This window comes from Corynebacterium glyciniphilum AJ 3170 (genome assembly GCF_000626675.1).
In the GTDB taxonomy this organism is placed as follows: domain Bacteria; phylum Actinomycetota; class Actinomycetes; order Mycobacteriales; family Mycobacteriaceae; genus Corynebacterium; species Corynebacterium glyciniphilum.
Map to the genome: position 1 here is coordinate 569,028 of NZ_CP006842.1, position 56,483 is coordinate 625,510.

General features: G+C 64.8%; 53 protein-coding genes and 2 tRNA genes (1 of these 55 only partly in view). 28 read left to right on the plus strand and 27 right to left on the minus strand.

Translation table 11 applies throughout. From position 1 onward, the window contains the following. The 4 genes from CGLY_RS02640 to CGLY_RS02655 form a co-directional block, all read left to right on the plus strand. Positions 1-1,477 carry the 3' portion of a catalase gene (locus tag CGLY_RS02640; RefSeq protein ID WP_038545942.1) on the plus strand. Its footprint begins 161 nt before the window's first position, so the window shows 1,477 of its 1,638 coding nt (coding positions 162-1,638); its start codon lies off the left edge, out of view; the stop codon is at positions 1,475-1,477. A 146-nt stretch (positions 1,478-1,623) separates the two neighbouring features. After that, positions 1,624-2,769, plus strand: coding sequence for a tyramine oxidase subunit B (locus CGLY_RS02645; RefSeq protein WP_227590353.1), 1,146 nt, complete (start codon positions 1,624-1,626; stop codon positions 2,767-2,769). Between the two features lie 62 nt (positions 2,770-2,831). Next, a complete protein-coding gene (gene glnA / locus CGLY_RS02650; RefSeq protein WP_407080807.1) occupies positions 2,832-4,232 on the plus strand; it encodes a type I glutamate--ammonia ligase in 1,401 nt (466 codons plus the stop codon). Positions 4,233-4,325: 93 nt separating this feature from the next. Then, on the plus strand, positions 4,326-5,219 hold the full coding sequence (locus CGLY_RS02655) for a GDSL-type esterase/lipase family protein (RefSeq protein WP_038545948.1): 894 nt from the start codon (positions 4,326-4,328) through the stop codon (positions 5,217-5,219). A 77-nt stretch (positions 5,220-5,296) separates the two neighbouring features. Here the strand turns inward: CGLY_RS02655 and CGLY_RS02660 are convergent, their stop codons facing one another. Genes CGLY_RS02660 through CGLY_RS02685 form a run of 6 tightly spaced genes read right to left on the minus strand, consistent with a single transcriptional unit; the run spans position 5,297 to position 12,374 of the window. Then, entirely contained in the window at positions 5,297-5,719 is a 423-nt protein-coding gene (locus tag CGLY_RS02660; protein ID WP_038545952.1) for a Na+/H+ antiporter subunit G, read from the minus strand. An 8-nt stretch (positions 5,720-5,727) separates the two neighbouring features. Next, the gene (locus CGLY_RS02665; RefSeq protein ID WP_038545955.1) at positions 5,728-6,006 is read right to left on the minus strand and encodes a monovalent cation/H+ antiporter complex subunit F; all 279 of its coding nucleotides are present in this window, start codon (positions 6,004-6,006) and stop codon (positions 5,728-5,730) included. Next, a complete protein-coding gene (locus tag CGLY_RS16625) occupies positions 6,003-7,142 on the minus strand; it encodes a Na+/H+ antiporter subunit E (RefSeq protein WP_081803745.1) in 1,140 nt (379 codons plus the stop codon). The genes CGLY_RS02665 and CGLY_RS16625 overlap by 4 nt, the downstream gene beginning before the upstream one ends. Continuing rightward, positions 7,142-8,803 (minus strand): monovalent cation/H+ antiporter subunit D family protein, encoded by a 1,662-nt coding sequence (locus CGLY_RS02675; RefSeq protein ID WP_052539534.1) that lies wholly within the window; start codon positions 8,801-8,803, stop codon positions 7,142-7,144. Before CGLY_RS02675 ends, CGLY_RS16625 begins: the two co-directional genes overlap by 1 nt. Further along, a complete protein-coding gene (locus CGLY_RS02680) occupies positions 8,803-9,231 on the minus strand; it encodes a sodium:proton antiporter (protein ID WP_038545959.1) in 429 nt (142 codons plus the stop codon). Before CGLY_RS02680 ends, CGLY_RS02675 begins: the two co-directional genes overlap by 1 nt. Continuing rightward, entirely contained in the window at positions 9,228-12,374 is a 3,147-nt protein-coding gene (locus CGLY_RS02685) for a DUF4040 family protein (RefSeq protein ID WP_052539535.1), read from the minus strand. The genes CGLY_RS02680 and CGLY_RS02685 overlap by 4 nt, the downstream gene beginning before the upstream one ends. Before the next feature lie 178 nt (positions 12,375-12,552). Between CGLY_RS02685 and CGLY_RS02690 the strand changes: the two genes are divergently transcribed. After that, on the plus strand, positions 12,553-13,410 hold the full coding sequence (locus tag CGLY_RS02690; RefSeq protein ID WP_052539537.1) for an aldo/keto reductase: 858 nt from the start codon (positions 12,553-12,555) through the stop codon (positions 13,408-13,410). A 73-nt stretch (positions 13,411-13,483) separates the two neighbouring features. After that, positions 13,484-14,182, plus strand: coding sequence for a response regulator transcription factor (locus CGLY_RS02695; RefSeq protein WP_038545965.1), 699 nt, complete (start codon positions 13,484-13,486; stop codon positions 14,180-14,182). Between the two features lie 88 nt (positions 14,183-14,270). Here CGLY_RS02695 and CGLY_RS02700 read toward each other — a convergent pair whose 3' ends face one another. The 8 genes from CGLY_RS02700 to CGLY_RS02735 form a co-directional block, all read right to left on the minus strand. Next, positions 14,271-14,570, minus strand: a complete 300-nt coding sequence (locus tag CGLY_RS02700) for a GlsB/YeaQ/YmgE family stress response membrane protein (protein ID WP_052539540.1) — start codon at positions 14,568-14,570, stop codon at positions 14,271-14,273. A gap of 57 nt (positions 14,571-14,627) precedes the next feature. Next, positions 14,628-14,825, minus strand: a complete 198-nt coding sequence (locus CGLY_RS02705) for a CsbD family protein (RefSeq protein WP_038545967.1) — start codon at positions 14,823-14,825, stop codon at positions 14,628-14,630. Between the two features lie 220 nt (positions 14,826-15,045). Beyond that, a complete protein-coding gene (locus CGLY_RS02710; RefSeq protein WP_052539542.1) occupies positions 15,046-15,816 on the minus strand; it encodes a glycosyltransferase in 771 nt (256 codons plus the stop codon). Beyond that, positions 15,813-17,180 carry a bifunctional PIG-L family deacetylase/class I SAM-dependent methyltransferase gene (locus CGLY_RS02715; RefSeq protein WP_158407365.1) on the minus strand — a complete coding sequence of 456 codons (1,368 nt, stop codon included), beginning with the start codon at positions 17,178-17,180 and terminating at the stop codon, positions 15,813-15,815. The genes CGLY_RS02710 and CGLY_RS02715 overlap by 4 nt, the downstream gene beginning before the upstream one ends. Continuing rightward, positions 17,180-18,262 (minus strand): acyl-CoA dehydrogenase family protein, encoded by a 1,083-nt coding sequence (locus CGLY_RS02720; RefSeq protein WP_052539546.1) that lies wholly within the window; start codon positions 18,260-18,262, stop codon positions 17,180-17,182. The genes CGLY_RS02715 and CGLY_RS02720 overlap by 1 nt, the downstream gene beginning before the upstream one ends. Before the next feature lie 136 nt (positions 18,263-18,398). Beyond that, positions 18,399-18,472: transfer RNA gene (locus CGLY_RS02725), tRNA-Pro, on the minus strand. Positions 18,473-18,578: 106 nt separating this feature from the next. Then, positions 18,579-19,493, minus strand: a complete 915-nt coding sequence (locus CGLY_RS02730; protein ID WP_052539547.1) for a metallophosphoesterase — start codon at positions 19,491-19,493, stop codon at positions 18,579-18,581. A 113-nt stretch (positions 19,494-19,606) separates the two neighbouring features. Beyond that, complete coding sequence (locus tag CGLY_RS02735; RefSeq protein ID WP_320406899.1) at positions 19,607-21,790, minus strand: transglycosylase domain-containing protein; 2,184 nt, start codon at positions 21,788-21,790, stop codon at positions 19,607-19,609. A 530-nt stretch (positions 21,791-22,320) separates the two neighbouring features. Here CGLY_RS02735 and CGLY_RS02740 point away from each other — a divergent pair. The 4 genes from CGLY_RS02740 (at position 22,321) to CGLY_RS02750 (ending at position 24,328) form a co-directional block, all read left to right on the plus strand. Then, entirely contained in the window at positions 22,321-22,734 is a 414-nt protein-coding gene (locus tag CGLY_RS02740; protein ID WP_038545970.1) for a WhiB family transcriptional regulator, read from the plus strand. A 70-nt stretch (positions 22,735-22,804) separates the two neighbouring features. Further along, complete coding sequence (locus tag CGLY_RS17345; protein ID WP_075814027.1) at positions 22,805-22,957, plus strand: DUF4177 domain-containing protein; 153 nt, start codon at positions 22,805-22,807, stop codon at positions 22,955-22,957. Between the two features lie 3 nt (positions 22,958-22,960). Further along, complete coding sequence (locus CGLY_RS02745) at positions 22,961-23,437, plus strand: RidA family protein (protein ID WP_038545973.1); 477 nt, start codon at positions 22,961-22,963, stop codon at positions 23,435-23,437. A 66-nt stretch (positions 23,438-23,503) separates the two neighbouring features. Beyond that, positions 23,504-24,328, plus strand: coding sequence for an MBL fold metallo-hydrolase (locus CGLY_RS02750; RefSeq protein WP_038545976.1), 825 nt, complete (start codon positions 23,504-23,506; stop codon positions 24,326-24,328). Positions 24,329-24,341: 13 nt separating this feature from the next. Here the strand turns inward: CGLY_RS02750 and CGLY_RS02755 are convergent, their stop codons facing one another. The 3 genes from CGLY_RS02755 to glxR all read right to left on the minus strand — a co-directional run bounded on the left by CGLY_RS02755 (position 24,342) and on the right by glxR (position 26,860). Further along, on the minus strand, positions 24,342-25,256 hold the full coding sequence (locus CGLY_RS02755; protein ID WP_038545979.1) for a DMT family transporter: 915 nt from the start codon (positions 25,254-25,256) through the stop codon (positions 24,342-24,344). Beyond that, entirely contained in the window at positions 25,253-25,891 is a 639-nt protein-coding gene (locus CGLY_RS02760) for a TetR/AcrR family transcriptional regulator (protein ID WP_038545982.1), read from the minus strand. Before CGLY_RS02760 ends, CGLY_RS02755 begins: the two co-directional genes overlap by 4 nt. 285 nt (positions 25,892-26,176) lie before the next feature. Next, a complete protein-coding gene (gene glxR, locus CGLY_RS02765; protein WP_038545985.1) occupies positions 26,177-26,860 on the minus strand; it encodes a CRP-like cAMP-activated global transcriptional regulator GlxR in 684 nt (227 codons plus the stop codon). Positions 26,861-27,039: 179 nt separating this feature from the next. Here glxR and nth point away from each other — a divergent pair, with 179 nt between their 5' ends. Genes nth through CGLY_RS16630 form a run of 5 tightly spaced genes read left to right on the plus strand, consistent with a single transcriptional unit; the run spans position 27,040 to position 31,477 of the window. Beyond that, positions 27,040-27,771 carry an endonuclease III gene (gene nth / locus CGLY_RS02770; RefSeq protein ID WP_081803747.1) on the plus strand — a complete coding sequence of 244 codons (732 nt, stop codon included), beginning with the start codon at positions 27,040-27,042 and terminating at the stop codon, positions 27,769-27,771. Further along, positions 27,768-28,511: a TlpA family protein disulfide reductase gene (locus tag CGLY_RS02775; protein WP_227590354.1), complete on the plus strand. Its 744-nt coding sequence runs from the start codon at positions 27,768-27,770 to the stop codon at positions 28,509-28,511. The genes nth and CGLY_RS02775 overlap by 4 nt, the downstream gene beginning before the upstream one ends. Next, entirely contained in the window at positions 28,508-29,395 is an 888-nt protein-coding gene (locus CGLY_RS02780) for an NUDIX hydrolase (protein WP_081803748.1), read from the plus strand. The genes CGLY_RS02775 and CGLY_RS02780 overlap by 4 nt, the downstream gene beginning before the upstream one ends. Beyond that, positions 29,392-30,588, plus strand: coding sequence for a MarP family serine protease (locus tag CGLY_RS02785; protein ID WP_038545988.1), 1,197 nt, complete (start codon positions 29,392-29,394; stop codon positions 30,586-30,588). Before CGLY_RS02780 ends, CGLY_RS02785 begins: the two co-directional genes overlap by 4 nt. A gap of 40 nt (positions 30,589-30,628) precedes the next feature. Further along, entirely contained in the window at positions 30,629-31,477 is an 849-nt protein-coding gene (locus CGLY_RS16630; RefSeq protein ID WP_144313617.1) for a hypothetical protein, read from the plus strand. A 47-nt stretch (positions 31,478-31,524) separates the two neighbouring features. On the opposite strand, the gene CGLY_RS02795 is transcribed toward CGLY_RS16630, so the two are convergent. The 3 genes from CGLY_RS02795 to CGLY_RS02805 all read right to left on the minus strand — a co-directional run bounded on the left by CGLY_RS02795 (position 31,525) and on the right by CGLY_RS02805 (position 33,980). Further along, on the minus strand, positions 31,525-32,448 hold the full coding sequence (locus CGLY_RS02795) for an alpha/beta fold hydrolase (RefSeq protein WP_038545990.1): 924 nt from the start codon (positions 32,446-32,448) through the stop codon (positions 31,525-31,527). A gap of 25 nt (positions 32,449-32,473) precedes the next feature. Beyond that, entirely contained in the window at positions 32,474-32,980 is a 507-nt protein-coding gene (locus tag CGLY_RS02800; RefSeq protein ID WP_038545994.1) for a phage holin family protein, read from the minus strand. A gap of 103 nt (positions 32,981-33,083) precedes the next feature. Beyond that, the gene (locus CGLY_RS02805; protein ID WP_227590355.1) at positions 33,084-33,980 is read right to left on the minus strand and encodes an HAD family hydrolase; all 897 of its coding nucleotides are present in this window, start codon (positions 33,978-33,980) and stop codon (positions 33,084-33,086) included. 186 nt (positions 33,981-34,166) lie between these two features. On the opposite strand from CGLY_RS02805, the gene CGLY_RS02810 reads away from it, so the two are divergent. Genes CGLY_RS02810 through CGLY_RS02835 form a run of 6 tightly spaced genes read left to right on the plus strand, consistent with a single transcriptional unit; the run spans position 34,167 to position 38,510 of the window. After that, positions 34,167-35,147, plus strand: coding sequence for a hypothetical protein (locus tag CGLY_RS02810; protein ID WP_144313618.1), 981 nt, complete (start codon positions 34,167-34,169; stop codon positions 35,145-35,147). Beyond that, on the plus strand, positions 35,144-36,313 hold the full coding sequence (locus CGLY_RS02815; RefSeq protein WP_227590356.1) for a TadA family conjugal transfer-associated ATPase: 1,170 nt from the start codon (positions 35,144-35,146) through the stop codon (positions 36,311-36,313). The genes CGLY_RS02810 and CGLY_RS02815 overlap by 4 nt, the downstream gene beginning before the upstream one ends. Then, complete coding sequence (locus CGLY_RS02820; protein ID WP_227590357.1) at positions 36,295-37,476, plus strand: type II secretion system F family protein; 1,182 nt, start codon at positions 36,295-36,297, stop codon at positions 37,474-37,476. The genes CGLY_RS02815 and CGLY_RS02820 overlap by 19 nt, the downstream gene beginning before the upstream one ends. A gap of 44 nt (positions 37,477-37,520) precedes the next feature. Beyond that, on the plus strand, positions 37,521-37,784 hold the full coding sequence (locus CGLY_RS18025) for a DUF4244 domain-containing protein (RefSeq protein WP_320406900.1): 264 nt from the start codon (positions 37,521-37,523) through the stop codon (positions 37,782-37,784). 14 nt (positions 37,785-37,798) lie between these two features. Then, positions 37,799-38,167 (plus strand): hypothetical protein, encoded by a 369-nt coding sequence (locus CGLY_RS02830; RefSeq protein WP_052539551.1) that lies wholly within the window; start codon positions 37,799-37,801, stop codon positions 38,165-38,167. Between the two features lie 10 nt (positions 38,168-38,177). After that, the gene (locus tag CGLY_RS02835; RefSeq protein WP_038545999.1) at positions 38,178-38,510 is read left to right on the plus strand and encodes an Rv3654c family TadE-like protein; all 333 of its coding nucleotides are present in this window, start codon (positions 38,178-38,180) and stop codon (positions 38,508-38,510) included. 7 nt (positions 38,511-38,517) lie between these two features. Here CGLY_RS02835 and CGLY_RS02840 read toward each other — a convergent pair whose 3' ends face one another. After that, a complete protein-coding gene (locus CGLY_RS02840) occupies positions 38,518-39,831 on the minus strand; it encodes a lipase family protein (RefSeq protein WP_144313619.1) in 1,314 nt (437 codons plus the stop codon). Positions 39,832-39,948: 117 nt separating this feature from the next. Next, positions 39,949-42,330, minus strand: a complete 2,382-nt coding sequence (locus CGLY_RS02845; RefSeq protein WP_038546002.1) for a DEAD/DEAH box helicase — start codon at positions 42,328-42,330, stop codon at positions 39,949-39,951. A gap of 374 nt (positions 42,331-42,704) precedes the next feature. Between CGLY_RS02845 and CGLY_RS02850 the strand changes: the two genes are divergently transcribed. Continuing rightward, positions 42,705-42,908 carry a cold-shock protein gene (locus tag CGLY_RS02850; RefSeq protein ID WP_038546005.1) on the plus strand — a complete coding sequence of 68 codons (204 nt, stop codon included), beginning with the start codon at positions 42,705-42,707 and terminating at the stop codon, positions 42,906-42,908. A gap of 123 nt (positions 42,909-43,031) precedes the next feature. On the opposite strand, the gene CGLY_RS02855 is transcribed toward CGLY_RS02850, so the two are convergent. After that, positions 43,032-43,385 (minus strand): winged helix-turn-helix transcriptional regulator, encoded by a 354-nt coding sequence (locus CGLY_RS02855; protein ID WP_038551045.1) that lies wholly within the window; start codon positions 43,383-43,385, stop codon positions 43,032-43,034. Positions 43,386-43,460: 75 nt separating this feature from the next. On the opposite strand from CGLY_RS02855, the gene CGLY_RS02860 reads away from it, so the two are divergent. From CGLY_RS02860 to CGLY_RS02870, 3 genes are all read left to right on the plus strand, one after another. Beyond that, positions 43,461-44,090, plus strand: a complete 630-nt coding sequence (locus CGLY_RS02860) for an NAD(P)-dependent oxidoreductase (RefSeq protein WP_038551048.1) — start codon at positions 43,461-43,463, stop codon at positions 44,088-44,090. A gap of 159 nt (positions 44,091-44,249) precedes the next feature. Further along, entirely contained in the window at positions 44,250-47,249 is a 3,000-nt protein-coding gene (gene topA / locus CGLY_RS02865; protein ID WP_038551051.1) for a type I DNA topoisomerase, read from the plus strand. Between the two features lie 1,032 nt (positions 47,250-48,281). Further along, positions 48,282-49,598: an Nramp family divalent metal transporter gene (locus CGLY_RS02870; protein WP_052539555.1), complete on the plus strand. Its 1,317-nt coding sequence runs from the start codon at positions 48,282-48,284 to the stop codon at positions 49,596-49,598. 15 nt (positions 49,599-49,613) lie between these two features. Here CGLY_RS02870 and CGLY_RS02875 read toward each other — a convergent pair whose 3' ends face one another. After that, complete coding sequence (locus CGLY_RS02875; protein WP_038546008.1) at positions 49,614-51,140, minus strand: adenylate/guanylate cyclase domain-containing protein; 1,527 nt, start codon at positions 51,138-51,140, stop codon at positions 49,614-49,616. Between the two features lie 93 nt (positions 51,141-51,233). Here CGLY_RS02875 and CGLY_RS02880 point away from each other — a divergent pair, with 93 nt between their 5' ends. Together CGLY_RS02880 and CGLY_RS02885 are read left to right on the plus strand one after the other, a co-directional pair. Next, complete coding sequence (locus tag CGLY_RS02880; protein ID WP_227590358.1) at positions 51,234-52,487, plus strand: DNA polymerase III subunit delta'; 1,254 nt, start codon at positions 51,234-51,236, stop codon at positions 52,485-52,487. Between the two features lie 100 nt (positions 52,488-52,587). Then, a tRNA-Thr gene (locus tag CGLY_RS02885) sits at positions 52,588-52,660 on the plus strand. A 49-nt stretch (positions 52,661-52,709) separates the two neighbouring features. Here the strand turns inward: CGLY_RS02885 and CGLY_RS02890 are convergent. Continuing rightward, complete coding sequence (locus tag CGLY_RS02890) at positions 52,710-53,888, minus strand: heparan-alpha-glucosaminide N-acetyltransferase domain-containing protein (RefSeq protein ID WP_052539557.1); 1,179 nt, start codon at positions 53,886-53,888, stop codon at positions 52,710-52,712. 228 nt (positions 53,889-54,116) lie between these two features. Between CGLY_RS02890 and CGLY_RS02895 the strand changes: the two genes are divergently transcribed. Next, positions 54,117-55,814 (plus strand): gamma-glutamyltransferase, encoded by a 1,698-nt coding sequence (locus CGLY_RS02895; protein WP_158407366.1) that lies wholly within the window; start codon positions 54,117-54,119, stop codon positions 55,812-55,814. On the opposite strand, the gene CGLY_RS17525 is transcribed toward CGLY_RS02895, so the two are convergent. Then, entirely contained in the window at positions 55,811-55,981 is a 171-nt protein-coding gene (locus CGLY_RS17525) for a hypothetical protein (RefSeq protein WP_158407367.1), read from the minus strand. The two genes, CGLY_RS02895 and CGLY_RS17525, sit on opposite strands and share 4 nt — an antisense overlap. 39 nt (positions 55,982-56,020) lie before the next feature. Continuing rightward, the gene (locus CGLY_RS02900; protein WP_038546017.1) at positions 56,021-56,458 is read right to left on the minus strand and encodes a MarR family winged helix-turn-helix transcriptional regulator; all 438 of its coding nucleotides are present in this window, start codon (positions 56,456-56,458) and stop codon (positions 56,021-56,023) included. Positions 56,459-56,483 lie beyond the last annotated feature (25 nt).

A 56,483-nucleotide genomic window follows, 5' to 3' on the forward strand; every position in this document is an offset into this window, starting at 1 on the left:
GATCGCCCTGACCGACGTCCATCTCGTCGAGAAGCACGCCCACTTCAACCGTGAGCGCATTCCCGAGCGCAACGTCCACGCCAAGGGCTCCGGCGCCTTCGGGGAGCTCACGGTCACTGAGGACGTCTCGAAGTACACCAAAGCCGACCTCCTCCAGAAGGGGCGCGTCACCCCGATGCTCGCCAGGTTCTCCACCGTGGCCGGTGAGCAGGGCTTCCCGGACACTGTCCGCGATGTCCGCGGGTTCTCGCTGAAGTTCTACACGCAGGACGGCAACTACGACATCGTCGGCAACAACACCCCGGTCTTCTTCTTGCGCGATGGTATGAAGTTCCCCGACTTCATCCGCTCCCAGAAGCGCCTGACCAACGGCCTGCGCAGTGCAGACATGCAGTGGGACTTCTGGACCCGCAGCCCCGAGTCCGCCCACCAGGTCACCTACCTCATGGGTGACCGCGGAATCCCCAAGGACTTCCGCCACATGGACGGCTTCAGCTCACACACCTACCAGTGGATCAACGCCGACGGTGAGCGTTTCTGGGTGAAGTACCACTTCAAGACCCGTCAGGGCTGGGACTTCTTCACTGACGACGAGGCCGGCGAACTCGTCGGTTCCGGAGACTTCGACCACTCCCGTGCCGACCTTTACGAGGCGATCGAGCGGGGCGACTATCCGACGTGGGACGTCAAGGTGCAGATCATGCCGCTGGACGAGGCTGAGGGCTACCGCTGGAACCCCTTCGACCTCACCAAGACCTGGTCGCAGAAGGACTACCCGCTCATCGACGTCGGGCACTTCACTCTCAATGCGAACCCGCAGAACTTCTTCGCGCAGATCGAGCAGGCGGCGTTCGCCCCGTCCAACATCGTTCCCGGTGTAGGCTTCTCCCCGGACAAGATGCTGATGGCACGCGCCTTCGCTTACGCCGATACGCAGCGCTACCGTCTGGGCGCGAACTACCCGCAGTTGCCGGTGAACCGGCCCGTGGTGGAGGAGCGCAACTTCTACACGATGAAGGACGGTGCAGCGGCGTACGAGTTCCCCGCCGACGGCACCCCGGTCTATTCGCCGAACCGTTTCGAGCGGGGCGAAGGAACCGCAGACGTCTCCGATGGTTCCGGTGCCGTCGAGAAGGGTGTCGAGCCGGGCGAGTCCACCTATGGATTCGGACGTGGACAGGAATCCGCCACCGGGCCCGCTGATGAGCTCGGTCTCTTCGACAACAATTACGGTGGCGACCTGACTCGCGGGGCCTATGTCCGGCACGCGGAGGACGATGACTTTATCCAGCCGGGGAATCTTGTTCGCGAGGTTCTGGATGATGCTGCCCGTGAGCGACTGGCAGGCAACATCGCCCGCGCCATGCAGGGGGTGTCCGAGCAGGTCGAAGGCCAGTGCTGGACCTACTGGGGACGGGTCGACGAGAATCTCCGCGACCGCGTCAAGGAGATCTACACCGAGCTCAAAGAGGGGTAGATCCTGAGAGGCGCTGCCACCCCCGGGCTCGGGGAGAGCGGCGGGAGGCGTCGATGAGTCTCATGTACCGTGGTTTTCTGACAGAACATTCGAGAGTAGCCTCGAATTTCGCGTGAGAAATCGCATAAAACATGAGAAGGGTCGGCATGGCAGAAACCCGTATTGATTTTCGCTACCTCAACGAGCAGGAGATGATCGAAGCCGGTGTCACGGACGTCGCCGCGTGCGTCGACACCATGGAGGAGACACTGATTCTCCTGGCCGACGGCGACTACCGTATGGCCGGGCAGTCGGCCAATTCCCACGGTGCGCAGATCAACTTCCCCGAGAATCCTGACCACGACGGCATGCCCGCCGACGGGCCCGATCGCCGCTTCATGGCGATGCCGGCCTACCTCGGCGGGCGTTTCCGTGCGTCGGGAGTGAAATGGTACGGGTCCAACACCGAGAACCGCGATCACGACTTGCCCAGGTCGATCCACCTGTTCATTCTCAACGATGCCGTCACGGGCGCACCACGTGCGGTGATGTCCGCCAACCTGCTCTCGGCGTACCGCACCGGTTCTGTTCCAGGGGTCGGAGTCAAGCATCTGGCGGTGCAGGATGCCGAAACTGTCGGGATCATCGGGCCGGGCGTGATGAGCCGGACCATTTTCTCTGCGGCCGTGAGTCAACGACCGTCGATCCGACGCCTGAAGATCAAGGGCAGGTCGCCAGCCTCCACCGAGCGCGCCGCGCAGTGGTTCCGTGACCAGCATCCGCAGTTGGAGGAGGTTCGCGTCGTCGACAGTGAACAGGAAGCTGTTGAAGGATCGGACATCCTCATCGCCGGAACGTCGACGTCCCCTGATGGACCCGAGGGGTTCCCCTACTTCGCCACGGAGTGGCTCAAGCCCGGGGCTCTGTTGCTGATGCCGGCGGCCGCCAGGTTGGATGACGACTTCATCCGCAGCGAGCGGGCGAACCTCGTCGTCGACTACACCGGCCTCTATGCCGAGTGGTACGAGGAGAACGGTCCGGACGTGACGTATGAGCAACTCCTCGGTATCCCTGGAAACCGCTGGTGGGACATGTACAAGGAAGGAAGTCTCGACGGCGACAGACTGACCAACATCGGTGACATTGCCGCTGGGCGGGCTCGGGGCCGGACGAACGATGACCAGATCTTCTGCTACTCGATCGGAGGCATGCCGGTCGAGGACGTCGCGTGGGCGTCGGATGTCTATGACAATGCCGTCACGAAGGACATCGGGACACTCCTCAACCTCTGGGACACCCCGGAGCTCAGATAGGAGCGATTGAATTGACGACGATATCACCCGATGGTGATGATCCGCAGAGTCTCACCACATTCATCGATGACCAGGAGATACGCTGGATCGATGTGCGCTTCACGGATGTTCCGGGCACGGAACAACACCTGTCCGTCCCCGCTTCCTCGTTCGGTGCCGAGGCGATGGAGGAGGGGCTCGCCTTCGACGGGTCATCGATCAGTGGCTTCACCAGCGTCGAGAAATCCGACATGTTGTTGCTGCCCGACCTGAAGACCGCGTACGTCGATCCGTTCGTCGACTCCCGCACATTGAACATCCAGTTCTTTGTCCATGATCCCCGTACCAGGCAGCCCTTCTCCCGCGACCCTCGCAATGTGGCACGCAGCGCGGAAGAGTATCTGGTGTCGACCGGCGTGGCGGATGAATGCTACTTCGGGGCCGAAGCGGAGTTCTACATCTTCGACTCGGTCCGGTTCGACTCGGCGTCCAACTCATCTTTCCATGTCGTGGACTCCGAAGAGGGCTGGTGGAGCACCGGCGCGGAGAAAGACCCGGATGGAACCACTAACCTGGGGCACAAGGTACGGCAGAAGCGTGGATACTTCCCGACCGCGCCCTACGACCATCTGCAGAACCTGCGTAATGAAATCGCCGACAACCTCATTGATCTCGGTTTCGAGGTGGAGCGGGCCCACCACGAGATGGGCAGCGGAGGGCAGCAGGAGATCAACTACCGGTTCAATACTCTGCTGCATGCGGCCGATGCCCTGCAGACCTTCAAATACGTGGTGAAGAACACGGCGAAAGCGAACGGTAAATCGGCGACTTTCATGCCCAAGCCTCTCGCTGATGACGGCGGCTCGGGGATGCACATCCATCAGTCTCTGTGGAAGGACGGCCGCCCACTGTTCTACGACGAGTCCGGTTATGGCGGACTGTCCGAGATGGCGCGACACTACATCGGGGGGATTCTGGCGCACGCACCGGCTGTTCTCGCCTTCACCAACCCGACGATGAACTCGTACCACCGGCTGGTCCCTGGATTCGAGGCACCGACGAATCTCGTGTATTCGGCCGAGAACCGGTCTGCGGCGATTCGGATCCCCGCCACCGGGACAAGTCCCAAGGCCAAGAGAATCGAATTCCGGGCCCCCGACCCGTCCGGAAACCCCTACCTGGCTTTCGCTGCGGTGATGATGGCGGGGCTGGACGGGGTGCTCAACCGCACCGAGCCCGCTGCGCCGGTGGACAAGGACCTGTATGAACTGCCGGCAGAGGAAGCGGAGGGAATCCCCACCACGCCGACGTCACTGGAGCAGACGTTGGACGCGTTGGCGGACGATCACGGTTTCCTCACGGCAGGTGGGGTGTTTACCGAGGATCTGATCGAGAGTTATATCGCCGAGAAAGTCGACAATGAAATTACTCCGGCGCAGCTACGCCCGACCACCCTCGAGTATGAGCTGTACTACGACTGCTGAGGTCTACCTGAGCTCATAGTTGCACAGTGGTGTGGGTTACGGTGGATTCAGCCCCTGTAACCACATCATTCACCACGCTGTGAGGAGACCGCCGTGACTGGCCGCCACAATAATACCCCTGCCCGTACCCGTTCATTCCGTCACCGCGTCCTTGCCGCAGGCACCGCCCTCCTGAGCGTGATCGGTCTCGGTGCCACCATCGTCCCGGCCGCCCAGGCAGACACCCGTAATATCGTCGCATTGGGTGACTCGTTCTCGTCCAACCCGGACCAGGTCCGCAACACCTTGCGGGCTATTCCCGGTCCCATCGGTGACTGGGCGGACGACTACCCGCAGACCGCCGGCTGCCTGCAGGCACCGAACAACTTCCCGGCGAAGCTCTCGCAGGCCACCGACCGCCCTGTCGACGACTATTCCTGCACCGCCACGACCTCCGGGTCGATGATGAACAGGATCAACCAGGCGATCGATGCCGGAGCTGTCCGTAACGACTCGACTGTGGTTCTCGCCGTAGGCATGAACGACTACGGATTGTTCGGCGCATTCGACAACGGGACGAACATCCTCGACCCGGGCAATGTCGCCGCAGCCTACCGTGACAACATGCAGAGGGCCGCCGACCGGATCCGGTCCGTCGCTCCAGAGGCACGGATCGTCGTTCCCGGGGCGCTGCCTACTGTTGACCGGAAGAACACCACGTTCTGCGCGTTAAACGTGGTCCCGGACTTCCCGATGGGTGTGCCGGTGCCGATTCTTCGTGACGTGGAGAACTGGAACCGTGACAATCAGCGTGCCGCAGCTGCCGACATCGACGCGACCTACGTTGAGGTCATGGACGGAGCCCGTGGACATGACACATGCGCCGCAGACAACGACCGTTATGTCGCAGGCATCGTCGACACGACCACGCCGAACTACAACATGATGTTCCACCCCTCGGAAAACGGCTCACAGTACCTGGCTGACACTGTTGCCCCGCATGTCTGACCGGTGAACAACAACGGCAGGGTATACGAGAAGAACCCCCGCAGCTGTGGGGGTTCTTTCTTCGTTCGGGGCCGGTCCTAGTTCGTTTCTTTGGCCCGTTCACCACCTGACAAGGGCACGGTGTGGTCCCACAGGGTGGCGTGCAGGGCACGTCCCATGACGTAGGAGCCTACGGCCTGGACCACGAGCAGCGCGAGAATGGCGACGATCCCCCTGACGAGGTAACCGACGACGAACCCTTCTGTTGCCCAGGAGTTCACGAAGTCGGCAGCGACGAGCAATGGAAGGCCCATCCCGAGGGCAGGGCCGAGCATGTTGACCTGGCTCAGGGCATCAGGGGCGAGGTACATCGCCACAGCGGAAACGAGGACATAGAGAGCGCCGACGACGGCCAGGATGCTGACGATGATCGCGGGAATCCACCCGATATCGCTGGTTTCCTGCACAACGCTTCCCTCACCTGCGAGCAGGTGCACGGTGGACTGTGTCTGTGTAAGCATCGTTTCTCCTACCTGCGTCCGCGGGTGATGATCCGGGCGAAGGCCATGGTACTGATCGCGCCGCCAAGACCGGCGAGAAGCACGACATCATAGGTGATGGACGAACTGTAGAACAGGCAGTACACCAGGAACCCGGCGATGATGGTGAGGAAGACCATATCGGCCAGAACGGCACGACGGGCGTCGTTGCGGGTAGACACTGCTCGCCACAGAACCAGCGCCATGGCAGCGGCGATGATCACCGCGGCCATCCCGGCGAAGATCCACAGGAATTGTGTGGGGGTCACTTCGACTCATCCTCTCTCTTGTCATTCTCGCCCGGTGGTGTCTTTTCCGGCGCAGAGTCGGTGCGAGGTGCCCCGTGGCGGCCCCGCAACCGGGACAACGGGGTGCCGGGGAGCCCTCGGCGACCACTGAGGTCCAGATCAGGCTGTGGCAGACGTGACCGGACCTCGAGTGCGTTGACAAGGGAGGCGATCGGTGAGGTGCGCCGTCCGCTGCGGGACGCCTTGGTGCCGCCGGTGGTTGGCGCGGGCTCCTGCGACTCAGAGAGGGCAGAGATGCCGCCGTCCTGGGACGGGGCGACCCGGGCAGGGTCGATGCCCTCCTCAGAATCCTCGGAATCGACGTCCTCGTCATCGAGGTCCAGGTCGGGGGGACTGAGTTCTTCGGCCAGCTTCCGGCGGCGCCGCTTCTCCTCCTCCTCGATTTTGCGCCGTTTCTCCTCCGCTGCTTTGCGGGCATTGGTCTTGGCGATTTTCTCGCGTTGCTCACGGGAAAGGCTGTCGAGATCCTTCTCGTCGAGATTGTCGTCCTGCCGCATAATTGCTGCGACGAAGGCGGCCGCATGCGGGGTCGAGTCGACCTTTTCGACGTCGAAGACCCCGTCCTCGCTGGCACGGCCACCACGGTTGCCGCGGTAGCCGCGGGGGCCGGGGACACCGCGCTCCACAAGGTGTTCCACGTCGAACTCGATCTTGCGCTTGCGTACGGACGGGGAGATCTTCGCCTCCATCACGGCCAGCGAGTGCAGCAGCTCCTGCGGGTCAGCACCGTACATGGCGTGGACCGCGAGGAAGCGTTGCACCCTGGTGAGCCCGTGCGTGCGGAACTCCGAGGTCGCCACAGAACTTGCGTCGTTGAGATTCCGCTTTCCTGCCGCAGCATCTTCATCGACCTCTTTGGGGCCGGTGACGCCGAGTGCGAGGGTGCCCGGAGTCATCGTGATGGAGGCGATGAACACGGCGATGTCCCTTTCCCGGGTCAGTCGCAGAGGATAGTAGATCATCACCGGAGCGATGTGACGACCAGTGGTGAAGGTGTCGTAGGCCATGATCGTGGACTCTTTGATGATCTGGCCCACGAGCCAGACCGAGTATGAGGCCCCGTGGCTGATCTGGTGGAGTACGTTCTTCAGTCCCATCACCGCGCTCCTTCCGTGGCGTCCGCCGTGTCCGGTGCGGCGGTGGTTGATCCGGAATCCGTGTGTGCCAGTCCGTACTCCTCAGACGGGAGCACGACGCCTACCGCCTCATCCGGGTCACCGATCACCGAGTGGACGTAGTCCGTGGTGTCGGTCAGGGAAGCGGCGGCATCCCCGGTGACCTGGGTGATTACTCCGATGAAGAGGAACATGCCGACGCTGATCACCATCATCGTCGCGCTCGGGAGGGTGAGCCGCACGCTGACAGCGAGGCTGGGGTCCATGTCCTGCTTGTCCATCGGTTTTCCCCAGAAGCACTTCCGCCAGACATGCAGCATGCTCAGCAGTGCGCCGATGGATGCCAGGATGACTGCGCCGACACCGACCCAGACCATGGGCCCGGAATCGCGCACCATGGCAAAGATAAGCATGAGCTTGCCCCACAGGCCGGAGAACGGGGGGAACCCGATCAACGACATGGCGGCCGCGGCGAAGACGACGGAGATCATCGGGTCCCGGCGCATCAGGCCGGAGAGCCGTCGGAGTCTGCCGGTGCCGTAGGTTTCCTCGACGGCGCCGGCGGCCATGATCATCGCTCCTGCGGTGATCATGTGGTGGAGCATGTAGAAGATCGCGGCGGACAACATCAGCTCGGCGCTGCCACCGAGGAAGGCCAGGGCTACGAGGATGAAGGGGATGCCGTTGACCATCTGGTAGGAGATCACACCACGCAGAGTGGTCTCACCAAGAGCTGCGAAACCACCGATCATCATGCCGATGACCGCAAAGACCAGGATCGGCAGGGCCCACCGCTGGTCGCCTTCGAAGATGGTCATGTAGACGCGCAGAATGGCGTAGACGCCGACCTTGGTGTGCAGGCCGGAGAACAGGGCCATCACCGACGGGGAGGTGGATCCGTAGGCCCGGGGAAGCCAGGTGTGCACCGGTGCGGCACCGGCTTTGACGGCCAGTGCGATCAGGACGATGCCAAGTGCGAGCCACAGCTGCCACTGGGTGCCGAAGACACCCTCGCCGAAACCGTCGGCACCGCGTTCCCCGGCTGCCCCCGCGAGGGCGGCCATGTTCGTGGTGCCCACGACTGCGTAGACGAGGGCGACACCGGACAGCAGGGTGAGAGAGGTGACCAGGTTGACCAGGACAAACGTCCGTCCCGCGGCAAGTCGGGCCCAGGTGCCGGTCATGGCCAACAGTCCGAAGGACGGCATGAGCATGACTTCGATGAAGACGAAGAGGTTGAACAGGTCAGCGGTGAGGAAAGCACCCCAGACCCCGGACAGGAGCATCAGCGTCATCGCAGGGTAGAACCGTGCCCGGGATTCGCCGACCGCTTCGGCGAACCAGTTCGCGGTGACGGCGACGACGGAGGTCGCCACGATCATCACCGCTGAGAGCGTGTCGGCGGCCAGAGGAATCGAGACACCGCCGACAAAGGAGCCGATGTTGTCCGCGACGACGGTGGTCTCCCCGCCACCGGACACCTGGGTCAACAGGAGTACGCCGCCGACGACACCTGCCGCGGGGACGAGGAGGCCGAGGGTACGGCGGGGAAGACTCCAAGGAAGGATCGCGGCGATGCCGGACGCCATCAGCGGGACGACGACAAACAGGGCGAGAAGTGTTCCGACGGTGTCGGGGTTCATCAGTAGTCCACCTCTCGGTCGCGGCGGCGCTGCGCCTGGGCTGAGTCTTCGTGGATGCGGTGAGCCGAGCGCCGGCCCACGGTATCCAGGGCACGGAACTCACGGCGGGCACGCTGGACGTCCTCACCGGAGCGGGTGTCGTCGTCGCGGCCGAGGGCGGCGAGGGCGAGCAACACGGCAGTGGTCGCCATGGAGATGACGATGGCGGTCAGGACGAAAGCCTGGGGGAGGGGGTCAGCAGCCTCTGCGGGCAGGGTTTTGTCAGCCAGTGGGTCCGAGCGCCAGGCACCGATGCCCGCTGCGAGGAGAAGCAGATTGACTCCGTGACTCATCAGCGTCGTGCCGATGATGACACGGACCATGCCGCGCTGCATCACCATGTAGACACCCGCCGCGACGAGGAGGGCGATGATTGCCGCGATGATCATCGGTTGTCACCGTCCTTTCCCTTGTCGTTGCCGTCGTTACCGTCGTTGCCACCGTGAGTGTCCCGGTGTTCTCGTTTCGTCTTTTTCTTGTTGTTGCGTTGCTCCTCGGCGACAGCGGAGGGGTTCAACGGCACGGCGGATCCGCCAGCGGTGACCGCGACTTTTGAACCCGCTATCGCCTGGAGTTCGGGACGTTCTGCCATCGGTTTCGACGGCTCGACCGGGCTGGCCTTGGACGGCTTGCCGGCATCGGCCCCGGGACGGTCGCGACCTCCCAGAGAGTTGAGCACGATGGTGACGATGCCGATCACGGCGAGGTAGACACCGCCGTCGAAGAAGAGCGAGGAACTGAAGTGCTCGGACCCGATGTAGAAGTGGATCGGGGCGAGGAAGCTGCCCTCGAAGAAGCCGAAGAGACCCGTGACCAGCGCCAGTATGATGCCTCCGCCGACGAACTGGTAGCCGAGGTCAGCTCCTCCGATGCGCTTGGCGTTCGGTTGGACGAGGTACCAGAACACCAGCCCGAGGGCGAGCATCAGCGCAGCGAGGAAACCGCCGCCGGGTGCCTGGTGGCCTCGGTAGAGGGTGACCGCGGAGTAGACCACGAGCACAGCGAGGAAAGGCCAGATGACCTGGCGTCCCAGAATTGAGTTGAGGTGGGTGCTGCGCAGGTACTTCGAGTAGAAGGGGGCGAGCTCGGGAACCTTGTGGACATCGGGGAACTTCGTGGAGCCCTCCTTGCGGAAGAGCTCTGCCGTGGAACCGGGGCCGTATCCCGGCACCGGGGACTTCGGCACCGAAGAGACGATTGCGGCGATGACGATACCGGCCATTCCGAGAACTGAAAGTTCACCGAGCGTATCCAGTGCACGGAACTCCACCAGGATTGCTGCCACGATGTTGTTCGCGCCGGAGACCTCCGGTGACTCACTGATGTACCACATGGCGAGTTCCGGACGCTCGTGGCGCCCGATGAGCAGCCAGACCCCGACGAAGACCACAAGACCGACGATCGCGGCCAGAGTGACGGCGAACTTCGTACGGTTTTCACCTTCCTTGAGGTAGAGCCGCGGCTGATGACGTACGATCAGCATGAGGAAGACGGTCACGATGAACTCGACCATGAGGTTGGTCATGGCCACGTCCGGGGCACCGAGGGTCAGCATGATCCAGGAGACACCCGCACCGGCCACACCGACCAGCACGACGGATCCCATCCTGGAACGTGTGGAGATGATCGCCATGGTGACGAGGAACATGATGAGCAGTCCGGCGATGTCAGTGAGGTTGTCGATGCCCTCGACACGCGGCGGAAGGGCACCGAGCTGCTCGAGCCCACCGGGGCCGAAGAACGCGGAGACGGTGAGGACCAGGATCATGACGAAGATCCACAGCAGATGGCCGTTCGGGCTCAGGGTGGTTCCCAGGCGGCTGACGAGACGCCCCCACCTGCTGGCCAAGCGCAAGGTGAAAGCAATGAGCTCGTTGCCGGTGAAGGGGAACAGCCGGTGATCCTCCATCCAGTCCGTGTAGGCACGGTGGCGCAGGGCCACGAGAACGGCGCCGAGGATGATGACCGCGATGGTGATGTACAGCGGAATCCCGAACCCGTGCCACAACGCCAGGTGTGAATGAGACTCGCCGGCACCGATCGAACCGACGACCGAGTCCAGCGGGGAGTCCATTGTGGTGAGGAACAGGACGACAGGAAGGGAGAGGACACCGGGGATGGCGGCGGGGAGCCAGAAGGAGACGGGAGCTTCCTTGACCTCGTTGACCGGGACGACGTCGGCGGTGTCCACGGCGGATCCGGAATCGATGAAGGCCCCGATCAGGTACTTTGCGGAGTACATGAAGGTTGCCACGGCACCGACGCCGGCAGCGATGAGCAGGATGATCTCCCAGGATGGCAGCAGCGGAGACTCGGTGAAGGACTCGAGCATGCCCTCCTTCGACACGAAACCGAGGGTCGGTGGGATGCCCGCCATACTTGCTGCGGCAATGGCTGCGGCGGTGAAGGTAGCGGGCATTCGGCGCCAGATCGAACCGAGCTCGCGGATGTCACGGGAGCCGTTCTGATGATCGACGACGCCGATGACCATGAACAGTGAGGACTTGAACATCGCGTGAGCGGCGGTGTGAAGGACCGCGGCAGCGAGGGCGTAGGGAGTTCCGATGCCGATGGTGGCGACGATCCAGCCGAGCTGCGACACCGTGGAGTAGGCGGTCAGGCGTTTGAGGTCGGTCTGCTGGTAGGCGAAGACGGCGGCCATCACCGCCGTTGCCATGCCGGCGATGATCAGCATCAGGTTCCAGACCAGCACGTCCGAGAAGATCCCGGAGAACCGGAGCAGAAGATAGATGCCGGCTTTGACCACGGCAGCGGCGTGCAGGAACGCGGAGACTGGCGTAGCTGCCGCCATGGCTTCGGGGAGCCAGACGTGGAACGGCAGTTGTGCGGCTTTGGAGAATCCGGCGAGGGCCACGAGGACGGCGACGATAGTGGTGAGGGAGGCGTTTCCGCCCCAGACATCGCTGGCGATGATCCCGGAGATGCTCGTGGTTCCTGTCGCCACGACGGAGATCCCCAGGGCGACCAGAAGGCTGAGACCACCGGTAAAGGTGAGGATGAGTGTCCGCACGGCACCGGGTTCGCCGGTGTGCCCGGCACGGGCGATGAGGAAGAAGGAGGCCAGGGAGACGAGCTCCCACCCGATGAACAGTACGGAGACGTCATCGGCGAGGAACAGGAGCACCACCGAGAGCATGAATCCGGTCATCAGGACGTAGAAATTCATGATGTGCTCCCCGCGGTGAAGATACCGCGCGGAGTAGGCGAAGACCGCTGCACCGATCAACAGGGCCAGCAGAGTGAAGAACATACCCAGCGAATCCATACGCAGGGCGAAATCGAGATTGGCCCCGTCACCACTGGCTCCGGGGACGATCCCTTCCACCCATGTGGCGGAGAAGACCGCGTCCTCCCCGTCTATGATGCCTCCGGCGTGGGAGAAGACGTAGGCGGCCACCCCGAGGAACACCGCGGCCAATGGCCAACCGGCGTTACGGTCGAGAGTTTTGACCAGGACCGGGGTTAGTGCGAGAGCTATGGCAAGCACCACAGGAACGACGATCAAGGTCACGGTCTCATCAACACCTCACAGTTGTTCTGACTCGGTAGCCGCCCCGTGGTTCCTGCGGATCCAGCCTGGACCCCGGTAACCCTCATGCGACGGAGCCAGTTTATCAGGCGTGTCGCACACAGGTTTCGGCGGGACTTTGCAGTAGTGGCGGCCCGCGCAGGTTGTTACCATCGGGAGGATGTCGCACACAGCATCATCCACACCGACGTCACCGGCAATGCCCCTGGACCTTCCCGCACTCGGTTTCGGCACCTACAAACTTCGGGGCACCGAAGGTAGCGAGGCGGTCGCCGGAGCGGTGGAACTCGGCTACCGGCTCATCGACTCGGCCTACAACTACGAGAACGAAGGCACCGTGGGCGCGGGCATACGCGCAGCAGTTGAACGTGGGCACGCGTCCCGTGAGGAGATCATCTACACCAGCAAGCTCCCCGGTCGGTACCACGAGAGGTCCGCTGCCCTCGCCACGGTGGAGGAATCCTACTACCGTTCGGGCATCGGCCCGATTGACCTGTATCTGATCCACTGGCCCAATCCGAAACAGGGCCACTACGTCGAGGCGTGGAAAGCGCTGATCGAGGCCCGTGAACGTGGGCTGGTCAAGCACATCGGGGTGTGCAATTTTCTTCCCGAGCATCTGGACATCCTGGAGAAAGAGACCGGTGAGTTGCCGGAGGTGAACCAGATTGAGCTCCATCCTGCGTTCCCTCAGGTCGGTGCGTTGGAGTGGAATACGTCGCGCGGCATCATCACCGAAGGCTGGAGCCCCCTCGGACGCGGCGCAGCCCTGGATAGTGCGCCGGTGCGCAACGCTGCGCGGTCGCACGACGCCACCCCGGGCCAGGTGGTCCTGGCTTGGCACCGTGCGGTCGGGTCCCTCGCTATCCCGAAGGCTTCAAGCAGGAAACGACAGCAGGAGAACCTGGATTCCCTGAAACTGGACCTCACTGCGGATGAAATCGAGTCCATTACTTCGCTGGGCAATCCGGACGGCCGCCTGAAGGGGCAGGATCCCGCAACGTACGAGGAGTTCTGAGTTCGTGAGTGCCTGACCCTCATCGAGGGAGAGGGCAACCAGTAGAACCAGTCGACCCAGTAGACTCAGTGACGTGACTACTCCTTTTTCGCCTCCCTACCGGCTCCGGCTGCTCAACGACTACGAGGTCGTCGTCGCAGGGCTCAGGACGATGCTTGCGCCCTACCAGGACAGGGTCCGCATCGTCGAGACGGATGTCGGCACCACCGGCCACCGTACGGCGGACCTGACTCTCTACGACACGTTCGGGCTGACTCAGGCCGACGGCTGCGAGATCGACGAGGTCCTTCGCGACCCGGAGGCGGGCCACGTGGTGATCTACAGCTGGAACATGCAGGCGGACCTGATCCAGACTGCCCTGAACAAGGGATGCAGGGGGTACATCGACAAGTCCATGGGTGCCGGTGTGCTGGTGGAATGCCTTGAGGCGATTGGTGCGGGAGAGGTGCTCGTCTCCGACACCGCGGAGATCATCGCTCCTGCGGAAGCTGTGGGTGTGCCCCCGACGGCGGCGGACCCGGCGCTCGCCCGGGGGACCTGGCCCGGCCAGGCCGAAGGGCTGACCGCCAGGGAAGCGGAGATCGTCGCGCTGATCACGCGAGGCCTTACGAATGCGGAGATCGCCACCCGTAGCTACATCACCATCAACTCACTGAAGTCGTGTATCCGTTCCGCCTACCGGAAGATGGGCGTGGAACGTCGATCGCAGGCCGTGCGATGGGGGATGGAGCACGGTATGGTTCCGCCGAGAAGGGAAAAGATCGCGCAGTAGGCTCAGAGACAGCGGAACCCCGCTCCCCGGACGCATACGGTGTCCGCGGGAGCGGGGTTCTTCTACTGCGCAGCAGGTGGATCTGCAGCTACCTTTTGCGGGTGAGGAGGCCGACGATCCCCAGCAGGATCACCGCGCCGACCAGGCAGGTGATGAAGCTGAATATGATGCCGCCGCCGGCGACGTCTACGCCGAACAGTGTCAGCAGCCAGCCTCCGAGGAAGCCGCCGATGACACCGACGACGATGTTGAGGATGATCCCCATGGACGCGTCGGTGCCCATGATCTTCGAGCCGATCCAGCCGGCGAGACCGCCGACGATGATCCAGCCGATGAAGCTCAGCGCCGGTGCTGAGTCTGCCGCGAGGATTAGCGTGGTGGATTCCATGTCATTCTCCGTTCATGAAGCGTCAGATGGTGCCCACGGACGGATGTCCGCGATGCCCTAATTTCCGGTGACCTTATTGATTCCCTCGGAAACCTTGTCCTTGGCATTCTCGGCAGCGTCCTTAACGCTGGATTTTGCCTGATCGGTCTTTCCGTCGCCCTTGAGGCGATCGTTGTCAGTGGCTTCACCAGCAGCTTCCTTGGCTTTCCCGGTGGCGTCCTCTGCCTTGTTCTTGATCTTGTCGTCGAGTCCCATGAGGGTTTCTCCTTTCGATCGTCGAAAACTATGTCAGTGCCCGAGTGTACGTGAATAACACGGCGTTGTGGGAAATGGAAGGAAAGAAATATTTTCCATTGGTGCTGATCAAAGTGCGTTGACACATACGGAAACTGCCGATCCGAATTTCGATAAAACGGGTCGACTGTGGCGGGTGATGCATGGAAATAACTAGACGATAATTCTGGGTTCTCCTTGCCTAGGTCTCGACCGTGGGTTCTCCGGTTGGTTCCGTCCGGGGCTCCTGGATGTCCATCTCGCGCAGATAGTCGGCGAAGCCGCCTGATACCCGGCTCGTCCGGCGGGCGGACGTGAGAACACGACCGCGGTCCGTCGCCGTCCACGGGACGCCGAGGTCCTTGAGCAGGCGTACCGTCGCCACATCCTCTCCCACCGGCAGCCCCGCGAACCCTCCGACGGCGAGCAGCCTGTCGAGTCGCACACCGAGATTCGCACCGTGCACGGCGACATGGTTCTCACCCAGGGTGTGCCGGGCCGACCACAACCGGACGGTCTCCGAATCAGGAGATTCATCAGGGGTCACCGTCCCGATGACCAGGTCGTGACCGGCATCTGCATCATCGCGCTGGCACGAGAGCCACTGGGGCGGGACCAGGGAGTCAGCGTCCGTGTGCGCCGTCCAGTGGCGTTCAAGCGCGATACCGGTGGACGCGCCCCAGGTCGTGGCATCTGCCACGCCGGCGTTGCGCACCGCACCGATGTGGGCGAAGTAGCCGGACAGGGTCCGGATTTCCAGGTCGGCGCAGCAGCCCCGTACGTCCTCCACCTGCTTCTCGCTGGAGTCTGTGCACCGGTCGAAGACCACGGTCAACGAGACCGGGAGATCCACCTGCCGTGCCGCGTCCGCGATTGCGTGGACGGCGGCACCAACGGTGGCGGCTTCATTGTGCACCGGCACGATGACGGACATCGCCGCCACAGCACAGGAGGTCTCCGCTGCGTACGTCACCGGCCGTCACCCCTGTAGGATGGGTGAGACCACATGACGATCTCGACGTTCCGGTCCGTGATCCGTAGCGACTCCGGCAGGTCGAGGGTCTCGGCGAGGACGGTATGGACGGCCGTGGCATCCAGCGGCCAGCCGACGACCGGATGCCGCCAGTGGCAGGCGAGGACGACCGGCGCGCCTGAATCCCGGATTCTGCGTGCGAGGACCCGCATCCGTCCCGGGCTGAGGAAGTACCCTGTTTCCGAGAGCACCACCAGGTCGGGGTGCAGCTCACCGTCGGTGGAGCCCGGATCGGACGGCCACTGCTCCGGTACCCGGCACTGCCGAAAGTCCACCCGCGGATCCTGGATGGTGCGGCGGGCCTCGGCAAGGGCGGCCGGACTGTCGTCGGCAGCGATGACCCGGTCGCAGTGGTCGGCGAGCTCAGCGGCGAGGGTGCCGACAGAGCATCCGATCTCGAGAATCGTCCCGGTGTGACGGTGCGGCAGCGCAGCCACGGTGAGTGCCCGTTTGCGAGCCTCGTACCAGCTGTTCCGGGTGGACCAGGGGTCGCGGGACTGTCGGTGCAGATCGTCGAGAGAGGAGTCTGCGCCAGAAATCGTCCGGATGAACGTCTCGGTCACGCGGGAGAAGTGTAAAAGTACCCCGTGGTTCAGGAGCGCCTCATTGCCGGGTTCCGGTCCGAGCGGTCGCACCTGAGACTCGTGGGTTGTGATCGCGGCCTGCTTGGATGCCCTGGCCGGCTCATCCAGTCTCAGCGAGAACAGTCCTCCGTCCTGGGAGAGCATCGGAAGGTCGGACGGGGACGCCCAATGCCAGAACCACAGCGGTGCTTCCAGATGAACGGCATCGGTGCGCCAGGCTGCCGTGGATGCGGCGAGTGCGGCTGCATGGTGGTCCGGATGACGGTCACCGCGCCACGTCGAGATGAGCAGGCAACCGGAGCCGTCGCCGACGGCCTCGACGACGGCCGCTGTCATCGAGTCGGTGTTCTGTGCGGTCTTTCCGTCCGGCAGGCCCAGGAAACGCAGGTGTGCCTGTGGAGCGAGGCGTGTCACCGCCGAGGTGCATTCACAGCGACGAAGGGGTGCGAGGTCCTCCGGAGAGTGCGTGGGAGAGCCGGGATGGGAGGCTTCCCCGTCGGTGGCGACGACGACGTTGACGGACATGCCCTGCGTGGCGGCCATCGCGATGAGACCACCGCACATGAGGGTTTCATCGTCCGGGTGTGCCGCCAACACCACGAGTCGGCTGAACTCCATCAGCTCCAGCGGATCCGGGGGCCCGCAGGCGACCACGTTCGCCGCCTGCCACGCAGATTCGTCAGTGCCGCGGTCACGGTGGTCGAAAGACGCCATCGTCATCATCGCCCACCCCAGACCGTGGGAAGGCCGTCGAGGGTGTGGGAGCCCACGGTGGCGAGATCCTTCTCGGGTTTGTGCTGACGCAGGTAGACCTGGAGATCTGCGACACGGCGTGCGTAGTCGTCGTCACCGGTCAGCGGTGCGGGTCCGAGGGCGTGCAGAACGCTGGTGAGGGTCATCTCGCACGCGTCGTGGACGATCCCGCGGACGCGGAGCACTTCAGCCCATTCGGGACCGCGGCCGTCGTCTTCCCGGTCAGCCTGCGCGGCGACCTGGTCGAGAACGGCACCGGCAGCGGACAGCACGGAGTCGCAGCGGCCCAGGTGCCACAGACTGATCTGGTCGACTCCCGCTCCGGGAGTGCCCGAATCAGCAGTCTCGGCCCGGTGCGACAGATGCATGTGCAGTGTCTGGGCCAGAGCCGTGGCGGCGCCCCACCACACCGCGGCAACGCCGACGCCGCCGAGGGCGAATCCAGGACGCGTCAGGTACCACTCTTCGGGGCCGACGTCATGGGCATGGACCGTCTCGAAGTCCAGGGTGACTGTCTCGACGTCGCGCAGACCGCGAGAGACCCACGGTGCATCGGCGACAGTCACCCCATCCTCGTCGAGACGGACAGCGAAAAGGGTGCGTCCGGTGTCCGAGGTCCAGGCACTGACGAGAGCATGACTCAGCGACCCCGCCAGCGAACACCACGGCTTTCGGCCTGTGAGACGCCAACCGCCCTCCGGGTCGCGTTCGGCACGCAGCGGCACGTCGCCGCCTTCCGCGGCAAAGACACCCCAGGTTGATCGTTCGGGGACGAAGATCACCGGATTGAATTCCCGTGCCTGATCGAGGATCCCGAGTGCATCGAGGTGTGGCTCCACGGCCCGTGCCACCGTCAGGTCAAGGGCACCGAGTTCGGCCAGACCCTGCCACAGCCGCCGCGCGTTACCGGGCGACTGCAGCCCGAGAGCTGTCCGGATCGAGGGCGCCAGGTCCAGGGCCTTGCGTGCATCCCCCCGTGCCCAACGGACCTTGGACTGAAGCGACACCGGAAGGACATGGTGTTCGCCGTACGGGGTGAAACGCGTCATCCGTCCAACGCTAGGAGAACGCTGAGGCGCAGGACACACCCCTGAGGGTGGGATCGTGTGTAGCTTACAGCGGCATGTGGATGAGAAAAACACCCTCCGTCCTGCCTGCGCAGGTCGGAGGGTGTTCCTCTGGCTGTCGGGGTAGCGGGATTTGAACCCACGACCTCTTCGTCCCGAACGAAGCGCGCTGCCAAGCTGCGCCATACCCCGGTCTGGAACGGCACACCTCATCCCTCGCGGGAATCACTGTGTCGCAACAGATAAGCACTATAGACCGACATCCGGCCTGCTGGCAAAACAGCTGTACACGCCGGTGTCAGGAGGAACGTTCCACGATCCTGAGTACCGTCGCCGACGGGCGGCAGAACGTCCTGAACGGGACGTACTTCGACGTCCCCAGGCCGTTGGTCACGTGTAACCACATCCGCTCGGACCAGCGGGAGAGCCCCGACACCCGTGAGTGGTCGATCCCGCAGTTGGTGACGATCGCCCGTCCTCCGGGGAGGCAGAGCTGGCCACCGTGTGTGTGGCCCGACATCATCAACTGGTAGCCGTCCGCGGCGAACTCGTCGAGAACACGGGGCTCGGGGGAGTGCGACAGGCCTATGGCCAGATCGGCCTCCGGATTGGGGGCGCCGCCGAGTGCCGCGTAGTCGTCTCTGTCGAGGTGGGGGTCATCCACTCCACCGACCGCCAGTTTCACCCCGGCGGTGGCGAAGTCGACGCGACGATGGGTGGCGTCCTCCCACCCGTGTTCGACGAAGGCCGCACGCATGCCCCGCCACGGCAGGTCGACGTCACTGGGTTTGTTGCGCTTTCCCAGCAGATAATTGAACGGATTAACCGGGTGGGGCGCGTAGTAGTCGTTACTGCCGAAGATGAACACCCCCGGACGCCGCAGCAGGGGGCCCAGGGCGCGCAGGACGGCGGGTACGGCCTGTTCTTCGCCCAGATTGTCGCCGGTATTGACGACGAGGTCAGGTTCCAGGGCATCGAGACCGGCGACCCAGTTCTGCTTGAGTCGCTGACCGGCCAGCATATGCAGGTCGGAGATGTGCAGGACCGTGAAAGCGTCCTGACCGTCGTCCAGAGTGCCGGGATCCAGCACCGGCACGGTCACCTCGTGCAGGACGAATGCACGGGTCTCGATAAAGGCCGCCGCCGCCGTGGCAGCGCCGACCGCGGTCAACGCGCCAACAGAGGAGAGGGCCTTCGAAGCGATCCGGGACAACGCACCCCGGTTCCGTTCCTCGCGGGGCACGGTCTGACGGCGGGAAGCGGGCGGGTGTTCTGGGCTGCGTCGGTTACTCACCCTGCCCAGTGTAACGGCGGGTACCCGACCCCCTACTCGAACTCGTCGAGTGTCATATTCCAGCCGGTAGTGGTCCGCTGCTGTGTCGCTGAGTTGCCGGCGCTCGCAGCGGTACCGGACGTGTCCGCAGCATTGCGGTACCGGGTGGGATTGCCCCGGTCGTAGTTGCGGTCGTACCGCGGCAGACCGGTGCCGCCGTAGCTGTCGATGATCGAGTTCGCTGCGGTGAAGAATGCCCGCGCCGGTTCATTGCCGCCGTACAGATCGCCGCTTCCGCACTGGCGCAGGGGAGAGGTGCACAGCGGGGACGCCTGGGAACCGTCGTTGAAGGCGTAGGTGGCACCGGCCAGGCCCGGGGTGAAACCAAGGAAGCCGGCGGAGAGGCTGGTCTCCGTCGTGCCGGTCTTCGCGGAAATCGGGCCGCTCCACCCTGATGCGTCCGCAGCACCGGACGCCGTACCGTTACGCACGTCGCCGCCCATCCCGTTGGCCAGGGCATCGGCGACACCGCGGGAGAGGGCCTGTTCACAGGGCGGGGTGTCCAGCACCACGTCCTGCCCGCTGCGGTCCTTGACCGACAGGACGGGGGACGGCTCGCACCACCGGCCGTGGTCGGCGAGGCTGGCGGACACATTCGCCAACTCCAGCGGGTTGACCTCAAGTGGGCCCAAAACGAAAGACCCCAGGTTGCTGTCCTTGATGAACTCGGACACCGAACTCTCTCCGTCGTAGGACCCTGGTGCACCGTAGGACCGCAGGCCGAGTTGCACGGCGATATCAGTCATCCGATCCGTGCCGAGTTTCTCCGCCATGGCCACGAACGGGGTGTTGGGGCTGGTGGCCAGTGCCTCCCGCAAGCTCATCCGGGGTTTGAAGTCGCCGGCGTTCTCCACGCAGTAGCGGTTCTCCGGACAACCGACGGCACCGCCGCTGCCCATGCCTGACACCTCGATGCGGGACGGGACGTCGAGAGTGGTGTCCAGGCCCATGCCGTTCTCCATCGCCGCGGCAGCCGCGAAGATCTTGAAGACGCTGCCTGCACCGTTGCCTTCGGAGGTGTGGGTCACCGGGAGGACGGTCTCACTGACGTCGGCGTCGAGCCCGTAGGTCCGGGACGATGCCATCGCGACGACCTCGTGGGCGTCATCGGTGGGTGCAATGAAATTGGAGGTCAATGACACTCCGGGGGTGGAGGCGTCGGCCTGGGAGCGTACCGAGTTCACCGCGGCGTCCTGCGCGGCAGGATCCAGGGTGGTGCGCACCGTGTACCCGCCCCGGGCGAGCTCATCGGTGTCCAGGTCGTGATCCTCGAGATAGGAGAGGACGTAGTCGCAGAAGAAACCGGCGTTGTCGGCCCCGATGCAGCCGTTGGCTTGACCGACGGGGTTCTCGTTCACTCCGAGGGGCTCGTTGACGAAGCGGTCGCGCTCTGCGGGGCTGAGCGCGCCGGTCGACGCCATGGCGTTGAGAACGTCGTTCCGCCGTGTTGTGGCGCTCTCCGGGTTCGTCCACGGGTCGTGGGCGCTGGTGGACTGCACCATGCCGGCCAGTAGGGCGGACTGCGGGACGGTGAGGTCGGATGCGGTGGTGGAGAAGTAGGTGCGGGCGGCAGCCTCGATGCCGTAGGCACCGTTACCGAAGGAGATGAGGTTGAGATAGCGGGTGAGGATCTCGTCCTTCGAGTACCGCTTCTCGAGGTCGGTGGCCATCTTCATCTCCCGCAGCTTGCGGGTGGCCGAGGTCTCGGTCGCCGCGGCGCGTTCCTCGTCGTTCGCGGCATCGATGAGCAGCAGGTAATTCTTGATGTACTGCTGGTCGATGGTGGAGGCGCCCTGTTCCACACCGCCGCTGGAGAAGTTCGCGGCCAGCGCCCGCAGGGTGCCCCGCACGTCGACACCGTCGTGTTCATAGAACCGCCGGTCCTCGATCGCGACGATGGCCTGTTTCATGCTGTCAGCGATCTCGTCCTCACCGACCGAGTACCGACGCTGGTCGTAGAGGGTGGCGAGGGTATTCCCGTCGCGGTCCGTGATGGTGCTGACCTCGGGAAGCGACTCATTGTCGTCGATGTCGGCCAGGTCGCTGTCCACAGTGTCGGACCCGGCGTTGACGGCGAAGCCTGCACCCCCGACCAACGGTATGGCGGCGAAAGCGGTCAGCACGCCGATCATGACGATGGCGAGAATGAGTGTGGCCGCGTTCCTGAGGTATGTCACACGCAAAGGGTATCGGATGCCGCCGGTGAGGGGGAGTCCCCGCCGAGATCACCGACAGGGGGAGTTTTCGGGGGTGGCGCCGGGCCGGGGATGTCGCCGGCATGAGGACGGGGTCATTCGCGGCCATGGTGCGTGCCCGATAACAGCGCCGATGGATTCCGGTGGCGGAATCGCCTATCGGTGACGGACATCACAGCTTCTCGGCCCACGGGCTTCTTCATGTGATGACCAGCACATTTTCTGGGATGTTCGCTCCATTGGGCCACGGGAACCCGTCTGATGTGCTGCAGGACGGGGAAATCTCGCATCGGTACGTGTCGAGGTGCCCCGGTGGGCGGAAGCCGTCCGCCGTACGCTCGGGACGCCGCCCGGTGATGTGCCACACACTTTCTCGGAGCATGTGCGATTCGACACTTCTAAATCTGTGTGAATACACTTACATCCAGTTTGCTGATGATCACTTCCGGGGTCTCGATCTCCGGAGCCGGGGATCGTCAATCCCCGGCCACTAACCACAGCGGAAGGACATCATGACCGCATCACTCCGACACCCTGACAGCACCACCGGCGCCACCTGTACAGACGCAGCTGCAACCCCCGAGGTTCGTAGCGGTAGCCAGGGCGTCCTGCACCGAACGGCGGGTCAGGTGACCACCCGCGAGTCCTTCAACAACCGGGGTGAATGGATCACCCAGGCGCACTGCCGCAACATTGACCCCGAAGAGCTGTTCGTCCGTGGTGCGGCTCAGCGGAAGGCGGTGGCTATCTGCCGCCACTGCCCGGTGGTTCTCCAGTGCCGTGCGGACGCCCTCGACAATGACGTCGAGTTCGGTGTGTGGGGAGGTATGACCGAGCGTCAGCGCCGTGCCCTGCTGCGCAAGCATCCCGACGTGGAGAGCTGGGCGGACTTCTTCGCCGGCCAGCTTGAGGCATCCCAGAGCTGATTCCGCCTGGTCCTGCTGCTCCCGCTCCGGCCCTGTTCCGCGCGGCCGGAGCGTTTGTATACTCGTCGGCATGACTCAATGGGAATACGCCACCGTTCCGCTCCTGACCCACGCGACCAAGCAGATCCTCGACAACTGGGGTGAAGACGGCTGGGAACTCGTGTCCGTCCTCCCCGGACCCACCGGCGAGCAGCACGTCGCCTACCTGAAGCGGGAGAAGTAGTAGATGGCCGGCGATACAGGCAAGGTCTCCGCCCGCCTCACCGAGCTGGCGATCACGCTTCCCCCCGTCGCGGCACCGGTCGCCGCCTACGTGCCTGCGGTCCAGGCCGGTGACCTGGTCTTCACCTCGGGCCAACTGCCGTTCACCGACGGTGCGCTGCCCGCCACCGGGGCTGTCGGCGAGGGTGCTGCCGTGACCCCGGCGGACGCCACGTCCTACGCCCGCACCGCCACCCTCAACGCACTGGCGGCGATCGATGACCTCGTCGGGATCGACAATGTCCGCCAGATCGTCAAAGTCGTCGGCTTCGTGGCCTCCGCGCCGGGCTTCGGTGGGCAGCCTGCGGTCGTCAACGGTGCCTCCGACCTGCTCGGCGAGATTTTCGGCGAGGCTGGTGCGCATGCCCGCAGCGCCGTCGGTGTCGCTGAACTGCCGTTGGGAAGCCCCGTCGAGGTTGAGCTGATCGTCCGCGTGGCGTAGCTCCCCGCCCGGGGACCACCCCCGCCGGGCCTGTCGATTGGCGTTCCCCACAGTAGGATCGGTGACATGGAGCACCCCGCGTACAGCCAGTTGCGTCCCGTCACCCCCTCTGTTGGAGTGGTTCTGTGTGACAACCCCAGCTACCAGGCCCTCGAGGGCACCAACTCGTGGGTCATCCGGGCTCCGGGTGACACGGCGAGCGTCATCGTCGATCCGGGTCCTCACGATGAAGGTCACCTCAATGTCCTCCGGAGGAAAGCCACCGAGGACGGCGCAGAAGTGGCGCTGATCCTCCTGACACACCATCATCCCGACCATGCCGACGGGGCGGGTCGCCTGCGACAACTCGTCGGAGCCCCTGTGCGTGCCGTCGACAAACGCTACTGCATCGCCGGGGACCCCCTCGTCGACGGCGAAATCATCCGGTGTGACGGCTTGACCCCGAGTATCGACGTACTTGCCACGCCGGGTCACACCGACGATTCGGTCTGCTTCGCCGTGCACACCGACGGCGGAACATCCAGAGAGGACCTCGAGGGGATCCTCACCGGCGACACGATCGCCGGTCGACACACGACCATGATCTCGGAGACCACCGGCGACCTGGGGGACTATCTGGAGTCACTGAGACTGCTCGCACGGCGGGGATCAGGAGTACGGATGCTGCCAGGGCACGGTCCCGACCGCGATGACACCGCCCAGTTGGCGGTCAAGTACCTTCAGCGTCGTGAGCACCGGCTGCGGCAGGTCGCCGCGGCTGTGGCGACACTGGGCGAGGACGCGACCGTCGGACAGATCGTTGACGAGATCTACACTGACGTCGATCCGGTGCTGCGTGACTCGGCCAAGCAGTCCACCCGTGTCGCCTTACGGCATCTCGGCAAGCTGTAGGTGGGTGTCGGTTTCAACGGCTCTCCGTCGAGGAGTGTGACCGGTCCGGGGAGACCGCAAGGATCAGCAGCACCAGGCCTATCAGTACGAGGCCGATCCAGCCCAACGGCGCGAGCCGCTCTCCGACGACGAGCACCGCCAGGAGGGCGGCGACGGCTGGCTCGAGCAGCGTCACCGTGGTCGCCGTGCTCGGGGAGAGACGGGTGAGTCCGTAACCGAATAACACGTATCCCAGGAACATGGGGACCAGCGAGATATAGGCGGCCACACCCAGCGTCGTCGCGGAGTTCAGGAGAGGCGTACCGGTCACCAGCAGCACAGGTACCAGCAGGGCTCCGCCGACCCCGAAGACCGATCCCATCGCTGCTGCCCGTCCCGTCCCGGCGAGCATGAGGCGGAATGCCACCCAGGCATACAGTGCATAGGACACCCCGGCCAGCAGGCCGAGCGCGATGCCGGCGAGGGCCGCTGATCCGTCGGCGGTGGTGTCATCGCTGCCGGATGCCGCACTGATCAGAACGGCGCCGGTGATCCCGAGCCCGGCGGCACTGCTCCACCAGGGGCCCAGTGACGCTCCTCCGGTGAACTTCTCGACGACTCCGGCGGCCAGGGGTGCCGAGGCCAGGGAAATCACCGTCCCGACCGCCACCCCGGCCAGGTGCATCGAACTGTAGAACGCCAGCGGGTACGTGAACACGGCGAGCCCGCCCAGCACGACCAGGCCCCTGTGCTCCTTGAGCAGTGTGCGGGTGCTCCACAGATCAGGGGCCGCGATCAGTGCCTGCAGTAGGCCGCCGACGCCGAGGGACACGGCCCCGATTGCCAACGGACCGACATCCTCGGCGAGACTGGCAGCGGTGCCTGTCGTGCCCCAGAGTACGGCGGTGACGGTGACGGCCAGGAGTGCGGGAAAGCGGGAGGGGCTCATGCGGTGCAGGGGGAGCCGGATGTTGCCCGCCGGACGATCTCCTCGGCGAGGTCACGCGCATGGTGCAGGTGCTCTGTCGTACCGTCCAGTCCCGAGCGTGTCATGGCGCCCTCCAACAGGAAGGACAGGTGGCCGGCGGTCGCGCGGGCTGCGTCTTCGGTGTCTTCGGTGTCTTCGGTGTCCCCGGTGTCCTCGGCCAGGGGACCCGGTTTCAGTGCCGCCAGCAGGAGGTCTTCGATCTCCTTCTTGTGTCTGCTCACCTGGGCACGGGGCGGCGAGCCGGCCGGGAACTCGGCGGCACTGTTGAGGAGGCCACAGCCGCGGAAGCGCTGCCCGTCGGCCTCGGCGTGGTCGGTGTAGGCGTCGAACACGGCGAGGACCCGGTCCGTCGGTGCGGGCCCAGCGTGCCGGAGACGGGTGTCATAGAGGCCGAGCCACTGGTGGTGTCGTTGCTCGATGAAAGCCGCGATGAGCTCGTCCTTCGACGAGAAGTTGTTGTACAGGCTCTTGCGGGCGACACCGGCGTGATCGACGATGGTGTCGATGCCTGTGGCGGCAATCCCTTGTTCATAGAACAGTTCCGTGGCAGCGGCGAGGATACGCTCGCGGGCAGGGCGGCGTCGGGTCTCGGGCACTGTCGTCTCCTTCGTCGTCCGCGGACAGTTAAGTAGCCAGATCAGTCTACCTACTTTTCCGGAGAGTTGAGACCCGGAGGTACGGCAATGTCATTCAGGTGCCAGGATCGGTCGGCTCCACGGCGCTGTGGCGACAGATCCTGGCACCTGATTCACAAGGATCCGGTAGCCCGGGGACGGCAAAAAGCGTGAGTTACCGTTCCGCCTTCCCGGGTGCCGGTGTGGCCGGGCCGGGAAAACGGGACGGTAACTCACGCTGAGACGAGAGTTGCCGTGAAGTCGGGGTCAGCGGGCGCGCTTGGCCAGCCGTTCGGTGTCGGAGATCAACACCGACTTGCCCTCCAGGCGGATCCAGCCACGGTGAGCGAACTCCGCCAGTGCCTTGTTGACCGTCTCGCGCGATGCGCCGACGAGCTGCGCGATCTCTTCCTGGGTCAGGTCGTGGTGGACGCGCAGTGCACCACCCTCCTGGACGCCGAACCGGTTCGCCAACTGCAGCAGTGCCTTGGCCACACGGCCCGGAACGTCGGTGAAGATCAGGTCGGCCAGCGTGTTGTTCGTACGGCGCAGGCGACGGGCCAGCACCCGGAGCAGCTGTTCAGAGATCTCGGGATGGTCCGAGATCCAGTCATGCAGCATCTGGGAGTCCATGGTGGCGGCGGTCATCTCGGTGACACACACGGCTGCGGAGGTGCGGGGCCCCGGATCGAAGATGGACAGCTCGCCGAACATGTCGGACGGCCCCATGATCGTCAGCAGGTTCTCGCGACCGTCCGGCGCGTGCCGGGCCAGCTTCACCTTGCCGCTGATGATGATGTAGAGCCGGTCGCCCGGTTCACCCTCGTCAAAGATGGTGGTGCCTCGTGGGAACGTCACCGACTCCAACTGCTCGATGAGTGCGTTGACCGCGGTGGCCTCGACACCCTGGAAAATTCCGGCGCGAGACAGGATCTCAGGTACTTCACCCATTACTCGTCTGACTCCTGGTCTTGGTACTGTTCGTCTGCTGTTCGGTGGCAAGCTGGTGGTGCTGGCGATGCTCTGGCCGACCGTGACAGGTTGGTCACACCGGCCCCCGAAAAGGGTCACTCCACACAATACAGCGTAGGGGGCATCTTCTGTGGAACGCGGGTTAGACTGTCTCCACCATGGTCGCCACATCACCCTCTCAATCCTCTCAATCGCCGCACCCCGCTGCCCGTCGCCGCCTGTCCGGCGAGAGTCCGCTGGCGCTGACCCGGCGGACCCGCTGGGTCAACCGGACCTTGGCGCAGGAGTACCCGGACGCACACTGCGAGTTGGACTACTCCACGCCGCTGGAACTTCTCGTAGCCACGGTGCTGTCCGCGCAGTGCACGGACAAACGCGTCAACCAGGTCACTCCGGGGCTGTTCCGGGAGTTCCCGGATGCTGCTGCGTACGCCGGTGCCGACCGGGAACGGCTGGAGGAGGTCATCCGTCCGACGGGTTTCTTCCGGAACAAGGCATCGAGCCTCATCGGCCTGGGGGCCGCACTGTGCGACGAACACGGTGGTGAAGTCCCTGGAACGATGCAGGAGTTGGTCGCCCTGCCTGGTGTGGGCCGCAAGACGGCGAATGTCGTGCTGGGCAATGCCTTCAACGTGCCCGGTTTCCCGGTGGACACCCATGTCGGGCGGGTGGTCCGCAGGCTGGGACTGACCACGCAGACCGACGCTGTCGCCGTGGAGCGCGAGATCACCGCGATGGTGGAGAAGAAGGAGTGGACGATGTTCTCACACCGGTTGATCTTCCACGGCCGACGCGTGTGTCATTCCCGTCGGCCCGACTGCGCCAGCTGTGTCCTGGCGCCCAAGTGCCCGTCATTCGAAGCAGGAGACCAGGCGGGAGTGCGGGAGTGACCGGCTCGGACGAGACTGCTCAGGCCCCGGACGGTTCTGATGCCGTGAGTTCGCGGCTGCGTACCGTTCTACTGGTCGTGGTGGTTGTCGTCGGACTGGCGGTTGCCGCTGTGCCGATGATCATCTCGTTGACCGGTGGAGAGGACCCGGCGACCTCGGCTGCGCCGACGTCGTCCGTCCCGTCCGGCTCTGCGGAACCGGTGCCGGACGGGACCACCTCACCTGACCCGGCCGGCACGTCCTACGACGTTCCGTCGGACCAGCGCATGTCCTGCCCGTCGCCGGAGGGCAGTACCCCGCTGGCACCGGACGCCGAGCTCGCCGACGTCGTCCTGCCGTGCCTGACCGACGGCGGCGGGGAATCCACCGTGTCGGTGGCCGAACTCGTCTCGGGTCGCCCGACCCTGGTCAATGTCTGGGCATGGTGGTGCGGCCCGTGCCGCCAGGAACTGCCGGTGCTCCAGGAGGCCGCCGAAAAGCATCCGGAGTGGAACATCATCGGGGTGCACGCCAATGAACGTGGGCAGGCCGGGGTGGACCTCCTGGCTGACCTGGATGTCCGGTTCGCCAGTTTCCAGGATTCGAACGGAGCCGTCGCCGCCGCGGCATCCCTGCCGGCCGTCGTTCCGCTGTCGGTGGTCTACAGTGCCGACGGTTCGCGTCTGGAGATGCATCCTGGCGAGCTGACCTCCGTGGAGCAGGTGGAAGAGCTGATGACACGTAGTATGGGGAACTCATGAACCGACCCATCGAGCGCCCAGACGAGTTTCCGGAACGGGACCACTCACTGGAGGACTGGCTGTATGCCGCCCAGGCGCAGCCGGAGCTCCCCGCTGACCTGCCGGGATGGGTCCGTGCTCTTGTCGGTGCAGCACGTACGGATGCCGGGGAGGACGCCGCGGCGGGGATCTTCAGCGAACCGGCGCGGACCGTTCCCGAAACAGGCCCGGACGGTACACCGCCGCGGTACTCGGCGGTGCTGGTGCTGCTCGGCGAGGACGGGGCAGGGGAGAAGACCGTCCTGTTGACCCACCGCAATCCCCGAATGCGCACCCACTCCGGGCAGATCGCCTTCCCCGGCGGTCGCCGCGAGCCCCAGGATGCCGGTCCGGTGGACACCGCCGTGCGTGAAGCGGTGGAGGAGACCGCACTCGACCCTGCCTCTGTCGTACCGGTGATGGTGATGGACCCGTTGTACATCGATCGGACGAACCACGCCGTCATCCCCGTCATCGCCTGGTGGCGGGCACCGGGGCCGGTGCACCCGGCGACGCAGGAATCGGACTGGGTGCGTGCCTACCCGGTGGCCCGCCTGGCGGAGCCCGCCCTCCGCACCAGGATCGGATTCCTCGGCTGGCACGGTCCTGCCTTCGACGTCGACGGGTATCTCCTGTGGGGATTCACCGGTGGCGTCGTGGACGCCCTCCTGCAGATCGCCGGATGGGATCAGGCCTGGGAGGATCCGTGGACCGACGGGGAGCCTGTCGAGGTGGGTGACCTCTTCGCAGCACTCGAGGCGTCCCGGAACGGCGAGAACCTCGCCCCGGCTGTCCTCGGCGACCGTCTGGGTGGCGAGCTCGAGAACGACAACGGTGAGAACGAGAACGGGAAGGAACCCCGATGAGCGGTTCGGTCATCGTCGATGTCGCCCTGGTCGTCATCGCACTGTTCGCCCTGCTCTCCGGCTGGCGACAGGGCGGTTTCTCCGCCCTGCTGTCGCTGGTCGGTGTGCTCGGTGGTGGTGTACTGGGCCTGCGGATCCTGCCGTGGGTGATGGGCTACGTCGACGGGGACACCCAGCGTTTCCTCGCTGCACTCGCCGTCGTCGCGGGGTCCGTCGTGCTCGGATACACGCTCGGATCAGTGATCGGCGGACGCCTGCGTGACCTCATCCGCACCCGGGTGGCCCTGCGCGCGGACTCTGTGGTCGGGGCGCTTGTACAGGTTGTCACCACCGTGGTGGTGGTCTGGCTGATCGTGGTTCCGGTGGCCGGCAACAACTCCGGGGACCTGGGCAAGTCGGTGCGCGGCTCGTCGATTCTCTCCGGGGTCAGCGACATCGCCCCGTCGTGGCTGGAGGCGCTCCCGCAGCAGACGGCGTCATTCTTCAGTGACTCCGGGTTCCCCGTGATCACCGACCCGTTCGATGACGTCCCCTCGGCCGAGGTAGACGCACCGGACACTGCATTGTCGGACACTCCGGTCGTCGCCGAGACCCGTCCGTCACTGGTGCGTGTCTTGGGAGAGGCTGAACAGTGCAGTCGGATCCTGCAGGGATCCGGCTTCGCCGTCGAGCCGGACCTGGTCATGACGAACGCCCACGTTGTCGCCGGTACTGGACGGGTCGCACTGGAGACCGTGGACGGGGACGCCGAAGGCGAGGTGGTCTACTACAATCCGTCGGAAGACATCGCCTTGATCCGCACCACGGACGGGACGGCGCTTCCGCCGCTGGACTGGGCCGACCGTCCTGCGGCCCAGAATGACGATGCCATCGTCATGGGGTTCCCGCTCGGTGGCCCGTTCCAGGCCACTCCGGCGCGTGTCCGTGAGATGTTCACGGTCTCCGGACCCGACATCTACGCGGACACGCGCGTGGACCGTGAGGCCTACACGCTGCGCGGAACGGTGGTACAGGGCAATTCAGGCGGGCCGTTACTCGACAGGGACGGTCGTGTCCTGGGGCTCGTCTTCGGCGCTGCCGTCGGGGACTCCGATACTGGATACGCCCTGACCAAGAATGAAGTTCTCTCCCATGTCGGGGACATCGCGTCCTACCGCGACCCGGTGGACACGCAGAAGTGCGTGGTCAGCTGAGGCAGTCTGTCGGCTGCGGGATATGTCTAGAATGGCTGTCGTGACCCGAGAGCCTGACAGCAGAATGCGCTCCTGGTGGAGACGTGGTTCCGCCGTCCTGGCGGCCACGGCCGTCGGTGCCGCTGTCCTCACGCCTGTGCTGATACGTGACGGGCGGGATGCCGACCCCTGTCCTCCCGAGGTCAGCGAGTTCCGCCACAAGGGGCGCAGCAGCCAGGTGTACACCTACAACTGCGGTGAGGCCGACGGGTCTGCAGCGCCGAGGGGCGTGCTCATTCATCTGCACGGCGATGGGGCCGGGGAATTCGGACTCCCCGGAGACGGGGACCCTGATGAGGACGACACGGAACCGACCCTGGGGGAGCTGGCGCAGGTGGCAGGATCGCGCAACATGGTCCTCATCGCTCCCCGTACGCCTGATCACCGCCGGGGCGAGACGTGGTGGCGCAGACTCGACCGCAACGTTGACTGGCTGACGGCTCTGGTCGCTGACCGGGTGCGGGCGGACAGCGAGCTGGACGACGAGAATGTCTGGTGGTCGGGGTATTCGGGTGGGGCCGAGATGCTCAGCTACGGGATTCTGCGTAGCGTGCCGGGGTTAGTGACCGGCGGTGCGGTCATGATGGCGGGAGGCGGGGCTCCTGACGAGGATCCGGGGTCCTCCGGGGATACACTCACGGTGCCGCTACGTTGGTATGTGGGGGACCTCGACGACGGGACCCGGAGTGCCGACGGTTTCGACGCGCTCAGCGCCGCCCGGGAGGGGGCCGCCTGGTACCGCCGATCAGGCGCCGATGGTGCCGAGATCCAGATTCTCCCCGGTGTTGCGCATCTGGACTTTCCCCAGGCCGATGTACTCGGCCGTGTGCTGCCCCGGGCAGAGACGTGAGTGCACGGGGAATACAGGAAAGGGGCAGGTGAGGCTCGAGGGGAGGCTCAGTGCTCTTTCCGGTGGTCTGATACTGCCCGGATGATCGCGGCCACGGCCGGCGGGTCCTCGATGTGAGGGAAATGGCCCACCCCGTAGAGCAGTTCGGATGTTGATCCGTCCCCACCACGGGCAGCGGAGCGTCGGGCGATTCGACGAGAATAGGCGGGATCCATCGATCCGTCGACGCAGACGGCGGGTGTGTCGGTACGCGCCGGGAACGTCCGGTTGAAGTCGCCGCCCTCGGGCCGCAGTCGGCTGCGTAGGGTCCATCGACGGTATTCACAGGACAGGTGCGCGACCTTGTCGATCTGCATGGCGTCCCGGCGGAGTTCCTCGTGCTCCCGGCAGGTGTCGGTGTCCCGGAACCCGGGCGCGACCTGGTGGCGGAAGGAGGTGGCCACCACGGCGGACCCGTTCTTGCGTAGCGCGTGTTCGGGCAGCCGGGGCAGCTGGGCGTAGAGCGAGGCGCGGACCCGCGGCCACTGGGACACCGGGTGCAGGAGAAGGGACCGGGCGAGTACCAGGGGGTGTGCGGAGGCGAGCGTGACAATGCCGCGGACGCGTTGTGGCTCGTGGGCTGCCATCGTCCAGGCGATCAGGCCGCCTTCACCGTGACCGACGACCAGGGCGTCGGTGTGGCCGAGCGCGCGGATCGCACCGCACATGTCCGAGGCTGCGGTGGTGAGATCGTAGCCGCGGGGCGTTTTGTCGGAACGCCCGTAGCCACGCAGGTCGACCGCAGCGACACGTACCGGCGGTGCATCGGCGCCGCAGAGTTCGGGCATGAGCTCGCGCCAGTCGAAGTGTCCACCAGCGAACCCGTGGATCAGCAGGACCAGGGGAGCATCGGACGGGCCCTGGATGAGGACATGCAACCGGATGCCCCGGGTATGGATGTAGCGGTGCGCCGCGTCGGGGGTGAGGGTCATCGCAGAACAGAGATGCCCGGCTGGGCTAGGTGAACATCCCGTTGTCGGCGGTGGAGTCCTTCTTGCCGGAGGGCACGACGGACTTCAGCTCGTTGACGGAGTCGATCGTCGCCTGCGGTTTCTTGACGCCCTTGATGAACTTCACGCCGACGACGGCGAGAATCGCGACCAGCACGAACATGATGCCGAACACGATGAGGAACGCCGACCAGCGGGGCAGCCAGTTGTCCAGGAGCTCCGCGAGGAAGAAGAAGAAGAAAAAGGAACTGTAGGCCAGCACGACGCCGGCGGCACCGAACAGGCCGACGGCGATCCCGGCCTTTTTCGCGGTGCCGGAGATCTCGGTCTTGGCCAGTTCCACCTCAGAACGGATCAGGGAGGACACCTGGGCGGTGGCGTCTTTGACCAGGTCAGCGATGCTGCCGCCGCGACCGGCGGCCTGGGCATCCACGTCGGACAGCGGGATGGAGTTGACCTTGGGGTTGAAGCTGTCCTGGTCAGTGAACAGGCCGTTGCTGTTCTTGTCGCTCACTACGCACTCTCCTGGTCGATGGTCTAACTCGGATCCTACTGGTTGGTTCTCCACGCTATTGTGCCAGAGGCTCTTCCATGGTGAGGGAGAAGCCGTACTCTTTCTACTCGTCCTCGCGTCCCCGGAGCCAGACCAGCAGCCCAGCGGCGACGGTACCGACAAGGGCGACAGCCGCGGAGGTGCCCGCGATGGCGCCGGTGTGCTCGGGAAGTGTGAACAGCGGTTCGGTGCGTCCGAACTTGGCGATGGGCCAGTTACGGGTGGTCGCCTCGCGGCGCAGTGTCCGGTCGGGGTTCACGACGGTGGGGTGGCCGACGGCCTCGAGCAGGGGGAGGTCGGTCGCCGAATCGGTGTAGGTGTAGCTGGCGGTGAGGTCGTAGCCTTCCGACTCGGCGAGACGGTGGAGCCCCTCGACTTTTGCCGGGCCCTTGCAGAAGAACGGGACCTCGCCGGTGAACAGGCCCTCATCGTCGACGGCGAGTTCGGTGGCGATGAGATGGTCGGCGCCGAGTTCGTCGGCGATGGGAGTCACCAGGACACGGGCGGATGCGGTGATGATCGCCACGTGGTGGCCCAGGGCGTGATGCCGGGCGATGAGAGTGCGGGCCTCAGAGTAGATGACCGGGACGATCACGTCCTGGAGTGCACCGTGGGCGACGTCGGCGAGATCGGCCTGTCGACGGCCGCGGATCATGGCGACCAGGGTGTCCCGTGTGGTGTTTAGGGAGTTGTCGTCGTGGCCGCTGATCATGTAGTTGCCGAGCATCATGAGCATACGCAGCATGTCGGTGGTGGTGATCAGGCCACGTTCGGCCAGGGGCTTGCGGTAGGCCATGGACGCCGAGGTGTCGATGATGGTCTTGTCCAGGTCGAAGACGGCGAGGACGGTTGACGGGTCAACGCCGGGGTCGGTGGTGATGGACTCGATCAGCTCGGCGACGGGTGTGTTCTCGGCATGGGTGTCGTCCGGCTCGCGTGGTTCTCCCTGCGGCGTAGTCACATCTACACCATACGTCCCAATGGTCACGTTCGTTACCCTGCGCCTCATATTTTCCTCTCGTGGCGAGCATTGTCCACAGGGGCTGGGGACAACGACGCAGAATCTGGTCCGAAGTTGTCCACAGGTTCGTCTCCTGCTGGTCCGGCTCTACCGTCGTATTGGCCGGTAATGCCACTATCTACCGCCATGAGGGGAACACGAGGTGTCAGGGGAGTGTCCGGCAGGTACAGCAGCGGCGATCGCCGGCAGAAGGGGGCCTCGCCGGTCCTGTTGATGCTCGATGATCCAGGGCTGGTGGACGAGGTCGCCATGATCGTCACGGTGACCGGGCGGCGCATTGTCCGGGAGGATGAGACCACCAACCTGCCCGGCCTGGTTGTGGTGACGGACTCCTTGGACCCTCACGTGCCGGAGACGGCAGGAGGCCGGTCTTCGGTGCGGATCATCCGGGTCAGTGGTACGCCGGTCGTCGGGTCTGACACCCTGCAGATTCCGGAGGCGGCGAATCAGTTGGCCGCGGCGATCGGCTGTCACGATCCACTCGATATCGCTGTCGCGGGTGTGGTCGGTGGAGCCGGGGCCAGCGTCTTTTCCGCCGCACTTGCCGGAGCGGCGGCGGATCCGGGACCGGACGGTACCGACGGCCCCGGTCAGGCACTGTTGGTGGACGACGACCCGCTGTCCCGTGCAGGGCAGCTCCGGCTGCTGCTCGGAGCCGAACGTGACGGGGAGGACGGTCCAGGCGACTCGGAGGTGACCTGGGTACAGGATGTCGGCGTGGTGGAGTCCCGGCGTTCCTCCGGTGTGTCGTGTGCCGCGCTGCCGTCACGCCCGGTCGTCAGGGACTGCGGACGCCGCGACCTGTCGGCACTACCGGAGACGGTGACGACCCGGGTTCTGGTTGTACCGCAGACCGTCCCGGCGGTCGTGGCGGCTCGGCATATCGTTGCGGTCTGCGGCCAGATACATGTTGTGCTACGCGAACTCCCGCGCTCCGGACTTACCTGGAACCAGACACTGAGTCTGCTGGGACGGGCACCCACGGTGACATGGGAGGACGACCCCTTTCTCACCGTGGATGTGGACCGCGGTGACTTCCGGACCACAGGAAGCGCTGCAGGGACCGCCGGTACCGCAGCATTGCGGTTGTTGGAGGAGATTCGGTGATCGGCCGGATGAAGGTGCGTCCTGCTGCCTCTGCCCGGTCGACTGACTCCGGGACACATTCCAGGCCTCCGGCGCTTGTCGACCGGGTGAGGGACGAACTGGTAGACCGTGCCGTGCTTCGACCCTCCCCGGGAGACATCGCCGGGGTCATCGGGACGATGGGTGGTGCGGACGGTGCCGGGGTCGAGCAGGTGCGGGTGCTCACTCGTGAATTCTCCGGGCTGGGGGACCTGGCGATTCCGCTGGAGGACCCGACGGTCACCGATGTCTTGATCAATGGCCCCGGGCCAGTGTGGATCGACCGCGGTCGGGGAGTGGAATCGACGGATCTGCGACTGTCGGACAAGGACGCCTGCCGGCACATCGCCGTGCGTCTCGCGGCGGCGTGCGGCGTGCGTCTGGACGACGCGTGCCCTTTCGCCGACGGTATTCTCACCGATCTGCCGCCGGGAGTGGCCGCGGCCGGGGTGCGTGTGCACGCCGTCCTGGATCCTCCGGCCGGCGCCGGCGCCTGTGTGAGCCTGCGGGCCCTGTCCAGCAGCCACCGCAGCCTGGAAGCATTACAGGAAACCGGCATGTTCCCGGATGACGGTGCCCGCTTGCTGCGTGAGCTCATCGAACAACGGCGTTCTTTCCTCGTCAGCGGTGGTACCGGTGCCGGTAAGACGACACTGCTTGCGGCCTTGTTGGGCCAGGTACCTGCCGAAGAGCGGCTGCTGCTCGTTGAGGACACCCCGGAGCTTCTCCCGGATCATCCCCACGCGGTGCGGCTACGTACCCGCGACGCGGGACCGGACGGCGCAGGTGGTATCGACATGCGGATGCTGGTGCGACAGAGTCTGCGCATGCGCCCGGACCGCATCATCGTCGGTGAAATCCGCGGCGCAGAGATCGCGGAGCTGCTGCTGGCCTTCAATACCGGACACGGGGGGAGTGCGGGAACGCTGCACGCCAACAGCGTGTCTGCTGTGCCGGGACGCCTCACTGCGCTCGGGGCGCTGGCCGGTATGTCGGCGGACTCGGTGGCGCGTCAGGTTGTCGACGGAGTGGACACCGTGGTTCATCTGCACAGGGAGCAGGGACAGCGACGGCTCGCGCAGGTCGGACGGTTGACCGGCACGGGCGGCACTCTGACGGTGGAACCAGTGTGGGGCCGAACATGGTGACGGTGATGGCGTTGATCGGAACCGGAGCCGTGGTGCTGTTCACCAGCGGTCGTGTCGTCACCGCGGTTCTGGCACTGTCCAAGAGCAGGAGGAGGATGCAGGAGTACCGTGACTTCACCGATGCTTTCGCGGTGGAATTGCTGGTCGGCGCTCGCCCGGTGACAGCGGCAGAACAGGCGCTCACCCGAGAGCACGGTATCAGTGAGGGATTACGTCGGCAGATCCACCGGATCCGGCTCGGCGCGGCAGTCGACAGTTGCACTGACCAGACGCATCCTGCAGGTGACAATCGGGATCCGGAACTTATCAGGCTTCTGTGTCTGTGGGCTACCGCAGAGCGCCATGGTCTGGCACTGGGCAGGATAATGGGACGGTTCGTCCAGGACCTGGACACCCGCCTCAGTTACCTCGGTCACGTATCCAGTGCACTGGCGGGCGCGCGAATGACCGAGGTGATTCTGCTGCTCTTGCCGGCAGGGGCGCTCGGCATCGGCCAGTCCATGGGGCTGGAGCCACTGACATTCCTTGTCGGTACCACTCTGGGCGCTCTGGTGTTGCTACTCGGTACCGGGCTCGCCTGCGCCGGCGTGCTGTGGGTGGAGTCGCTGACCGTGACAGTGCTCGGCGGGGTCGGCGGTCGCGCCGGACCCGGTGGAAAGGCAGGGGTCTCAGGGAACTTTCGCATCCCGGGGGTCTCAGCGGAACCAGGTCTCGGAGCGATCGCCGCTGCCAGGGTTCTCGATGTCTTCGCCGCAGCTATTCAGACAGGGCTCCCTGTCGTGACGGCCTGGCGGGCAGCGGTACGCGGGGCAGCGCAGGACACGCTGGATGACGGTGGCATGGCCCACGCAGTAGCCGATCTGTTGCGCGTTGCCGCTCTACTTGATTTGGGGGCGGGGGCGGAAGCGTGGAAGCACCTGGCCACCGATCCGAACTTCGGCCCGGTGGCGCGCCGAGCCGGATCCCAGGTCAGAAACGGTGGACGGATGTCAGAGGCCGTCACGGCCCAGGCAGACCGGCTACGGACACAGGCCGACGACAGTGCACGGGCGGGTGCCGAACGGGTGCTTGTCGCCGTTGCCGCACCGCTGACACTGTGCTTTCTCCCTGCCTTCGTGGTGGTGGGACTGGTTCCACTGGTCATCGGATTCGCCAGCGTGTGACAACAACCGAGATTGACAACAATCGGAATTACGGAGGGGAAGACATGGAAGAAAACGGTATGGACAGGGACCGGGATGTCCGGCGGGACATCGATCAGGAGGAGGCCCCGGAGTCCGCAGAGGCTCCGGTGAAAGACGGGGTGATACTGTCGGTTATGGGGGATGACCAGGGGATGAGCACCATAGAGTACGCACTCGGATGTGTCGCGGCCGCGGCGCTTGGTGCACTGCTGTATCTCGTGGTGACATCCGACGCTGTAGAGGGTGCGTTGACGTCAATCTTCCAACGCGCGCTGGATACCCAGTAGACGGTGGCGGCAGCGTGAGGGGGATCTACGGTGATGACGGGTACGTAACGGTCGAGGCGGCCATCGTTTTCACCGCCTTAACCGCCGTCATCGGCACCGTCATCGCCGGGGTTCTCACAGTCGCGACGTACCTTGGCGCGGTGGGTATGGCCCGTGACGGCGCCAGAGCCGCTGCGCTGGGTGATCTAGCCGCGGCACGGTCTGTCGTCACGGAGCGTGAGCCGGACGCGTTGGTGACGGTGACCGCCGGCTCTCCTGGAGGTGCGCCGGATTCAGCCACCGGTCATCTGGTGTACCGGGTGCACGTTACCGTGCCGGGACGGTTGTTTGATGTGTCCGCGACGGCGGTGATCGTCGGTGAACCACAGGACGTGCAGGGATGAGACCGGCTCTGTGACTGTCGCTGGCGCGGCAGTCATCCTGGCTGTGGTGGCGTTGGTATTGGTTATCGGAACCGGCGTGACGGGCATGCTCCAGAGGCATCGCGCGTCGGCGGCCGCAGACCTGACCGCCTTGTCAGCGGCGACGGTGATGCAACACGCGGGTGTGGATGAGGCATGTGTGGTGGCGGAGGATGTCGCCGTGGCGAACAACGCCCGGCTCGTCTCCTGTGACCTGGTGCGTGGCGAGGATACCGACTACGGTCCCGCCGGGCTCGAGGGGATCGGGATCACTGTCGTCGTGGCAGGCAAGACTGCCGCCGCTGAGGCAGGGCCGGTGAAGTGACGCCGACTCAGGCGAACAACGACCGCAGGAACGGGGTCGAATCCGCCATGGAGGCGACCATCGCACCACTGTGGTCCTCGGGGTACCAGTGCACGTCAACCTGCTCATTGGAACCAACGAACTGGTTGATCCACATCTGGGAGTTCAGGATCAACCCGATGGGACTGGGCACATCAATGTCCAGGAGGCCATGTCCCACGAAGACCGGCTTGTCGTAACCGTCGGTCGGCGTCGCCATGTAGGTGCGTAGCGCAGGTTCCAGACCAGGCACCGATTTGATGGGTGCGGTGAAGGCGCGGGACATGCCTACACCGTCGAGGGCATCAGCCAACGCGGGATAACAGGCCGTTTCCGCCATGTCGGCGATCCGCCGTCCTTCGTCCGACAGTACGGAATCCAGGTCGATCTCCGGGTGCGCCTCCCGGAATCCGGCGAGGATGTACGCGGTGTACACGTTCAGCCCGGTCGGAAGTACGACCGGAGGGAAGGACGGTGACCCGGCGAGCACTAATTCCTCGACATAGGCTGGGGCACCGGTAGCGACGCCGCCCCGGTAGTCCAGTCCAAGATCGTTGCTACGTTCCGTCGCAGCATGGGCGACGTGCAGCGCAGCTCCACCACCCTGAGACTGGCCGATCACCGCCCAGGAGGAGGACAAAGCCGGGCCGACCGAGTTGAGGGACTGCGCGGCAGCCACCGAGTCGATGACATTGGCAGCGCTGACCGGCCCGTTGAGGTACGACATCAGTCCCGGCGTTCCCATTCCCGCATAGTCTGAGGCGACGATGGCGTAACCCTGCTCCAGCCAGTGGTTGAGGTAGGCGGCGTCCCGCTCCCCGCGGGGGAGTGCGGACGGAGTGCAGTCGTTGCCGAGGCCGACGGTACCGTGCGCCCAGGCCAGCACCGGCCACCCGACCTCAGGCGAGGGGCCCTGAGGCAGGAAAACCGCGGCTGTCGATGCTGCAATTTCTCCGTGCTGGTCCACGGTCGAGTACACGAACCGCTGTTGAGTGTCCGCCGAGCTCAGCCCGAGGTCAGGGCTGAGCGGTACCTCGTCGACGGGCTCGCCGACCCGGTCAGGAAGCCCGACACCGGCGGTGACATCCAGACCGGACCAGTCCGGGACCTCCTCGTTGGCAGCCGGCTGCCGTGGAGCATCACCGGAGTCGACCAGGCCAGCCGGCAGCGAGCCAACCACCGAACTGCCGGTCGCGGGCACTGGCATCGCGCCGGCGGACGGGACGAGACCGCCACCGACCAGCGCTAGCGCCGCCGTGGGAATCAGGAGACGCATCAGCGGGGACAGGACGGATCGGGACATCGGACACCTCGGGTTCCTCAACAAACATCACCGGCAAAACTATATTTTTCCTACAGTAGCCTTCGACGGGTGAGTGTGGATGGACGAACACCCTGCAGTGGGACCGGTCCCCGTCCTTCAGGCACGGGCTGGGTGCTCCGCGTGGGCGGAGGCATCCGCCAAGGCACGCAGCAGCACCGCGGCGCCGTGCTTGAACAGCGGGTCATTGCCGTTGCCGCACTTCGGTGACTGCACGCAGGACGGACAGCCGGATTCGCACGCGCAGGACTCCACCGTGTCCGCGGTCATCGACATCCACTGGGCGAACCGTTCGAACCCGGCCTCGGCGAACCCGGCACCCCCCTCGTAGCCGTCGTAAACAAAGACGGTGGGGAAACCCGTGTCGGCGTGCAGCACCGTCGAGACTCCGCCGATGTCCCACCGGTCGCAGGTGGCCAGCAAGGGAAGCAAACCGATGGCTGCATGCTCGGCGGCGTGCAGGGTGCCGGGCCACAGTGGCTCTTCGATACCGAGGTCGAACAGGACCGCCGGGTCCACGGTGTAGGCCACGGCGCGGGTGCGTAACCGTTGCGGCGGATAGTCCAACGGCACAGTCGTGAGCACCTCGCCGTCCAGGGTGCGCCGTTGGTAGCCGGTGACCTGGTGGGAGACCTCGACGTCCACGTCCGCGGTCCACACACCCGACGGCGCCGATTCCGTGCCGCCGATCTCCCGGGTGCGGCGGACACCGTCGACACGGATGGAGGTGGTCTCCTCAGGCCGGGTCGTCCACTCCGGGGACTCTGGATGTACCAGGGCAACGGAGTCCTGCAGGGACAGTGCGTCGACCAGGTAGCTTTCACTCTGGTGGACGTACACGGCACCGTCATGGACCTCGCTGACGGCGCGCGCGGTGTCGACAGTGCCGAGGACCTGCCCGGAGTCCTGGTCGACGATGACCACGTCGTCACCGGCCCCGCCCCGGATACTGACCCGACCATGCACTTCACCGGATATCTCCAGGTCACAGAACACCCCCCGGGGACGCTGACGTAGTGAACCGTCAGCCACAAGCGAGTCGACGACGCGCCGGGCTGTCGGGCCGAAGTTCTCGATTTCGCCGTCGGTGAGGGGAGCTTCGGCGGCAGCACACAGCAGATGGCCTGCCAGGATATAAGGGTTTGACGGATCGAAGACGCTGGCCTCCACCGGGGCGTCCAGCAGTGCCTCGGGATGATGGACGAGGTAAGTGTCCAGCGGATTGTCGCCGGCGACCATGACCACCAGACATCCCTGCCCTCGTCGGCCGGCGCGACCGGCCTGCTGCCGAAAGCTGGCGACCGTCCCGGGAAATCCACAGGAGACTACTGCGTCGAGACCACCGACATCGATACCGAGTTCCAGAGCGCTGGTCGCAGCGAGGCCGAGCAGCTCACCGTTGTCGAGGCGCCGTTCCAGGTCGCGACGGGCTTCCGGGGTGTAGCCGGCCCGGTAGGAGGCGATGCGGGAGGCGTCCCCGGGGCGGCCTGCGGCGGAGAGATCCTCGGCGCAGGCCAGGGCCGTGATCTCGGCGCCGCGCCGGGAACGCACGAACGTCAGGGTGCGTGCACCTTCTCCGATGAGTCGAGCCATGATGCCTGCAGACTCCGTGGTGGCCGCGCGTCGGACGGGCGCGCCGTGCTCTCCGACGATGTCCTCGCGGAACCCCGGCTCCCACAGGGCCACGGTCCGCTCGCCCCGGGGTGAGCCGTCGTCGGTGACTGCGACGGTGGGGCGGCCGGTCAGTCGTTCGGCGTGGCGCTCCGGTTCCGCGGTCGTCGCACTGGCCAGGATGATCGTCGGCTCTGCACCTGCCCGCGCAGCCAGTCGCAGTAGGCGGCGCAGCACCAGCGAAACGTGTGCGCCGAAGACGCCCCGGTACACGTGGCACTCGTCGACGACGATGAAATGCAGGGACCGCAGTAAGCGGGACCACCGTTGGGACTGTCCCAGCAGCGAGGCATGCACCATGTCAGGGTTGCTGACGAGGATGCGCGCGTCGTCGCGGATCGTCCGGCGGGCCTCGGTCGGAGTGTCACCGTCGTAGGATGCGACCATCACACCGCGAAGCTGCGGGATCTGCGAACACATCCGGGCCAGCGTGGAGCGCTGGTCCTGTGCCAGCGCCTTGGTGGGGGAGAGGTACAGGCAGGACGCTGTCGCGCCGGACGCCAGATGCGACAGGACAGGCAACTGGTAGCCCAGGGATTTTCCGGACGCAGTGCCGGTCGCGACGACGACATCGTGGCCGTCCCAGGCATGCTGGGCGGTGGCGACCTGGTGTGACCATGGGGCGGTGATGCCGTTGTCGACAAGGTGTTCGCGAAGTGCGGGCAGTACCCACTCCGGCCAGTCGACCGGTGAGGACGGACGCGGGTCCTCGGTGCGTACGTGGGTCAGCGTGTCCGAATCGGCATCGCGACCGGAACCGGACGCGTGGCGCAGCGTCTCGAGGAGTTCACCGCCGAAAGATTCGCTCATGGTGAACAGTCTAAGCGCGTCAGGGTCGGATACCTGCCGAGGTCCGTATCAGCAGGTCAAGCAACATTTCTTCGTGGAGAGGTATAAACAGACTCTGTGACAGGCCTGCGAATCCGGTATTTCGGGGGAGAAAATACCGCCGCCGGTATGGTGCTGCGGCGTGAAACGTGGAACACTGGTGGGCGGTCACAGTTTCTGTGCGTCGCTTTGCTCGCTGTATCACCGGTTAGACCCGCAGTCAGTAGGTAAAACGTTCGCGGGAGTTGTTTGCATGCGGACGGACCAACCTTTATCGGTGGTTCTAGCATCGGCCCGGTGGCCTCGCGAAAAGTTGGCGGGGCACCGATCACCGAGAAGTAAGTAAGGGAAAGAACATGGCACAAGGAACCGTCAAGTGGTTCAACGCTGAAAAGGGCTACGGCTTCATCGCACCGAACGATGGTGGCGCTGACGTCTTCGTCCACTACTCCGAGATCCAGGGCAACGGCTTCCGTACCCTCGAGGAGAACCAGCAGGTCGAGTTCGAGATCGGCGACGGCGCCAAGGGCCCCCAGGCTCAGGCTGTCACCGCTCTCTAAGAGCTGCGGCTGAACCCGCTGGCCCGGAGGTGACACTCCGGACCATGCAGTGAAACACCGACGCCGCCCGGCGTCCGCGGAAGATTCCGTGGACACCGGGCGGCGTTGTCGTATGCGAGGGGGTTACGTCACCTCGCGGTGCTCCACCACGTCCGACATGTGCGAGACCGTCCACTCGAACAGTGCATGGACCGGGGGTAGGGCGGACCGGCCGAGATCGGTGAGTTCATAGACCACCCGAGGGGGGATCTCAGGAAAAGCGGTTCGGGTGATCAGTCCGTCCGCTGCCAGGGCGCTCAGGCGTTGGGACAGGACTCGCACCGAGATGCCGTCCACCGCTGACTGGATTTCACCGTTACGCAGGGGGCCGGGCTCGAGGGAGAGCAGGATCAGCATGTTCCACCGGTCCCCGAGGGTGGTGAACAGATCGCGGCTGGGGCAGTCGCGTGCAGCAGGGTTCCAGGGGGCGTCCGTCATGCTGAGGAACTCTACCATGACACTATTTCTGGAAGCCACTTTACAAATGGAAGTAGCAAGTTTATGCTTCCGGACATGGCTAACATCACCGTTTACGGATCGACCGGCATGGTCGGCAGTGACATCACCCGCGAAGCAGTTTCCCGTGGACACCGGGTCACCGGCGTCTCACGTCATGAGAACCCGGACAATCAGATGGACGGCGTCACCTATGTGACTGGTACGCTCCAGGACACTGCCGACGTGGTCTCCAAGGCAGAGAACGCAGACATCGTCGTCATCTCCGTCCCGGGACCACGCGACGGCAGCTCTGTCCAGCCCGTCATTGACGCCCACGCCGCACTGATCCCCGCCCTGGCGGACCAGGACGTCCGTGTCTTCGTCGTCGGCGGCGCAGGGGCAACCCTCACCGAGGACGGAACCAAACTCGTCGACACGCCGGACTTCCCCGAGGCGTACGCCGCCGAGGCCCGGTCTTTCGCCGAGGTGCTTGATCTCTACCGTGCCGCCCCCGCCGGCCTGGACTGGACGATGCTCGCCCCCGCCCCGGAGATCGCTCCCGGTGCACCGACGGAATCGTATGTTCTCGGTGACGATCATCCGGCCGGCGGCAGCGTCACGACCGGCACCTTCGCCCGTGCCGCCCTGGACGAACTCGAGAAGCCGGCGCACCGTCGTGCCCGCTTCACCGTTGCCGACGCCTGAATCGGCGTGAAACCCCCCATGGGGACGGGGTTTCCGCGGACTTGCTCTCGTGGCGTGTAGGGTCTCACCTCGAACCCCCTTGTGCGAATAGTTGGATCCATGCGCAAGGATGAGTACGGCGAAGTACTGGAACGACAGGAGAAGGTGGGAGCAGCACCGATGGCAGCGCAGGAGACCCAGGGCGGCGGCGGGAAGAAACTCGTCATCGTCGAGTCCGCCACAAAGGCGAAGAAGATCCAGCGCTACCTCGGCGACAAGTACATCGTCGATGCGTCTGTCGGACACATCCGCGACCTCCCCCGCGGCGCCGCAGACGTTCCCGCCAAGTACAAGAAGGAACCGTGGGCCCGTCTCGGCGTGAACGTCGACGACGACTTCGAGGCTCTTTATGTCGTCAGTCCGGACAAGAAGAAGAAGGTGTCCGACCTCAAGACCAAGCTCAAACAGGTTGACGAAGTCTATCTCGCGACAGACCCCGACCGTGAGGGCGAGGCCATCGCCTGGCACCTGCTGCAGGTACTCAAGCCCAAGGTTCCGGTGCGCCGGATGGTGTTCCACGAGATCACCGAGGCTGCGATCAAGGAGGCTGCGGAGAATACCCGTGACCTCGATCTGGATCTCGTCGATGCGCAGGAGACCCGTCGCGTCCTTGACCGTCTCTACGGCTACGAGGTGTCCCCGGTGCTGTGGCGCAAGGTCATGCCGAGGTTGTCCGCGGGCCGGGTGCAGTCCGTCGCCACCAGGGTGATCGTGGAGCGTGAACGCGAGCGCATGGCTTTCGTGTCTGCGGAATACTGGGATCTCACCGCCACGCTCGGTATTACGGGTGCTGCGGATGCTGACACGTCGTCCGGTTCGGCCAACCCGACGTCCTTCGACGCGTCTCTTGTCGCCGTCGACGGTAAGCGGGTTGCCCAGGGTCGCGACTTCGGGGACGACGGCAGGCTGAAGTCCGGCAAAGCCCAGGCCAACGTCACGGTGATCAACCAGCAGTCCGCCGAGACCCTGGCTGAGAACCTCACCGGTGCGCAGATGTCGGTGTCGAAGGTCGAGGAGAAGCCGTACACCCGGCGGCCCTACCCGCCGTTCATGACCTCCACGCTGCAGCAGGAAGCAGGGCGCAAGCTGCACTACACCTCGGAGCGCACGATGCGGATCGCGCAGCGTCTCTACGAGAACGGTCACATCACCTACATGCGTACCGACTCGACGACCCTGTCGAAGTCCGGTATCGACGCCGCGCGTCAGCAGGCACGTGAGCTCTACGGTCCGAGCTTCGTCGCGGATGCGCCGCGTCAGTACAACCGTAAGGTCAAGAACTCGCAGGAGGCTCACGAGGCCATCCGTCCCGCCGGCGAGACTTTCGCCACCCCTGGGAAGCTGTCGAGTCAGCTCGACACCGAGGAGTTCAAGCTCTATGAACTGATCTGGCAGCGCACCGTTGCCAGCCAGATGGCGGACGCGCGCGGCACGTCGATGAAGGTGACGGTCTCCGGCACCGCCACCAGCGGTGAGAAGACGGACTTCCAGGCCAACGGCCGCACCATCACCTTCCCGGGTTTCCTGAAGGCGTACGTGGAGACCAGTCAGCTGTCGGACGGCCGCAATGTCGCCGACAACGCGGAGAAGGCGTTGCCCGTCCTGACCGAGGGCGACGGACTGTCGACCGAGAAGGTCACCGCTGACGGTCACTCGACCAACCCTCCGGCACGTTTCACCGAAGCGTCCCTGGTCAAGACGATGGAGGAGCTCGGTATCGGGCGTCCATCCACGTACGCGTCGATCATCAACACCATCAAGGCCCGTGGGTACGTGGTCTCCCGCGGCTCGGCGCTGGTGCCGAGCTGGGTGGCGTTCGCGGTGGTCGGACTGATGGAGCAGAACTTCGGTTCTCTGGTGGACTACGAATTCACCTCGTCGATGGAGGACGAGCTCGACCGCATCGCCCGCGGGGAGGAGAACCGGTCGCACTGGTTGCGCGGCTTCTACTTCGGGGACGACAAGGCCTCGGACGCAACGGCGGAGACCATTGCCCGCCTGGGCGGGCTCAAGACGATGGTCGGCGACAACCTGGAGCACATCGATGCCCGCAAGGTGAATTCCCTGCACCTGTTCGACGACTCGGAGGGGATCCCGGTGATCGTGCGGGTGGGTCGGTACGGTCCCTACCTGGAACGTATGAAACCGGTGCCGGACGGGGCACCTGAGGGCACCGAGCCTGAGGTGCAGCGCGCGAACCTGCCGGAGACGATCACCCCGGACGAGCTGACCCGCGAAATCGCCGAGAAGCTGTTCGCCACGCCGCAGAGTGGTCGCGAGGTCGGCGTGAACCCGGAGAACGGCCGGATGATCGTCGCCCGGGAAGGCCGCTACGGTCCGTACGTCACCGAGCAGGTGAAGGACGACGAGGAAGCCCGCGTCACCGCTGAGGCGGAGAAGGCGGTCGAGGCCGAGCGCGACCAGGAGGACGCAGACCGCGCCGCGGAGGGCAAGAAGCCGCTCAGCAGGGAGACCAAGACTGCCGCGAACAAGAAGGACAAGCGGATCAAGGAGATTCTTCAGGAGACGCTGAAGCCGAAGACCGCGTCCCTGTTCGAGTCAATGGACCCGGCCACGGTCACCTTGGATGAGGCGCTCAAGCTGATGAGTCTGCCACGCGAGGTCGGTGTCGACCCGTCGGACGGGGAGATGATCACGGCGCAGAACGGCCGTTACGGCGCGTACCTTAAGAAGGGGTCGGACTCGCGGTCGTTGCAGAACGAGGAGCAGATCTTCACCGTCACATTGGATGAGGCGCGGCGTATCTACGCCGAGCCAAAGCGCCGAGGTCGGGCCGCAGCCAAGCCACCGTTGAAGCAGCTGGGCGACAATGACGTGTCAGGCAAGCCGATGACGGTGAAAGACGGCCGTTTCGGTCCGTACGTCACTGACGGGACGACGAATGCGTCGTTGCGTCGTGGCGACTCGCCGGAGACGATGACGGACGCCCGCGGTAACGAGCTCCTCAGCGAACGGCGTGCCAAGGAAGCCGCGGACGGTACCGCGCCGGCGAAAAAGTCGGCGAAGTCCACGCGGAAGACTGCGAAGAAGGCTGTGAAGTCGACCACGAAGCGGACCGTGAAGAAGGGCTCGAAGAAGGCGGCGTCGAAGAAAAGCTGAGCTTTGGCTCGTTGCTCCGTGTGGGGGTGGAGCCTGGTGTTCTCCGTGACGCCTCGCCCCTGTCTGCCACGCGTATAAGCAGGATGACCTGCGATTCAGTACCCCCGGGGGTATTACGCTCCCTTTTTACTTTCCGGTGGGATAGTGTTCAGCTTGTACGGGGAGTGATGACCTCCGCACACGGCCTATCTGGATGGGTCAACCTTTCGATGTGAGCGCGCACTTCGGCGAAGGATCTGCTGCTGAAGTGCGCGTTTGCCTTGTCTTGATACATGGTACCCCCGGGGGTAACTATGTTCACAGGGGGAATAGTTTTGCCGGGGATGTCGATGTATTCTCCGAGTTGTAGTGGAAAACACCTGCTGCGCCCCCTTCCTTCTCAGAAAGAGAGACCATCATGATCGAGGCTATTCAGACCATCATCAGCACCGTTGCCGGTGCCATCGTTGGCGTCTTCCAGGCCCTCGTGGGCTCCCTCCAGGGCTGGTAAGTCGCCCTAGTGCAGAAGAAGCCCCCAGGTCACGGCCTGGGGGCTTCTTCCGTGTGGGACTGGGTTTTCCGGTGTTCGTGACTGTTCGGGGGAGTGAAGGAGTACCCGCAAGGACGTGCTGCTGATTTGCCTGCAACAGTGTTTTCCCAAAAGTAGGTAGGATACGGGGTGCGGCCTGGAACAGCTGGGCCGTGCAACATTGTCTTCCATCGAAAGGGCGATCACCATGATCGAGACCATCCAGGGCATCATCACCACCGTTTCCGAGGCTCTCGTTGAGGTCTTCAACTCCATCGTCAGCTCCGTGCAGGGTGGCGGCGAGGCCTAAGTTGCACTAGCGACTGCATGATCCCCCACGCTACGGCGTGGGGGATCTTTGCGTGGTCCATCGATGCCTCGCGCGCCGATCGGCAATCTGTAGAGCAGGGTTTTCCTGAGGGGTAGGTGGAGTTGCCACGCGTCCGATGGTCGTTTGACCGAAACTTCACTCGCGCCTACGATAAAGTTCTTCTTGTTGAACTCGTGAACTACAGGTGGCGAAAATGTCGGTTGATGCGGCGAAAGTCGATCTTGAAACGGGCGAAGACGGCCGCTCTGAGCGACCTGGACAGCCCCGGCTGGTCAGCCTCCTCGGGCCTGCTTTCGTCGCCGCTATTGCCTATGTCGACCCCGGGAACGTCGCTGCAAACCTCTCGGCCGGTGCCGAATACGGCTATCTGCTGCTCTGGGTGCTCATCGTCGCCAACCTCATGGCAGCAGTCGTACAGTACCTGTCGGCGAAACTTGGTCTGGTCACCTCCAAGTCGCTCTCTGCAACCCTCGCGGACTGGTTTGATGCGCGTGAGAAACGTGACACCGCGGCGCAGCGGCGGCGCGCGAAGGCCGGTCGTCTGGCCTACTGGGGGCAGGCGGAGGTCATCGCCGCTGCCACCGACGTTGCTGAGGTCGTCGGTGGCGCTATCGCCCTGAACCTGCTTTTCGGAACGCCGCTCGTCCTTGGCGGGGTGATCGTCGGCGTGGTGTCACTCGGCATGCTGACTCTGCAGGGCGGGCGCACCCAGCGCCGTTTCGAGTTCGTGATCATGGCCTTCCTGCTGGTCATCACCATCGGTTTCCTGTCGGGACTGTTCGTCACCGGCCTGACAGTGGGAGAGATGGTTGAGGGGGTTGTTCCGCGCTTTCAGGGCACACATTCGGTCGTCCTGGCGGCGAGCATGCTGGGCGCTACGGTGATGCCACACGCTGTGTACCTCCACTCCGGTCTGGTGCGCGACCGTCGGTTCACCCCGCACGGCGACACCGGCATGAAGCGGCATCTCACGGCCACCAAGTGGGATGTGGGCACGGCTCTGGTGGTGGCGGGGACAGTCAATATCGCCATGTTGTGCCTGGCCGCCCAGGCACTGCGGGGAGTGGATGGTACCGACACGATCGAGGGAGCCCATGCTGCGGTAGAAGGTGCTCTGGGGCCGGTGATCGGCGTGCTTTTTGCGGTCGGCTTGCTCGCGTCGGGTCTGGCGTCGACGTCGGTGGGGTGTTACGCCGGTGACATGGTGATGAGGGATCTCCTGAAGATTCGCATCCCACTGTTGTTGCGCCGCTTCCTCACGATGCTGCCGGCGCTGGTGATCCTGGGCGCGGGAGTGGAGCCGACGTGGGCTCTGGTGATGAGTCAGGTCGTGCTGAGCGTGGGGATTCCTTTTGCCCTGGTGCCGTTGGTTTCTGCGACCGCCAGGGGCACGGTGATGGGACGCTGGGCGAATCCACGGGCGCTCACGGTACTGGCGGCGGTGATCTGCGCGGTCATCATCGTCCTGAACGTTGTCCTGATCTGGCTCACACTCACCGGGCAAGCGTAAGCCGTTCCGTTACCCTTATCCCCGCTCCGCCAGCGTCGACCGGATGGGACGGGCCAGCTGGGTCATTTCCTTGCGTCCGCGCAGTTCCACGGACTTCATCAGCGTCCAGCGTGCCTGCTCTGCTTCATTGGCTTTACGCAGCGTCGACGCGTTGGTCAGGACGCGGCCCGGTGTGTCCTTCGCCAGTTCGGTCAACCGGGCGGCAGCGTTCACGGCGTCACCGATGACGGTGTACTCGAAGCGGTCGCTGGCTCCGATGTGTCCGGCAACAACCTCACCGACGGCAGCACCGATGCCGGCGGGGAGCTCGTGGTCGGCGAGCTCCTGATTGAGCTCCCGGGCCGCTGCGAGCGTATGACCGGCCATGTCGTCCAGGGGGATCGGCGCACCGAAGACTGCCAGGGCTGCATCACCCTCGAACTTGTTGATGATGCCCTTGTTCCGGTGCACGACCTCGACGACCTTGTCGAAGAAGCTGTTCAGTGCCTTGACCACGTGCTGCGGGGACGAGGAGACAGCGAAGCCGGTGGAACCGATGACGTCCACGAACAGCACACCGACGAACCGGTTCGCCCCGCCGAGCTCCGGTTTCTCCTCGATGGCGCGACGGGCGACCTCTGTTCCGACGTAGCGTCCGAACAGGGTGCGCACCTGCTCACGTTCGCGTAGCCCCTGCATCATCTCGTTGAAGCCTGCCTGCAGGACACCGATCTCGGTCGCATCGTAGATGCGGACCTGGGCGTGTGAGTCGCCACGCCGGACCCGGTTCATGGCGTACTGCAGTTCGCGAATGGGGTCGACCACGGTCATGGTGATCAGGCGTGTGCCCGAGAACCCGGTGAACAGGGCGGTGAGACTGAGCGCGAGAACACCCGGGAGGATCTCCCGGGCGTCACCGGTGAAGAAGTTCGTGGCCTGGGCAGCCACCATCAGCACCACGCCGATGACGGGGACGGCCGAGGTGAGGATCCACACGCTGGTGATCTGGAGAGACAACGGGGAGATGCGTCCCTGCGGAGCACCCGTGCGGTTGAGGGCCTTCGCCGCGACGGGACGGACGAGTCGTTCGGCGACCATGAAAGTCATCAGGACGACCATCGCCCCGCCGAGGATGGCGGTGACCGCCACCGAGAGCGCCCACCGTCCGGAGACCTGGGAGGCGACGACGGTGAAGATGACCACGCCAATGCCCCACAGCACCGCACCCAGGATGGCCTGGAGAGCCGGGATACGCAGCACCAGGCGTCTGATCATCACAGGGTCCACGGGGTCGGGGTTGCGTTGCCACCTCAGCACGGGCGCGAAAAAGAAGAGGGTCGCGCTGATGCCGGTGACCAGAGCCACGATGAAGTACACGGTGTACAGCGTTGCGGTCATGGTGTTGACCGTCGTCAGTTCCGTCGCACCCCCGAGGGGTACGAGGAAACGGAGGAAAGATGCCACCGCAAGTGACCCGACGACGTTGACCATGAACACGGACAGGGCGTACAGCGGCCAGGTGGTGCCCCACGCCCACGCGATGTACTGCCCCAGTCTCTGCATGCGCTCCAGACTATCGGAGCGCCACGTGCTTGTCCCCGTTGTGTCCTTTGTATCCCGAACGGGGGTTGGACACGGGGACTAGACTGGTTGCCTGTGAGTTCCTCGTCAGCGACCGACGCGCCTGCCGCCCCCGAGTCCGTCTTTTCTGCTGCGGTGCTCAGCCCGCATGTGACTGTCCCGTTAATCGCTGCGGTGGAGGCAGCGCGTGGGGGCGAACAGTCTGCGGCGATGACGCATTCGTGGTTGTTCACGGGCCCTCCAGGATCCGGGCGATCAGTCGCTGCGAAGGCTTTTGCCACGGCGCTGGTGTGTGAGGATCCGGATGTGCCGGGATGCGGCCAGTGTGACGGGTGCCGTTCGGCGGCAGCCGGGTCCCATCCGGACATCACCTGGGTGCACACCGATGGTGTGGTGATCCAGGTGTCGGAGGCGCGTGAGGTGATCAAGACCGCAGCGGCGATGCCGACAGTGGCACCGTGGCGGATCGTGGTGTTTGAGGACGCAGACCGCTTCAATGACAGCAGCGCCAATGCGTTGCTGAAGAGCATTGAGGAACCTCCGGAGCGGACCGTATTCATCCTGTGTGCACCGAGCACGGATCCCGAGGACATCGCGGTGACGCTGCGCTCGCGGTGCCGACATCTGTATGTTCCGACCCCGTCACGGGCGGAGGTGGAGGCGGTGCTGCTGGGTGACTCTGGACTGGGGTTGTCAGCGGAGCAGGCGTCGTGGGCGGCCGACGTTGCCGGCGGACACATCGGCCGGGCACGGCACCTCGCATCGGAGGAAAAGGCGCGGGCCAAGAGGGCGAGCGCCTTGAAGCTTCCTGGGCTCGTGTACGAGCAGGGGGAGTCCTACCGTTTCGTCACTGACCTGGTCTCCTCAGCGACCGAGGAGGCCACGGCTACGGTGGCTGGGCGCGAGGAGAAAGAACTCGCCGACCTGCAGAGTTCCCTGGGCATGGGGGCGAAGGGACGAGGTGTGGCAAAGGCACAGTCGGGGGCTGCGGGGCAGATCAAGGAGTTGGAGAAGGAGCAGAAGAATCGCCGGACTCGGATGTTGCGGGATTCACTGGACCTGGCCCTGATCGACATCGCCGGTCTGTACCGTGATGCGATGATGATCGCGGCTGGGGCAGTCGAGGGGGAGGAGCCCGTCGGTGGTTTCCTGCACCCGGACAAGGAAAAGGTGTCGCGGGAACTGGCCCGACGCAATGCCCCGGAGAACCTGGTGCAGTGTATTGACGCCGTCTCCTCATGTCGGGAGACCCTCACGTTCAACGTGAAGCCGGAGGTGGCGTTGTCAGCGATGGTCGGTCGGCTGCGAGAATGCTGTGGACAGGTGTGACCTGCGATGGAAGTCGGCCTGATGACGCTTTTTGTGGAGGGTTGCGCCGTCCGCTAGGATTACCCGTCGTATGCAGCACCGTCCTCGGTGGTGCACATACGCCGCCTTAGCTCAGTCGGTAGAGCGTTTCACTCGTAATGAAAAGGTCGCGAGTTCGATTCTCGCAGGCGGCTCAGATATGAAAGAAGGCCCCGGCATGATGCCGAGGGTCTTCTTCTCGTTTCAGGGTAACCTGCTGTGAGAGCCACTCTGTGGGACGACGGCGACGGAGACTCGGGTGAGCAGACGCTCCAGTGGCCCCTTGCCGAAGAGAAGCAACCACAGGACACAGCCTCCCGTCACACAGAGCACCATTGGCCAGAACGGGTCGAGGGCGCGGAACCCGTCCATGGCGTCGGTGCCCGTCACGGTCCGGTCTTCCCCGAACATCCAGGCTGCCCAGATCAGGAGATGGGCGGTGTAGGCGGTGAGCGGCATCGAGCCGACGACCCGTATCGGCCACACGATGTGCCGGAACCCTGTGGAGCCGAGGAGGACGCATACGGCGATGACTGCCAGGGTGAAACCGCCTGACCCCACTGTCTCGCCCACGCCGGAGGAGTGTGGTCGATCCTGGAGGTTGGAGAGCAGCCATACCGGGAGGTCCGTCTCCCCGGCCCCGGCACGCTGCTCCATGAAATAGTTCCCGATGGGGCCGATCACCGCGTATCCGGCCACTGCGAGCGCTGTGCCTGCAGCCAGTAGTTGCCACGCCTGACGATTGTCGGCGGTGGTGCTGCCCAGTATTTTTCCGGTTCCGAGGCCGGCGGCAAGGAAAGCCGTCCAGAGTGGGAAAGGGAAATGCCATCCGAGCAGAATCGACAGTCTGTCCGGTTCCTCGGGGCCACTGCCGGCCCACACCTGGTTGATCGCTCCCACGACGAACGGCATGACGACAGCCAGCACCGCCGCGATGAGGAAGAGGGTCCGAGGGTGGAGAGTGAGCAACATGGCGCCGAGGACGAACAACGCCCCGTAGGCGGGCAGGATGACGTTGACCGGGACCCAGGTGAGGGTGATGAGGATACCGAGCCCCCAGAGCAGGGCTGCGCGAACCCGAAGGCGGCGGCGTCGCAGTGAGAGGCGTGGATCGTCAGTATGACCGGACGTCCCGGTCGTCATGCCGAGTGAGAGTCCGGCGAGTGTGGCGAAGAGTACGGACGAGCGGCCGTCGACGATTCCGCTCCAGGTGCCTGGTTCGCTCCAACGCAGGTCTGCAGTGACCAGCAGATGGGCAGCGAACATTCCGAACACGGCCAGACCGCGGGCGAGGTCGACACCAGGCATGCGCGCCGGAGGCTCGAGGCTCACGAGATGCCGTTCCGCCGAACCGGCGAAGCCCTGGTTGTCATGTTTCCGCATAAGAAGGAGGAGGACACGTCCTTTCCGTGTGTTGCTCAGACGGACATTCCGTCGAGGGTAACCCCTGGCACCCGGCGGCAGCCAGAAGGGGTCAGGAGTGCTGTGCTGTGCTCTCAAACGTTTTCATGGCACGGTGGAGGACAAGCATCCCTTCCACACAGGGGTGGCAGAACGTCCCCCGATATTTTCCGTAACAGGTGGTGTCCCATGGACCGCATAGTTCAGCCCGTGCAGAACTCACCCCGATGGAGACGGCGCATCCCGCGCACTGTGCTGGCCGTGGCTGTGGTCGGTTCCCTGGCTCTCAGCTCATGTTCCGGAGGTACCGGAGAACAGACGGATTCCAGTGGAGGTACGACGTCGCCCAGGGACAAAAGCTCGACAGCAGCGGAGACCCCCGAAGACCAGTCGGTGACACTTGAGCAGCAGGGCGTCAGTGCCGGCCATCCGCTGGCTGCAGAAGCGGGTACGCAGATGCTCAACCAGGGTGGCAACGCCATCGACGCCGCAATCGCCGCAGCGTTCGCGGTGTCCGTGGTGGAACCGTACGCCTCGGGTATCGGTGGTGGAGGGTCGGTGTTGATTGCGTCACCTGACGATGCCCCCCAAGGTGTCGACTACCGGGAAGTGGTGGCACAGGACGGACAGATTCCGGCGTCGAACATCGGCATTCCCGGGTTCGTCGCCGGTATGGCGGACCTGCACGAACAACGTGGGAGCCTCGAATGGAACGAGCTGCTGCGTCCGGCGGTGGATATGGCGCAGCAGGGCGTCCCCGTCACGGAGACCCTCGTGCAGCGGATCGGTGCAGGGGGAGCCGCGGCGGTCGACGGCCTGGAGCAGTTCGCTCCCGGAGGTTCTCCACTGCAGGTGGGCGATGAACTCGTTCAGGTGGACCTCGCCGAGTCGCTGCGCACGCTGCAGGAGGATGGTCCGGACAGTTTCTACACCGGGGCGTTGGCCGATGCGCTTAGCGCTGTCGAAGGAATCGACCAGGCATCACTGGACGCTTATTCGGTGCAGCACAATGAGCCGCCCCAGGCACAAGTCGGGGATTACCAGGTTGCGTCGTCTGCCCCGGCCCTGCCCGGTGTCGCGTTGATACAGATGCTCCGGGAACTCGAAGAAGGCGGCATCAGCGAGGTGGATCCGGATTCGGTTGAGCACATCCGTCGGGTGTCGGGGGCATGGCAGCGCGCGGAACAAACCGCGCAGACTGAGCTGGGCGACACGGATTTCACTGACGTGGATGTTGAAGGCATCCTGGAGCGTACCGATGGTGCAGGGCAGGACGGTCCGGACGGTCAGGTGGGGGGTGCTCCGGTCGAGGACAGTGAGAATATGCGCTCGCCGGGGAACACGACCCACCTCACCGTCGTCGACGGTGAGGGGACCGTGGTGTCGATGACCAATACCCTCACGGAGTTCTGGGGCTCCGGGGTGGAGGTCGGCGGCTTCTTCCTCAATGATCAGCTCAGCAGGTTCAGTAGCGTGGACTCGCCGCAGAATCAGCCCGAGCCGGGGCGACGTTCGGTGACGTGGTCGAACCCGACGATGGTGCTCGACGATGCCGGTCGGCCGGTAATGGGGCTGGGCACTCCGGGCGGAGCGAATATTCTCAGTATCCTCGGAAATACACTCTCACGGTGGGCATTGCAGGGGCAGTCCTTGGAGGAGGCTGTAGCTGCGCCACGGTTCCGTTACGATGCGGCGTCGGGGTCACTGTTGGTCGAGGCTGCATTGATGGACAGCGCGGTAGCGTCCCAGCTCCCCGAGCTCGGATGGCCGACTGAGACCGCCGCCGAGGGGTTGTTCGGCTCAGTCCAGGCATTGGAGATCGACTACGACGAAGGGACGGTCGCCGGGCCGACGGACACCCGCCTGGAAGCGGGGACCGTTGTCACGGACGTGGGCCCGTCGGACTAGTCCGACCAGTCTTCGGCTCCGCACGTGGCATCACCGGCGGCGAAGGTGCCCTCCGGCATTTCCGGGCACTCTGGCGCGCCGCCGGGGAGCCCCTGGGTGACGTATCCGATAATGAGCTGTGCGATCTCAATGAGCTGCTGCAGCAGGTTTCCCAGGAATTCGACCATCGTGTTTTCTCCTCGTATCAGGTTGTTCATCGCATTGAATCATGAGTGCAGTGCGTCGATGCAGCTCGCCAGGGCAGCATGGAGCTCGGCACGCTGTTCTGCGGAGAGTCTGGACACCATGTGTGTCTCGATGACCTGAACGTCCCCCCATGCGGCGTCAAGAAGGCGGTCGCCGTCGGCGGTCAGCCGGGTGGGGAGCGATCGACCTGAGGGGGCGGTTGTGGGACGCTCAACCAGCCCGCGGTCTTGAAGGCCGCGCAGTAGCGTGCTCATGGTCTGTCTGGTGACAAAGGCATGTCGGGCCAGTTCGGAATTGGAGGCGCCGGGGTTGCGGCGCAGCAGTTCCAGGCACACATACTGCGGTGTCGTCAGGCCGAGGGGACGGAGAGTCTCGTCCATCCGCGCACGGAGTATGGACTGGGCTTCTTTAAGCTGATATCCGATGAGTGTACCGAGAGCGACGGGTTCTTGCGTCATGTCAGCATTCTGTCATAGAGTGATC

What these genes read in the sequence shown, in the direction of transcription:
- CGLY_RS17525 (WP_158407367.1), bottom strand. Translation starts at nt 55,981, where the DNA reads ATGGTCGAATTCCTGGGAAACCTGCTGCAGCAGCTCATTGAGATCGCA.
- CGLY_RS02705 (WP_038545967.1), bottom strand. Translation starts at nt 14,825, where the DNA reads ATGGGACTCGACGACAAGATCAAGAACAAGGCAGAGGACGCCACCGGG.
- CGLY_RS02755 (WP_038545979.1), bottom strand. Translation starts at nt 25,256, where the DNA reads ATGAGCCCCTCCCGCTTTCCCGCACTCCTGGCCGTCACCGTCACCGCC.
- CGLY_RS02845 (WP_038546002.1), bottom strand. Translation starts at nt 42,330, where the DNA reads ATGAGCGAATCTTTCGGCGGTGAACTCCTCGAGACGCTGCGCCACGCG.
- CGLY_RS02795 (WP_038545990.1), bottom strand. Translation starts at nt 32,448, where the DNA reads ATGACCCTCACCCCCGACGCGGCGCACCGCTACATCCATACCCGGGGC.
- CGLY_RS02855 (WP_038551045.1), bottom strand. Translation starts at nt 43,385, where the DNA reads ATGACGGACGCCCCCTGGAACCCTGCTGCACGCGACTGCCCCAGCCGC.
- glxR (WP_038545985.1), bottom strand. Translation starts at nt 26,860, where the DNA reads ATGGGTGAAGTACCTGAGATCCTGTCTCGCGCCGGAATTTTCCAGGGT.
- CGLY_RS02870 (WP_052539555.1), top strand. Translation starts at nt 48,282, where the DNA reads ATGTCGGTTGATGCGGCGAAAGTCGATCTTGAAACGGGCGAAGACGGC.
- CGLY_RS02860 (WP_038551048.1), top strand. Translation starts at nt 43,461, where the DNA reads ATGGCTAACATCACCGTTTACGGATCGACCGGCATGGTCGGCAGTGAC.
- CGLY_RS02645 (WP_227590353.1), top strand. Translation starts at nt 1,624, where the DNA reads ATGGCAGAAACCCGTATTGATTTTCGCTACCTCAACGAGCAGGAGATG.
- CGLY_RS02680 (WP_038545959.1), bottom strand. Translation starts at nt 9,231, where the DNA reads ATGATCATCGCGGCAATCATCGCCCTCCTCGTCGCGGCGGGTGTCTAC.
- CGLY_RS02785 (WP_038545988.1), top strand. Translation starts at nt 29,392, where the DNA reads ATGAGCGGTTCGGTCATCGTCGATGTCGCCCTGGTCGTCATCGCACTG.
- CGLY_RS02810 (WP_144313618.1), top strand. Translation starts at nt 34,167, where the DNA reads ATGAGGGGAACACGAGGTGTCAGGGGAGTGTCCGGCAGGTACAGCAGC.
- CGLY_RS02740 (WP_038545970.1), top strand. Translation starts at nt 22,321, where the DNA reads ATGACCGCATCACTCCGACACCCTGACAGCACCACCGGCGCCACCTGT.
- CGLY_RS02690 (WP_052539537.1), top strand. Translation starts at nt 12,553, where the DNA reads ATGTCGCACACAGCATCATCCACACCGACGTCACCGGCAATGCCCCTG.
- CGLY_RS18025 (WP_320406900.1), top strand. Translation starts at nt 37,521, where the DNA reads ATGGAAGAAAACGGTATGGACAGGGACCGGGATGTCCGGCGGGACATC.
- CGLY_RS02715 (WP_158407365.1), bottom strand. Translation starts at nt 17,180, where the DNA reads ATGACGATGGCGTCTTTCGACCACCGTGACCGCGGCACTGACGAATCT.
- CGLY_RS02780 (WP_081803748.1), top strand. Translation starts at nt 28,508, where the DNA reads ATGAACCGACCCATCGAGCGCCCAGACGAGTTTCCGGAACGGGACCAC.
- CGLY_RS02745 (WP_038545973.1), top strand. Translation starts at nt 22,961, where the DNA reads ATGGCCGGCGATACAGGCAAGGTCTCCGCCCGCCTCACCGAGCTGGCG.
- CGLY_RS02660 (WP_038545952.1), bottom strand. Translation starts at nt 5,719, where the DNA reads ATGCTTACACAGACACAGTCCACCGTGCACCTGCTCGCAGGTGAGGGA.
- CGLY_RS02700 (WP_052539540.1), bottom strand. Translation starts at nt 14,570, where the DNA reads ATGGAATCCACCACGCTAATCCTCGCGGCAGACTCAGCACCGGCGCTG.
- CGLY_RS02900 (WP_038546017.1), bottom strand. Translation starts at nt 56,458, where the DNA reads ATGACGCAAGAACCCGTCGCTCTCGGTACACTCATCGGATATCAGCTT.
- CGLY_RS02850 (WP_038546005.1), top strand. Translation starts at nt 42,705, where the DNA reads ATGGCACAAGGAACCGTCAAGTGGTTCAACGCTGAAAAGGGCTACGGC.
- CGLY_RS02875 (WP_038546008.1), bottom strand. Translation starts at nt 51,140, where the DNA reads ATGCAGAGACTGGGGCAGTACATCGCGTGGGCGTGGGGCACCACCTGG.
- CGLY_RS16625 (WP_081803745.1), bottom strand. Translation starts at nt 7,142, where the DNA reads ATGGGACTGAAGAACGTACTCCACCAGATCAGCCACGGGGCCTCATAC.
- topA (WP_038551051.1), top strand. Translation starts at nt 44,250, where the DNA reads ATGGCAGCGCAGGAGACCCAGGGCGGCGGCGGGAAGAAACTCGTCATC.
- CGLY_RS02840 (WP_144313619.1), bottom strand. Translation starts at nt 39,831, where the DNA reads ATGTCCCGATCCGTCCTGTCCCCGCTGATGCGTCTCCTGATTCCCACG.
- CGLY_RS02675 (WP_052539534.1), bottom strand. Translation starts at nt 8,803, where the DNA reads ATGAACCCCGACACCGTCGGAACACTTCTCGCCCTGTTTGTCGTCGTC.
- nth (WP_081803747.1), top strand. Translation starts at nt 27,040, where the DNA reads ATGGTCGCCACATCACCCTCTCAATCCTCTCAATCGCCGCACCCCGCT.
- CGLY_RS02890 (WP_052539557.1), bottom strand. Translation starts at nt 53,888, where the DNA reads ATGCGGAAACATGACAACCAGGGCTTCGCCGGTTCGGCGGAACGGCAT.
- CGLY_RS17345 (WP_075814027.1), top strand. Translation starts at nt 22,805, where the DNA reads ATGACTCAATGGGAATACGCCACCGTTCCGCTCCTGACCCACGCGACC.
- CGLY_RS02750 (WP_038545976.1), top strand. Translation starts at nt 23,504, where the DNA reads ATGGAGCACCCCGCGTACAGCCAGTTGCGTCCCGTCACCCCCTCTGTT.
- CGLY_RS02720 (WP_052539546.1), bottom strand. Translation starts at nt 18,262, where the DNA reads ATGACGCGTTTCACCCCGTACGGCGAACACCATGTCCTTCCGGTGTCG.